The 53,212-nt window shown below is 44.5% G+C and carries 61 protein-coding genes and 1 pseudogene; 30 read left to right on the top strand and 32 right to left on the bottom strand.

Annotated elements, in window-relative coordinates:
- Window positions 1-78: 78 nt before the first annotated feature.
- The 7 genes from R8N49_RS21365 to R8N49_RS21335 all read right to left on the bottom strand — a co-directional run bounded on the left by R8N49_RS21365 (window position 79) and on the right by R8N49_RS21335 (window position 3,874).
- Window positions 79-777, bottom strand: coding sequence for a phage antirepressor KilAC domain-containing protein (locus R8N49_RS21365; protein ID WP_318190088.1), 699 nt, complete (start codon window positions 775-777; stop codon window positions 79-81).
- A gap of 234 nt (window positions 778-1,011) precedes the next feature.
- The gene (locus R8N49_RS21360) at window positions 1,012-1,692 is read right to left on the bottom strand and encodes a replication protein P (protein ID WP_318190087.1); all 681 of its coding nucleotides are present in this window, start codon (window positions 1,690-1,692) and stop codon (window positions 1,012-1,014) included.
- A gap of 2 nt (window positions 1,693-1,694) precedes the next feature.
- On the bottom strand, window positions 1,695-2,609 hold the full coding sequence (locus R8N49_RS21355; protein WP_318190086.1) for an ATPase: 915 nt from the start codon (window positions 2,607-2,609) through the stop codon (window positions 1,695-1,697).
- Complete coding sequence (locus tag R8N49_RS21350) at window positions 2,609-2,824, bottom strand: hypothetical protein (protein ID WP_318190085.1); 216 nt, start codon at window positions 2,822-2,824, stop codon at window positions 2,609-2,611. Before R8N49_RS21350 ends, R8N49_RS21355 begins: the two co-directional genes overlap by 1 nt.
- Window positions 2,824-2,997, bottom strand: a complete 174-nt coding sequence (locus tag R8N49_RS21345) for a hypothetical protein (protein ID WP_318190084.1) — start codon at window positions 2,995-2,997, stop codon at window positions 2,824-2,826. Before R8N49_RS21345 ends, R8N49_RS21350 begins: the two co-directional genes overlap by 1 nt.
- 179 nt (window positions 2,998-3,176) lie before the next feature.
- Window positions 3,177-3,368, bottom strand: coding sequence for a hypothetical protein (locus R8N49_RS21340; protein WP_318190083.1), 192 nt, complete (start codon window positions 3,366-3,368; stop codon window positions 3,177-3,179).
- A complete protein-coding gene (locus tag R8N49_RS21335) occupies window positions 3,365-3,874 on the bottom strand; it encodes a phage regulatory CII family protein (RefSeq protein ID WP_318190082.1) in 510 nt (169 codons plus the stop codon). Before R8N49_RS21335 ends, R8N49_RS21340 begins: the two co-directional genes overlap by 4 nt.
- Window positions 3,875-4,387: 513 nt before the next feature.
- Here R8N49_RS21335 and R8N49_RS21330 point away from each other — a divergent pair.
- The gene (locus tag R8N49_RS21330; RefSeq protein WP_318190081.1) at window positions 4,388-5,005 is read left to right on the top strand and encodes a helix-turn-helix transcriptional regulator; all 618 of its coding nucleotides are present in this window, start codon (window positions 4,388-4,390) and stop codon (window positions 5,003-5,005) included.
- Between the two features lie 94 nt (window positions 5,006-5,099).
- Here R8N49_RS21330 and R8N49_RS21325 read toward each other — a convergent pair whose 3' ends face one another.
- The gene (locus R8N49_RS21325; RefSeq protein WP_318190080.1) at window positions 5,100-5,996 is read right to left on the bottom strand and encodes a sialate O-acetylesterase; all 897 of its coding nucleotides are present in this window, start codon (window positions 5,994-5,996) and stop codon (window positions 5,100-5,102) included.
- Window positions 5,997-6,478: 482 nt separating this feature from the next.
- On the opposite strand from R8N49_RS21325, the gene R8N49_RS21320 reads away from it, so the two are divergent.
- The 9 genes from R8N49_RS21320 (at window position 6,479) to R8N49_RS21280 (ending at window position 10,196) form a co-directional block, all read left to right on the top strand.
- Complete coding sequence (locus tag R8N49_RS21320; RefSeq protein ID WP_318190079.1) at window positions 6,479-6,727, top strand: PapB/FocB family fimbrial expression transcriptional regulator; 249 nt, start codon at window positions 6,479-6,481, stop codon at window positions 6,725-6,727.
- Between the two features lie 32 nt (window positions 6,728-6,759).
- Window positions 6,760-7,044, top strand: coding sequence for a hypothetical protein (locus R8N49_RS21315; RefSeq protein WP_318190078.1), 285 nt, complete (start codon window positions 6,760-6,762; stop codon window positions 7,042-7,044).
- A gap of 14 nt (window positions 7,045-7,058) precedes the next feature.
- Window positions 7,059-7,436, top strand: a complete 378-nt coding sequence (locus R8N49_RS21310; RefSeq protein ID WP_318190077.1) for a hypothetical protein — start codon at window positions 7,059-7,061, stop codon at window positions 7,434-7,436.
- 1 nt (window position 7,437) lies between these two features.
- Window positions 7,438-7,650 (top strand): hypothetical protein, encoded by a 213-nt coding sequence (locus R8N49_RS21305; protein WP_014232336.1) that lies wholly within the window; start codon window positions 7,438-7,440, stop codon window positions 7,648-7,650.
- Window positions 7,643-7,885 (top strand): hypothetical protein, encoded by a 243-nt coding sequence (locus R8N49_RS21300; protein ID WP_318190076.1) that lies wholly within the window; start codon window positions 7,643-7,645, stop codon window positions 7,883-7,885. The genes R8N49_RS21305 and R8N49_RS21300 overlap by 8 nt, the downstream gene beginning before the upstream one ends.
- A gap of 13 nt (window positions 7,886-7,898) precedes the next feature.
- Window positions 7,899-8,504, top strand: a complete 606-nt coding sequence (locus R8N49_RS21295; protein WP_318190075.1) for a 3'-5' exonuclease — start codon at window positions 7,899-7,901, stop codon at window positions 8,502-8,504.
- Window positions 8,497-8,712: a hypothetical protein gene (locus R8N49_RS21290; protein WP_140154888.1), complete on the top strand. Its 216-nt coding sequence runs from the start codon at window positions 8,497-8,499 to the stop codon at window positions 8,710-8,712. The genes R8N49_RS21295 and R8N49_RS21290 overlap by 8 nt, the downstream gene beginning before the upstream one ends.
- Window positions 8,713-8,811: 99 nt before the next feature.
- The gene (locus R8N49_RS21285; protein ID WP_318190074.1) at window positions 8,812-8,997 is read left to right on the top strand and encodes a hypothetical protein; all 186 of its coding nucleotides are present in this window, start codon (window positions 8,812-8,814) and stop codon (window positions 8,995-8,997) included.
- Window positions 8,976-10,196, top strand: coding sequence for a tyrosine-type recombinase/integrase (locus tag R8N49_RS21280; protein ID WP_318190073.1), 1,221 nt, complete (start codon window positions 8,976-8,978; stop codon window positions 10,194-10,196). Before R8N49_RS21285 ends, R8N49_RS21280 begins: the two co-directional genes overlap by 22 nt.
- Before the next feature lie 166 nt (window positions 10,197-10,362).
- Here R8N49_RS21280 and tdh read toward each other — a convergent pair whose 3' ends face one another.
- From tdh to R8N49_RS21255, 5 genes are all read right to left on the bottom strand, one after another.
- On the bottom strand, window positions 10,363-11,394 hold the full coding sequence (gene tdh / locus R8N49_RS21275; protein WP_318190072.1) for an L-threonine 3-dehydrogenase: 1,032 nt from the start codon (window positions 11,392-11,394) through the stop codon (window positions 10,363-10,365).
- 44 nt (window positions 11,395-11,438) lie between these two features.
- Entirely contained in the window at window positions 11,439-12,632 is a 1,194-nt protein-coding gene (locus R8N49_RS21270; RefSeq protein WP_005375095.1) for a glycine C-acetyltransferase, read from the bottom strand.
- Window positions 12,633-12,844: 212 nt separating this feature from the next.
- Window positions 12,845-15,175: a putative bifunctional diguanylate cyclase/phosphodiesterase gene (locus tag R8N49_RS21265; RefSeq protein WP_318190071.1), complete on the bottom strand. Its 2,331-nt coding sequence runs from the start codon at window positions 15,173-15,175 to the stop codon at window positions 12,845-12,847.
- A complete protein-coding gene (locus R8N49_RS21260) occupies window positions 15,172-16,104 on the bottom strand; it encodes a transporter substrate-binding domain-containing protein (protein ID WP_053307925.1) in 933 nt (310 codons plus the stop codon). The genes R8N49_RS21265 and R8N49_RS21260 overlap by 4 nt, the downstream gene beginning before the upstream one ends.
- Before the next feature lie 62 nt (window positions 16,105-16,166).
- Window positions 16,167-17,576 carry an aminotransferase class V-fold PLP-dependent enzyme gene (locus R8N49_RS21255; RefSeq protein ID WP_258489165.1) on the bottom strand — a complete coding sequence of 470 codons (1,410 nt, stop codon included), beginning with the start codon at window positions 17,574-17,576 and terminating at the stop codon, window positions 16,167-16,169.
- Window positions 17,577-18,117: 541 nt separating this feature from the next.
- Here R8N49_RS21255 and R8N49_RS21250 point away from each other — a divergent pair.
- Window positions 18,118-18,633 carry a superoxide dismutase family protein gene (locus tag R8N49_RS21250; protein ID WP_213879420.1) on the top strand — a complete coding sequence of 172 codons (516 nt, stop codon included), beginning with the start codon at window positions 18,118-18,120 and terminating at the stop codon, window positions 18,631-18,633.
- A 28-nt stretch (window positions 18,634-18,661) separates the two neighbouring features.
- On the opposite strand, the gene R8N49_RS21245 is transcribed toward R8N49_RS21250, so the two are convergent.
- From R8N49_RS21245 to R8N49_RS21230, 4 genes and pseudogenes are all read right to left on the bottom strand, one after another.
- Window positions 18,662-20,035, bottom strand: a complete 1,374-nt coding sequence (locus R8N49_RS21245) for a sensor histidine kinase (RefSeq protein WP_213879418.1) — start codon at window positions 20,033-20,035, stop codon at window positions 18,662-18,664.
- Between the two features lie 103 nt (window positions 20,036-20,138).
- Window positions 20,139-20,870: a response regulator transcription factor gene (locus R8N49_RS21240; protein WP_009704975.1), complete on the bottom strand. Its 732-nt coding sequence runs from the start codon at window positions 20,868-20,870 to the stop codon at window positions 20,139-20,141.
- A 146-nt stretch (window positions 20,871-21,016) separates the two neighbouring features.
- Window positions 21,017-21,713 (bottom strand): annotated as a pseudogene (locus R8N49_RS21235) (spondin domain-containing protein).
- Between the two features lie 9 nt (window positions 21,714-21,722).
- Entirely contained in the window at window positions 21,723-22,406 is a 684-nt protein-coding gene (locus R8N49_RS21230) for a spondin domain-containing protein (protein WP_005384002.1), read from the bottom strand.
- 551 nt (window positions 22,407-22,957) lie between these two features.
- Between R8N49_RS21230 and R8N49_RS21225 the strand changes: the two genes are divergently transcribed.
- The 3 genes from R8N49_RS21225 (at window position 22,958) to R8N49_RS21215 (ending at window position 24,833) form a co-directional block, all read left to right on the top strand.
- Complete coding sequence (locus R8N49_RS21225; protein WP_186585100.1) at window positions 22,958-23,431, top strand: hypothetical protein; 474 nt, start codon at window positions 22,958-22,960, stop codon at window positions 23,429-23,431.
- Window positions 23,432-23,508: 77 nt separating this feature from the next.
- Window positions 23,509-24,438 (top strand): LysR family transcriptional regulator, encoded by a 930-nt coding sequence (locus R8N49_RS21220; protein WP_033906703.1) that lies wholly within the window; start codon window positions 23,509-23,511, stop codon window positions 24,436-24,438.
- A gap of 11 nt (window positions 24,439-24,449) precedes the next feature.
- On the top strand, window positions 24,450-24,833 hold the full coding sequence (locus tag R8N49_RS21215; RefSeq protein ID WP_053303870.1) for a VOC family protein: 384 nt from the start codon (window positions 24,450-24,452) through the stop codon (window positions 24,831-24,833).
- Between the two features lie 57 nt (window positions 24,834-24,890).
- Here R8N49_RS21215 and R8N49_RS21210 read toward each other — a convergent pair whose 3' ends face one another.
- From R8N49_RS21210 to R8N49_RS21185, 6 genes are all read right to left on the bottom strand, one after another.
- Window positions 24,891-26,330 (bottom strand): PepSY domain-containing protein, encoded by a 1,440-nt coding sequence (locus R8N49_RS21210; protein ID WP_318190070.1) that lies wholly within the window; start codon window positions 26,328-26,330, stop codon window positions 24,891-24,893.
- Between the two features lie 154 nt (window positions 26,331-26,484).
- Entirely contained in the window at window positions 26,485-26,844 is a 360-nt protein-coding gene (locus R8N49_RS21205) for a hypothetical protein (protein WP_080276971.1), read from the bottom strand.
- A 218-nt stretch (window positions 26,845-27,062) separates the two neighbouring features.
- Entirely contained in the window at window positions 27,063-27,452 is a 390-nt protein-coding gene (locus R8N49_RS21200; protein WP_021035869.1) for a cytochrome b562, read from the bottom strand.
- A 156-nt stretch (window positions 27,453-27,608) separates the two neighbouring features.
- Window positions 27,609-28,361, bottom strand: coding sequence for a phosphatase (locus R8N49_RS21195; protein ID WP_186585621.1), 753 nt, complete (start codon window positions 28,359-28,361; stop codon window positions 27,609-27,611).
- An 83-nt stretch (window positions 28,362-28,444) separates the two neighbouring features.
- The gene (locus R8N49_RS21190; RefSeq protein ID WP_005375065.1) at window positions 28,445-28,891 is read right to left on the bottom strand and encodes an SRPBCC family protein; all 447 of its coding nucleotides are present in this window, start codon (window positions 28,889-28,891) and stop codon (window positions 28,445-28,447) included.
- Between the two features lie 99 nt (window positions 28,892-28,990).
- Window positions 28,991-29,914 carry a DMT family transporter gene (locus R8N49_RS21185; RefSeq protein ID WP_186585098.1) on the bottom strand — a complete coding sequence of 308 codons (924 nt, stop codon included), beginning with the start codon at window positions 29,912-29,914 and terminating at the stop codon, window positions 28,991-28,993.
- A gap of 128 nt (window positions 29,915-30,042) precedes the next feature.
- Between R8N49_RS21185 and R8N49_RS21180 the strand changes: the two genes are divergently transcribed.
- Together R8N49_RS21180 and R8N49_RS21175 are read left to right on the top strand one after the other, a co-directional pair.
- The gene (locus R8N49_RS21180; protein WP_033906699.1) at window positions 30,043-30,936 is read left to right on the top strand and encodes a LysR substrate-binding domain-containing protein; all 894 of its coding nucleotides are present in this window, start codon (window positions 30,043-30,045) and stop codon (window positions 30,934-30,936) included.
- Between the two features lie 73 nt (window positions 30,937-31,009).
- Window positions 31,010-32,068: a S1 family peptidase gene (locus tag R8N49_RS21175; protein ID WP_025768593.1), complete on the top strand. Its 1,059-nt coding sequence runs from the start codon at window positions 31,010-31,012 to the stop codon at window positions 32,066-32,068.
- A 16-nt stretch (window positions 32,069-32,084) separates the two neighbouring features.
- Here the strand turns inward: R8N49_RS21175 and fliJ are convergent, their stop codons facing one another.
- From fliJ to R8N49_RS21135, 8 genes are read right to left on the bottom strand one after another with little or no spacing between them, the layout of a single operon-like run.
- Window positions 32,085-32,525, bottom strand: a complete 441-nt coding sequence (gene fliJ, locus R8N49_RS21170; RefSeq protein WP_017820533.1) for a flagellar export protein FliJ — start codon at window positions 32,523-32,525, stop codon at window positions 32,085-32,087.
- A gap of 24 nt (window positions 32,526-32,549) precedes the next feature.
- On the bottom strand, window positions 32,550-33,896 hold the full coding sequence (gene fliI / locus R8N49_RS21165; protein ID WP_005375057.1) for a flagellar protein export ATPase FliI: 1,347 nt from the start codon (window positions 33,894-33,896) through the stop codon (window positions 32,550-32,552).
- Window positions 33,889-34,644: a flagellar assembly protein FliH gene (gene fliH, locus R8N49_RS21160; protein ID WP_005375050.1), complete on the bottom strand. Its 756-nt coding sequence runs from the start codon at window positions 34,642-34,644 to the stop codon at window positions 33,889-33,891. Before fliH ends, fliI begins: the two co-directional genes overlap by 8 nt.
- 4 nt (window positions 34,645-34,648) lie before the next feature.
- Window positions 34,649-35,662, bottom strand: coding sequence for a flagellar motor switch protein FliG (locus tag R8N49_RS21155; protein WP_005375048.1), 1,014 nt, complete (start codon window positions 35,660-35,662; stop codon window positions 34,649-34,651).
- On the bottom strand, window positions 35,631-37,382 hold the full coding sequence (gene fliF / locus R8N49_RS21150; protein ID WP_005384024.1) for a flagellar basal-body MS-ring/collar protein FliF: 1,752 nt from the start codon (window positions 37,380-37,382) through the stop codon (window positions 35,631-35,633). The genes R8N49_RS21155 and fliF overlap by 32 nt, the downstream gene beginning before the upstream one ends.
- A gap of 3 nt (window positions 37,383-37,385) precedes the next feature.
- The gene (gene fliE, locus R8N49_RS21145) at window positions 37,386-37,742 is read right to left on the bottom strand and encodes a flagellar hook-basal body complex protein FliE (protein ID WP_005375045.1); all 357 of its coding nucleotides are present in this window, start codon (window positions 37,740-37,742) and stop codon (window positions 37,386-37,388) included.
- Window positions 37,743-37,757: 15 nt separating this feature from the next.
- Complete coding sequence (locus tag R8N49_RS21140; protein WP_047102378.1) at window positions 37,758-39,089, bottom strand: sigma-54 interaction domain-containing protein; 1,332 nt, start codon at window positions 39,087-39,089, stop codon at window positions 37,758-37,760.
- Entirely contained in the window at window positions 39,089-40,108 is a 1,020-nt protein-coding gene (locus R8N49_RS21135) for an OmpA family protein (RefSeq protein ID WP_033906697.1), read from the bottom strand. The genes R8N49_RS21140 and R8N49_RS21135 overlap by 1 nt, the downstream gene beginning before the upstream one ends.
- A gap of 379 nt (window positions 40,109-40,487) precedes the next feature.
- Here R8N49_RS21135 and R8N49_RS21130 point away from each other — a divergent pair, with 379 nt between their 5' ends.
- From R8N49_RS21130 to lafA, 9 genes are all read left to right on the top strand, one after another.
- On the top strand, window positions 40,488-41,306 hold the full coding sequence (locus R8N49_RS21130; RefSeq protein ID WP_005375039.1) for a FliM/FliN family flagellar motor switch protein: 819 nt from the start codon (window positions 40,488-40,490) through the stop codon (window positions 41,304-41,306).
- Window positions 41,303-41,674 carry a flagellar motor switch protein FliN gene (fliN, locus tag R8N49_RS21125; RefSeq protein WP_005375038.1) on the top strand — a complete coding sequence of 124 codons (372 nt, stop codon included), beginning with the start codon at window positions 41,303-41,305 and terminating at the stop codon, window positions 41,672-41,674. Before R8N49_RS21130 ends, fliN begins: the two co-directional genes overlap by 4 nt.
- Window positions 41,675-41,692: 18 nt before the next feature.
- Window positions 41,693-42,451 (top strand): flagellar type III secretion system pore protein FliP, encoded by a 759-nt coding sequence (fliP, locus tag R8N49_RS21120; RefSeq protein WP_005375037.1) that lies wholly within the window; start codon window positions 41,693-41,695, stop codon window positions 42,449-42,451.
- Between the two features lie 12 nt (window positions 42,452-42,463).
- Window positions 42,464-42,733 carry a flagellar biosynthesis protein FliQ gene (gene fliQ, locus R8N49_RS21115; RefSeq protein ID WP_005375036.1) on the top strand — a complete coding sequence of 90 codons (270 nt, stop codon included), beginning with the start codon at window positions 42,464-42,466 and terminating at the stop codon, window positions 42,731-42,733.
- Complete coding sequence (gene fliR, locus R8N49_RS21110) at window positions 42,733-43,509, top strand: flagellar biosynthetic protein FliR (RefSeq protein ID WP_005375027.1); 777 nt, start codon at window positions 42,733-42,735, stop codon at window positions 43,507-43,509. Before fliQ ends, fliR begins: the two co-directional genes overlap by 1 nt.
- Window positions 43,506-44,633 (top strand): flagellar biosynthesis protein FlhB, encoded by a 1,128-nt coding sequence (gene flhB, locus R8N49_RS21105; protein ID WP_005375025.1) that lies wholly within the window; start codon window positions 43,506-43,508, stop codon window positions 44,631-44,633. The genes fliR and flhB overlap by 4 nt, the downstream gene beginning before the upstream one ends.
- A gap of 31 nt (window positions 44,634-44,664) precedes the next feature.
- Window positions 44,665-46,755: a flagellar biosynthesis protein FlhA gene (gene flhA, locus R8N49_RS21100; protein WP_005375024.1), complete on the top strand. Its 2,091-nt coding sequence runs from the start codon at window positions 44,665-44,667 to the stop codon at window positions 46,753-46,755.
- Window positions 46,756-46,774: 19 nt separating this feature from the next.
- Window positions 46,775-47,545: an EAL domain-containing protein gene (locus R8N49_RS21095; protein WP_005375023.1), complete on the top strand. Its 771-nt coding sequence runs from the start codon at window positions 46,775-46,777 to the stop codon at window positions 47,543-47,545.
- A gap of 300 nt (window positions 47,546-47,845) precedes the next feature.
- Window positions 47,846-48,697, top strand: coding sequence for a lateral flagellin LafA (lafA, locus tag R8N49_RS21090; protein WP_005375019.1), 852 nt, complete (start codon window positions 47,846-47,848; stop codon window positions 48,695-48,697).
- Between the two features lie 70 nt (window positions 48,698-48,767).
- Here lafA and R8N49_RS21085 read toward each other — a convergent pair whose 3' ends face one another.
- The gene (locus tag R8N49_RS21085; protein WP_005375016.1) at window positions 48,768-49,055 is read right to left on the bottom strand and encodes a hypothetical protein; all 288 of its coding nucleotides are present in this window, start codon (window positions 49,053-49,055) and stop codon (window positions 48,768-48,770) included.
- Between the two features lie 416 nt (window positions 49,056-49,471).
- On the opposite strand from R8N49_RS21085, the gene fliD reads away from it, so the two are divergent.
- Genes fliD through fliL form a run of 5 tightly spaced genes read left to right on the top strand, consistent with a single transcriptional unit; the run spans window position 49,472 to window position 53,134 of the window.
- Window positions 49,472-50,818, top strand: coding sequence for a flagellar filament capping protein FliD (gene fliD / locus R8N49_RS21080; protein ID WP_318190069.1), 1,347 nt, complete (start codon window positions 49,472-49,474; stop codon window positions 50,816-50,818).
- 32 nt (window positions 50,819-50,850) lie between these two features.
- Window positions 50,851-51,237, top strand: a complete 387-nt coding sequence (fliS, locus tag R8N49_RS21075; RefSeq protein WP_005375014.1) for a flagellar export chaperone FliS — start codon at window positions 50,851-50,853, stop codon at window positions 51,235-51,237.
- The gene (locus tag R8N49_RS21070; RefSeq protein WP_005375013.1) at window positions 51,221-51,541 is read left to right on the top strand and encodes a hypothetical protein; all 321 of its coding nucleotides are present in this window, start codon (window positions 51,221-51,223) and stop codon (window positions 51,539-51,541) included. Before fliS ends, R8N49_RS21070 begins: the two co-directional genes overlap by 17 nt.
- A complete protein-coding gene (locus tag R8N49_RS21065; protein ID WP_258489173.1) occupies window positions 51,538-52,611 on the top strand; it encodes a flagellar hook-length control protein FliK in 1,074 nt (357 codons plus the stop codon). The genes R8N49_RS21070 and R8N49_RS21065 overlap by 4 nt, the downstream gene beginning before the upstream one ends.
- Before the next feature lie 22 nt (window positions 52,612-52,633).
- Window positions 52,634-53,134, top strand: a complete 501-nt coding sequence (gene fliL / locus R8N49_RS21060; protein ID WP_005375011.1) for a flagellar basal body-associated protein FliL — start codon at window positions 52,634-52,636, stop codon at window positions 53,132-53,134.
- The last annotated feature ends 78 nt before the right edge of the window (window positions 53,135-53,212 follow it).

The raw sequence follows: 53,212 nt of genomic DNA, 5'->3' as shown, positions 1-53,212 counted from the left end.
GGGTATAAACCCGCTTGTTCTCATAGCAAATACACAAGGCATCGACCGCTTTGCTATTGGGTAATACTCGAATGATCTTCACGCTGCCACCGCCTTTAAATGACCTGTTTCAAGAAGCTTTTTACGCAGCCAGATTTCACCCTTTCCGGTGATCAATGCTGTGTGACTTATTCTGGTTTGGGAGTTAGTCTCGTAAGTGCCCTGCTTCACCGTAAAGTAACCACGCTCGACATAGTCTTGATACGGCAAGTTGTAAGAGTCTTCACGGCTCATGAAGATCTTTAACTCTCGTAGTACACGGAAAATAGTCACAGGCCCTAAACCGACCGCTTTTGCAAACTGACCAAGCTTCACGCCTTTATCCGCTCCCGCGATAGCATCTGCAAACTCTGCCTTTGGTACCGCAATGGCTAATGCCTGGTTCTTTTCTTCCAGTTCCTTGGCTTGGTTAGCCGCTAACTGCAGTGCTTCAGCAAATGATTGCGGAACTTGAAGCTGAGTTTGTTTTTCTAGCTCTTGCCAGCGATCAATGATCTTTGCCCGAATCTCAACGCTGTATCCAGAAACAAGAACCATCGTGTTGCGATAGTTAAAATGAAATTCTGGGTACCATTGTTTGTTTTGTTCGTGCTGGTACTGGGTCTCCGTTCCGAAAACGACACCCCTGTGAATTAATTCACGACATGTTTTTAGTACACTGTCATGCGTAGTTCCTACGAACACAGCAATCTCTCGACTGCTCATTGTCATCTCTGTTTGGGTACTGATACTTAGCATTCAACTCCCTCCGCTCACCAGTATTGACTCAAGAGCCCTAGGCCCTTATCCAAATCTTGATTGTGTTGCCGGTTCTCGTGTCCGACATCCGATGTATTTCCACACCCTGCTTGCGAGCCTTAGTGATTAACTGAGTTAACTCCAAAGCAGAAATCTCTAACTCCCTGCAAAGCTCCCCGGGTACCCAAACCTTAGGCCGCGAAACCATCAACTTAATCAAACGTTCAACCATGCTCACCTACCAAAGTGTTTTGCTTTCAGACTGGCTATCATCGATAAGCCATTCTTGCGATCTTGCTCCTTCTCACCTTGTGTTTTTGTTCGCTGCTCTGGGGTTGGTAACGCCTTTGGACAAAACACTGAAATATCTTCACCCGCAACCAAACGCTTGATGAGGTGCCCATATTGAGACTCAAAGATAGGAAACAACTTGGCTTCAGGAAGGTGCGTTAAGTCCCAATGACCAATCTGATTAAACGTGGCCAAAATTAGTGGCGGCAAGCTGTAACGGGTATCTTGGCTGTTGTATTCTGCTATCCGGTTAAACGCCTCTCGAGCTGTTGGATACCCCATATCTTCAGCTGACGGCTTGCACCACGAAATGAACTTTCCAACACTAGGGAAGAAATCACTCTCGCTCGAGCGGGCCTTGCGAATGCCATATTGAATCTCTCGTAGGTCGTACAGGTTATTTTCAACCAGCCCCTTGAGGTAGCTACGCTTGAGATCAGCCAATTCCTGTGGTTTCTTCTCAAAGCGAACATTCCACGCTGGGCAAGCCTGCAGCAGTTCCTTGAATATTTGATTTACATGATTGGCAGTTTGTCGCGAGTCATCCATGCGCGCTTCTTGATGGTTGTCGAGGTGTCCCTGCACCACGCTCAAACCCTGAGCCAAATTCACTACCGATTTCATGATTAACCTCCCGTCCAGCTCAAGTCATCGTGCTTAGGTAGTTCATGGTCCATACCCTCTATCCAACTGGTATCCTGGTTGATTTCACTCAGGCTACGGTTGGTTCTCGATAGCCACTCAGCCTTGAAACCCTGCCAGTTCCTGAACTCCCACTCGTCCAAACAATCTTGCAGGCTCAAACCATAGTCTCTGGACGCAATACCAAATTGTTTGGCGAGCTGATTCAGCACGTTCTGAGTCACATTGGCACGCTTCGATTTTCGGATCCGTAAAATCATTTGGATTTGCTCTGGTGAGATTTCACCAAGCACAGAAAAATCCAAATCGGAATCAACTGTGATCTTTTTCGACGAGGATTTAGGTTTCACGTCAGGAACAATTTGCCCTGACTTTTCCCCCTCAGGGGGACTAGGGGGTAAGATCTGTTTGTTTGTATATGGTTTGGATCTGTTAATGGAATCGGTAGATGTCCCACTTCCTAGGATTTGGGAGTTCTCCCGATTCGATTCGGTAGATGTCCCGTTTCCATTCGGTAGATCTACCGAATCCATTTGGGAAATGTGTTCAGATGGAGGAAAGAGAAGATCCACCAGCGCATCACCATCAATTCGGTAGTGCGTAGTCGGAGCTCCATTTGCCTTCTTGCGTGCCGTTTCTAACACCCCGTTTAACTTGGATTTTATTTGGCGAACAGAGTTACGCACCTGATCAACGGTTAACGATAGCTCTTCTCCCAGTTCGTCATTCGACTTATAAAACCACTCGCCTTGGGGTTTCGTGCTAGACCAAAACACCAACTGAGATAACACTGCCGCATGGGTGTAATTTCCCTTAAACAGAGAAATGTAAGGTCGGGATATGGTGATATTTGCGCTCTGACCAGAAAGCTCTCTAACTACATCAAAAAGTCGAGACATTACTGTCTATCCTCCTTTGGTAATCTTGCCCCTACTACCAAACGTTTACTTCCCTGCCCCAACACAGCAAAGTTATTAGCAAATAAAATCAGCATGAACCCAGTAATGGTTTGAGCATCCACGACAGCCTTGTAGCGAGAACGAGTAAGCAGCGAGAAACCGCCCGTTGTTAGCTCTTGGCCGTCTAAGTCAAAATACGCAGCAGAAAAATACATCACTTACCCCCTGCCCAATCGGCAAACGAACTGCGTGGCTTACTCTTTGCCAGAGCTCGTGACTTTGGTTTTAATGCCGACTCATGCTGCTTGGCACTCGCCTTAAACTTGGCGTTCCCCATCGCAGCGCGACGGAGGTGATCAACCTGCTTTAAACGCTCACTTAATTCCATAGCCCTGCTCCTGTGTCATTCGGCTTACAGTTCGTTTACTTACCCATTTCCAATCGCCTGGTTTAGTCGCCAAAAAATAGACGTAGTTATCAAAAACTAAGACAGCCTTAATTCTTGCGCGATGGCGCTGTTGTGTTACTCTTTCCATTGAATCGACCTTCGTTTGCTGATTCACGGCCCTAACAAGTTGCCGCTTGTTGGGGCTTTTCCATTTCTAGATGTGCCAAATATCTCTGGCTCTTTGTGTTGATCGCCTTGAGTGCTTCCTTCTCCAGCTCGTGCTTAACCACAGCGTTCTGCTCCAGTGCAATAGAGTTGCGATACATCTGCGCCAGCTGCTCTATCGTGTTGAGGGTTTCCATCACATTCATGACAAAACTCCCGAAGACATATCGCCAAACATCATGGCCATGCTGATTCCACCAAAGCGACTCTCTGCGGCGTAACCAATCGTCATGGCCGAAGCCACCAGCGTATGAATGGATGAAGACAAGCGGCTAACGCCATTGGCTGAAAGCTTGTTTACGTTAAGTTGCTCGGCCATCTCACCAAGCGCCTTAGTAGCAACCAAAAACTCGGCATTAAGATTTGCCTGGGAGTTGTAGTTAAACGGCATAGGTGTGCACAGCCCGACCTCTTTGCATAGGCCGTCGATCATGCTGTAGTCACCAGACTCTTTGGTGAACGCGATAACATCATCAACAAACAACTTTGATTCCGGTTGGTTGGTGTTAAAGCGCTTCTTGAGTCGGTTGCTGTAATCCACTTCTGAGTAACCAAGCCTTAACGCAATAGCGCGCAGGCTGTGGTTGTTCTTAAAACGAATAACGCCTTCATAGAAGCGAGGGAATTTCCCCTTGCCTTGAGATTGGGTCATTGGATCACCTCCGTACCTTCGGGTAATTTATTTATTAAGTTCAGGCCAAATCTGCTGCCAATCATCGGGTCTCAGATCTGGTCTAGTGACTGCATTGTGAGAATTGAGTTCTATTTGAACGCAGAGAAGAGGATTAAGAAGCTGATTAACGCTAATCGCCTTTCTTAAATAACCTACTGAACTTCCACATTTATTTGCGAATTCAACCTGTTCAGATTTTGTAATTGAATTCAAATACACTCGTAGTTTTTCCATGCTTACCTCACTATTGGGAATTTAGTATACCCACAGGTAAGCATAGAACACAACCCAAATCATTACCTGTGGGTTATTTACCTTTTGGTAAGTGGATTGTTAGTATCTGTTTAGATAGGAAAATTAAAGGTCAGCGCAGGCATGGATCGTTACGAACTCCGAAGACAACATTTAATAAAACTCAGAGATGAGAGATGCAATGGAAAGATTGCAGAACTAGCCAGAGTAATTGATCGCGATCCTTCTTATGTATCCAGAATGCTTTATCCGGAAGGAAAAAAAGCCAAGAAGCGTATATCGGAACAGATGGTTGAGGTTATAGAAACCAAATTTCAACTACCTCAAGGGTACTTGGACTCTCCATTGACCCCCTCATTGGAAAACTCAAACAACGAGTCAAATGCTCAAATTTTAGGGACCATCGACGCATGGGATCGTAAAACCCCACTTTCAGATGATGAGGTAGAAGTGCCGTTTTTTGCAGATATTCGCCTTTCAGCTGGCAGCGGTGAAGTAGTCGAACGTGAACATACCGGTCTTAAACTGCGTTTTGCCAAATCGACGTTACGCCGCTACAACGTACCGCCAGAGTGCGCGGTATGCGTAAAAGCGACGGGCAATAGTATGGAACCCGTATTACCGGACGGTTCAACTGTCGGGATTGATACTTCTAGTACAGGGGTAGTAGACGGAAAAATGTACGCCATTAATCACTGCGGTGAGCTTAGAGTGAAGCTCTTGTACAAGACACCAGGTGGTGGCTTAAGGGTGCGCAGCTACAATGCAGAAGAACACCCCGAGGAACGCTACTCACAGGAACAAGCGACTGATATCGTCGTACTCGGTCGAGTATTTTGGTATTCGGTCATGTTGTAAAGAACTTCCATTAGATACCAACCACAGCGTTTCAGGCCACTGAATATTAATAGGACTCAGAGTCCTATTTATATTCAGTGGTCAGGTAAACTTGCTATTCATGAAAAGTTGAGATTATCCTTGCTAAAGCCTGAGAAGCTGCCATTTGTCCATGCTTATTAAAATGACAGCCATCTTCCCTTCTCATTCGTGTTGAAATTAGCTCATCGGTATTCACACCCAATTCAACCCCATCAAACATGTCAACCAAACTATTCTGTGCGTAAGTAATGGCATTAGGATACTCCCCTCCATTACAGTAACTTGCAATCGACATAAATATTGGAGCCATCACCCCTGCATTTCTAATTGATTCTTCTAAACTAGAAAACGAGTCCACATATTGTTCAGAACTGACCCTCCATTCGAAATCGGTTTCACCTTGATGCCAGATCATGTCAGTAACATTATACATCTTGCGTATTTCAGCGATTTCACTTAAAAACCTATCGTTCAATTCACTACCTTTGGACCATGCGGCTATAGGAGAGCCTCCAACTCCAAGAGATAGAATAACAACTTGATCATATGTGCCATTGTCTACTAATGACTGAGCAGTCAGCGTTATCCACTCGCCATTCTTACCAGTAGCACCTAGCAGAGGGGATTTGGCTTCATAACATTTCCCTTCATACCAGTTAATTACATTTGGAACCTCATCACTTTTAACTAGATAATCAGCAGAATTTGCGGAATTACTTTGACCGAAAGACACCAAAACTCCAAGCCTATCAGTTGCAGGCGGACAAGAAATTACTTCTCTAGTGGCATCATAAGATAAAACGTCATTTCTAGCTCCGAAACGAGAAAAAGTGAAGTCAGTTTCAACAGATGATTGCTTTAATTGCTTTATTTTTTCGAATGGGAACCAATGATATGAACCCACACCTAAGCCATACACAAAACTAGCACACACAACTATTGAAAAAGCTAATAATTTTAAAAACTTCATCCGTTATTAATCCTTATAAACCTAGGCCCATTTTTAACTATATTTAAGCCAAGACAATAACACATAAAGCAGACAAACTTTTAAAAAAAGAAGATATAAGAAACGCTTAGCTGGTAAAGACGAGCTTACCAGTCCACTACCTAGACAACATTGGCGAACAAAAAGCAAGCTAGGCACTTTTCCCACCGCCTTCGGGCGGTTTTTTTGTGCCTGCAACAAAAATAATTACCCAAAGGTATTGACCAAACACGTTACCCATAGGTATTGTATGTATCAACCGACTTACCCCAGCATCTGGTGGGGCGAATAACCACTGCACCGGAGCGTTTCTGCCTATGTCTGTCTTACGACGAAAAGTGAAACGGTGACCGGGAGTGACTATCCAAGGATGGGAACGGGAATGCCCTTACTAAGGGCACAACCTAAAGCCTTTCAGAGCAAGGGTTTTAGGGTGTATTGAATATCTACCAATAGGAATAGCAATGATTCAAGGCATGGAGTCCAAACAGCGAGTGGAACTGGTTCTCTCCCTAACCAAGATGCGCAGCGAACAGCAAATAGAAGCTCTTTTGCGTTACTTCGTTGACGGTTTGAACTTCTCTGCCTGCGCGGAATTAGCTGGTATCACTGAATCCAATTTCCAACGGGCGATTGACCGAGTTCAAGCAATAGACACCACTATCGAGAAAATCAAGGAACTCGACTGGCAAAGGTTTAAATCACAAAAGTGATAAGTGAGTTAACTCAATCTAAGGAGTTTATCGTGAGTATTGAGCGTTATGTAGAAAACAAAATACACGAGTATTTAGTTGAAGACGGCTGCAGTGAACGTATCGCTCGCCAAGCAGCTCAAGAAGGACGAGCATTCTTCAATCAATGCAACCACAAAGATCCATTCTACGAATCTCTTTGTCATGCTGGTATTCGTTTTGCTCAAGCTCTCGAACCCAAATACAAGTTTAAGAAGCTCAAGCCAGCCAATGCGAAGCCATTTGTTAATCAAAAGCCTCGCTCAAGAAAACACAAATCTCAACAGGCTTTAATTTAGAGCAAGGAAAGCGCATGGCACTTACCAAAGAACAATACGAAAAAGCACAACGCATCATTGAATCTATAAATGGCAGCGGAAGATCAAAAGCGGTGGGTAGGTACTTGCTTGAACATCCAGGCAGAAACCCGACCTATCAGATTTGTAGTGATTTAGGAGTTAAGTCGCAACTGATTTGCAAAGCCGTCTACTACCTGCGTGGTAAGGGTGTAGGTATTAAGTCTGAGCCAAGATCACTCCAACCTTACTACGAGCTAACGATGGACGAGAAAGACAACCTTCCAGGTAAGAAGCCGCATACAAGAGGTGCTTCTAATTGTGAAGGCTTCCGCTTTGTCAAAAAGGCTCATCCGTTCAAACCGAATGTTTTATTACCGCAGTGGGGAGCGTGAGATGTCAGAAACCAAAAAGCCAAACGAACACTTTGTTAAACGTCACTTAACCAACAAGCTACAAGCACAAGGCATCTCCGGCCACCAGCTGGATGAAGCCATCGAACGTGGCATTCAGTACTACCACTACGGTACTTACGACAAAGCAAACACTATTCAATGCTGTGTTAACCATGCACTGCAATACGTTAAAGGAGAACTTACACATGGATAATCAACACAAAAAAATCAAAGGCTACAGAGACCTAACCCAAGACGAAATCGACCTAATGAATGAGATTAAAGAGCAAGGGCAGCAGCTCGAATCGTTGGTTTCAAAGTTAGAAGCAAGCAATGCGATGACTGGTAATCATGCAATTGATATGCGCTGGGCTCAAATCGGGAAGACCCATTTACAGCAAGGGATAATGGCTTTAGTTCGCTCAGTAGCAAGACCTGAAAGTTTTTAGTGGAGAAGAGATAATGGAAAGTACAGTAATGGCTAATAAGATCCACATAATGCTAGACCTAGAAACAATGGGCAACGGAAGTAATGCCGCTATCGTTTCCATTGGCGCTGTTGTCTTTGATCCAAATACCGGAGAGTTAGGGGCAGACTTCGAAGAAGTCATCAGTCTAAACAGTTCAGCTTACTACGGCGAGATTGACGCCTCTACAGTGAATTGGTGGCTACAACAAAGCGATGAAGCCAGACAAATATTCAGCAATGATGTGACCAAATCTAGCCTTAAGAACGCATTGGAGCACTTTAACCAGTGGTTAGCGGATCTTGGTGAACCATCAGAGCTGCACCTATGGGGTAACGGCAAAGAATTCGACAATGTGATTACCCGAAACGCATTTAAAGCCTGCCGCATGAAACCTTCTTTCAGTCACTGGAATGATCTTGATGTGCGAACCATCGTTCGAATGGGCAAAGATATATTAGGCATTGACCCGAAAAGCACCCTAGTTCGTGAAGGTACCCATCACAGCGCTTTAGACGATGCGAAATTTCAGGCGAAGTATGTGAGTGAGATTTGGATGGAACTAGACAACCTAAAGGGAGCAGAGGTGAGTGATGGCTAATGCAACTTTCCAAACCGAACTGGGCGCGGTGACAGCAAAAGGCCCCTACTTCAGCTTTATTCAAGGTCGTGAAGTTATTCAACTGACTTTCATCAAACCTGAGAACGAAGCCAACGGCTATGGGGTATGTAAAGAGTTTCCGAGTGATATCAGCCTATCACCTGAGTTCATGTCCAACTTTGCAGAGCAATCCGTAGACCTGCTTTAGCTTCTCGTCCCTTAGTTCATTTATGTAATTCGCCTATGCCCCATCACTTGATAATGGGGCATTGCAGGACTTTTATTTTCATTATTTATTGGAGGTTTTATGAGCCGTGCTCAGTTTCAGGTTGTCGCATTAAAAGCTGCTAGCCCTCTAATTGGTTTAAAGGAGGATACGTTACGTAAGGCAGCTCGTACTGGACAATACCCTTCAACTGTTATCAAAAAGGTTGGCGGCTCGTGGATGGTCGATATTGAGGAGTGGAATAAGTGGCACCGCGATCAGATGTAAACAGTCTTCCTTCTGGCATTGAATGCCATGGTCATAGCCTTCGCATAGTCTTTTACTACAAGGGCAAAAGGCACAGAGAATCACTAGGGCTTCCACCAACTAAGCAGAATATCAACTTTGCACGAAGCAAACGGGAAACGATCCTTTATGAGATGAAGATCGGTGTTTTCAATTATGCTCAGCACTTCCCAAATTCCAAGCATGCCACCGGCAAACCAAAATCCATCACGGTTGGTGAGTTAGCCAAGCGCTTTATTGAGTCTAAAGAAGTGGATGTGCGATCTTCTACACTACAACGATACGATTGGGTCATGAGAGACTTCTGTGAGATGTATGGTGCAAATCGCTCTTGCGATACCCTATCACCCCGTTCGCTTTCCACCATTAGGCAGAAGTTGGTTAAGAACTTGGGGGCGCGCACAGTGAACCGAAACCTAGTCACGATTAATGCGTTTTTGGCTTGGCTGTTTAAGATGGAATACGTCGATAAGGATTACTCCAAATTGCTCGAGCGCGTTAAAGAAGCCAGAGCAGACATCGAGCCATTCTCGATTGAAGAGATCGACAAAGCGTTAGCGTCCCTTAACCAGTTGCAGCATAAAAACATGTTCATCTTGCTTATATACACAGGCCTGCGCAGCGGTGAGCTCTGTGCATTAGCTTGGGAAGATGTGGACTTCGAGAATAAAACCATCCATGTAAGACGCTCCACCTATGAGAAGCGTGGCCTTAAAACCACCAAGACGGATGAAGAGCGCTATGTTGATCTTATGCCACCAGCGATCGAGGCGTTAAAAGCCCAGCGCCATCTTACTTATTTGTACCCAGCGAAAACGCATGATGTTGAACTTCCAGGTAAAACATTTAGACAGGAAACATTGAGGTTTGTCTTTAACCCTAAAGCCGTTCGCAAGCAAAAAGGCAGTGACTACGACTATTATGGGAAACGTGCATTAGGTAGGATTTGGGAAGAGGCCTGCGCATCGGCTGGCATTAAATATCGCAATCAGTACCAAACGCGTCACACGTATGCGAGTTGGATGATCACCCATGCGAACGTGAACGTCAGCTACCTAGCCCAACAAATGGGGCACGCGAACATTACGATGGTCGCCAAGATTTATGGCAAGTGGTTGCAGGAATCGAACAAGAAAGAATCCGACCGAGTGTGGAGAGAGTTGGAGAAATTGCAGAAATAAAGAAACCGCCAAAACTGGCGGTTTTTCTTTGGGGCTATTTTTTTGGAGCTTTGGGGCTAAATTGGGGCTTTTTTTATCCGCACATATACCTAAATTTACCAGTTGACTGGATGTGTATACAGTGCTAGAAAACTTTCAACGCCCCAACGATTTTAACCCTTCAGGCTTATTCCCAATCAAGGATAACTTTGCCGGAAGCCCCGCTACGCATAGCGTCGAAGCCTTTTTTGAAGTCATCAACTTTGAAGTGGTGCGTGATAATTGGTGTCAGATCCAGACCTGATTGAATCAATGAAGCCATCTTGTACCAAGTTTCGAACATTTCGCGACCGTAGATACCTTTGATCACCAAGCCTTTGAAGATAACTTGGTTCCAGTCGATACCCATGTCTGACGGTGGAATACCTAGTAGTGCAATGCGACCACCGTGGTTCATTGTGGTTAGCATTGAGTTGAATGCTGCTGGGTTACCAGACATTTCTAGACCAACGTCGAAGCCTTCTGTCATGCCTAGCTCAGCCATTACGTCTTCTAGCTTCTCTTCAGCCACGTTTACTGCGCGTGTTACACCCATCTTACGAGCAAGTTCTAGACGGTATTCGTTCACGTCTGTGATCACTACGTGGCGAGCACCAACGTGTTTAGCAACCGCTGCTGCCATGATACCGATTGGGCCAGCACCTGTGATAAGCACGTCTTCGCCTACTAGGTCGAAAGAAAGTGCTGTGTGTACTGCGTTACCAAACGGGTCAAAGATAGACGCTAGATCGTCAGAGATGCCTTCAGGGATCTTGAACGCGTTGAACGCTGGGATCACTAGGTATTCAGCGAATGCACCTTCACGGTTAACGCCCACACCAATCGTGTTGCGACATAGGTGAGTACGGCCGCCACGACAGTTACGACAGTGACCACACGTGATGTGACCTTCGCCAGATACGCGGTCACCGATTTCAAAGCCACGAACTTCCTGACCAATCGCAACCACTTCACCCACGTATTCGTGACCAACAACCATAGGCACTGGAATTGTCTTTTGTGACCATTCGTCCCAGTTGTAGATGTGTACGTCTGTACCACAGATAGCGGTTTTCTTAATTTTGATCAGAATGTCGTTATGGCCAACTTCTGGTTTATCAACCTCAGTCATCCAGATGCCCTCTTCAGGCTTTAGCTTTGATAATGCTTTAATTTTCATAATGTAACCTTAATTAAAGGCCCTATTGTCTAAGGCCTAGAATCTTAAATAAGACCCATGTCCTTACCAACTTGGATGAACGCGTCGATTGCACGGTCTAGCTGCTCGCGAGAGTGCGCCGCAGACATTTGAGTACGGATACGTGCTTGACCTTTTGGTACTACAGGGAATGAGAAGCCGATTACGTAGATGCCTTTCTCCAGCGCACGCTCTGCGAATTCTGCTGCTACTTTTGCGTCACCAAGCATGATCGGAATGATTGCGTGGTCAGCACCACCCATTGTGAAACCAGCGTCTTCCATACGAGTACGGAAGTGTGCTGCGTTTTCCCATAGACGATCACGTAGGTCACCGCTCTCTTCTAGTAGATCTAGAACGCGGATAGAAGCGCTTACGATTGCTGGTGCAACAGAGTTAGAGAATAGGTATGGACGAGAACGCTGACGTAGCCAGTCAATCACTTCCGCTTTACCAGATGTGTAACCGCCTGAAGCGCCGCCCATTGCTTTGCCTAGCGTACCAGTGATGATGTCGATACGGTCAACTACGTTGTGGTGCTCGTGCGTACCTGCACCTGTTTTGCCCATGAAGCCAACAGCGTGAGAGTCATCAACCATAGTCAACGCGCCGTACTTCTCTGCTAGGTCACAGATAGCCGGAAGGTTTGCTACTACGCCGTCCATTGAGAACACACCGTCCGTTACGATAAGAATGTGGCGAGCACCTGCTTCTTTCGCAGCGATCAGTTGTTGCTCTAGCTCTTCCATGTTGTTGTTTGAGTAGCGGAAACGCATTGCTTTACATAGACGAACACCGTCGATGATTGACGCGTGGTTTAAAGCGTCAGAGATGATTGCGTCTTCTTTGCCTAGAATAGTTTCAAATAGGCCCGCGTTTGCGTCGAAACATGATGTGTAAAGAATCGTATCTTCTTTACCTAGGAACTTAGAAAGCTTCTGCTCAAGCTCTTTGTGGATGTCTTGCGTACCACAGATAAAACGTACTGAAGCCATACCAAAGCCGTGCTCGTCCATGCCTGCTTTACCCGCTTCGATAAGTGCCGGGTGGTTAGCAAGACCAAGGTAGTTGTTCGCACAGAAGTTTAGTACTTCTTCACCAGTAGAGATTTTAACAGCCGCTTGCTGTTGAGACGTAATGACACGCTCTGATTTGTAAAGGCCTTCCGCCTTTACTTCTTCGATTTGCTGCTGAATCTGTTGGTAGAATGCAGAAGACATTTGAAATTCCTTCCTAGTTATTTTGGCGAGTATTTACTCGTTTAGAATTAGGCTTAGCCTTTATGTGACGGGCGTCACGGGCTATCACTCATCAATTAATTGTAGTGTAATTCAAGGAAGGAGGAAGGATTATACCTTAAGGTGGAAAAGCATTAATGAATCCTAGGCACAAGTTCGATTAATGCTTTTCTATAAGGTTGTTATAAAAGGAATTATAGCCAGGTAGGCTTAGCCAAAAGTGTTTCAAAGTCCTTAGCAGGTAATGGTCGGCTATAGTGGAAACCTTGTCCGAACTCACAGTTTAGGTTTTTCAGGTAATCCACATGACGCTGTTCTTCGATGCCTTCTGCGACGATCTTAAGATCCAGCGCTTTCGCCATTGCTATGATTACGTTGACAAGCTCGCGGTCTGAGTCGTTCTCGAACATATTTTGCATAAAGCTACGATCAATCTTTAAGCGGTCGAACGGAAACTTCTGCAAGTAACTCAGCGCAGAATAACCAGTACCAAAATCATCAATAGTAAGTTTGGTGCCTAACGCTCGTAAGTTATTAAGCATGTCTAATAGCTCAGAATCGTGATTGAAGAGGAGACTTTCTGTCACTTCAATATCGAACTTATTTGACGGAAGACTAGACTCCTCAAGGCTGTGTTTAATAAACGTAAGTAAGCGCTCGCAGTACCTAAATTGAACACTAGAAAAGTTTACAGAAACAAACAACGGAGTCAGACTTTGCCATTGTGCCGCTTGTCGACACGCTTGTTGAATAGCAAACTCACCAATTTGATGAATTAAACCATTTTTCTCTGCAATAGAGATAAACTCTTCAGGGTTTACAAATCCGTACTTGTCATCATTCCAACGCATTAGCGCTTCTGCCCCTACGATTTTACCACTACTCAGCTCAATAATTGGCTGATAATACAGCTCTAATAACTGATTGGAGATCGCACTTCTCAGACGATTTTCCAGATCCAAATAGCGTTGCAAATCTTGGTTCATATTATGGTTATAAAAACAAAAGCCATCACGCCCATCTTGTTTCGCCCGATACATTGCCATATCAGCACATGCAAGGAGCTGCTCAGCGTTGTCTCCGTCATCCGGGAACACAGACATTCCGACGCTGCTACTCAAGAAGAATTCATGGTTGTTCCAAACAAACGGATCGTTAAACGCCGAAAGCACACTTGAAGCAACTCGCTTTGCAGTATCATTATCAGGCAAGTCTGGGATGACGAGTAAAAACTCATCCCCACCAATTCTCGCCAATAAGTCTGTTTTTCTTGCGACTTGATACAGTCGCTGAGCACTGAGTTTAAGGATTTCATCCCCAACAAAGTGTCCCATTGAATCGTTAATCTGCTTAAAGTGGTCTAAGTCGATGAACATCACCAAAACTTTAGACCCACTACGCGATGCCCTAATTAACTCCAAAGCCAATCGCTCGGAACCATAACTACGATTAGGTAAATTGGTTAATGTGTCATATTTAGCTTGGAAGGCGAGTTCTTTTTCAGACGCTTTTCGACGTTCAATTTCGTTCGTTAATTTTTTATTCTGTTGAGAAAGAATATCTTTACGCTTTTTTTCTTCCTCAAGCTTAATTTTCAATTCAATCCTATTATTGTTCGTGATGAATGCATAACATAAAGCAATGACGATCATAACGGCCAGAATACTCAAACCAATAATAAAGAGCCGTGATGTAAATATATCTCGTTCACTCAAAGGCTCGAACCACGCCATCAATTTGAAGTGATGTTTATCCACAGGAACTTCAAAGTAAATTTTTCCGTCTACAGCCTCAGAAACGAAATAGTTCTCATCCTTATTGTGAGAAGGTGTTTTATTTATGGTATCCCATACAACCATTTCCACGTCTTTTATTTTTAGCACCATTCGGCTATAACTATCTTCGTGTTCTTGGTTAGTAAGTTGGTCAATAACAATATTCTTATTAAGATCGGCAATTAAAAAGGCAACAGGCTTTCCGGAGAACTTAACTTGCTTAATGACTTGAATGCGAACGTCATCATTGTATCGCGTCGCACAAACCTCTTCGGGATGCCCGTGTTGAGTCATTAAGGTTTGTATGTCCATTTTGTGCTCGGCAAGGTTTTCAGATCCAGTGGTGACAATGGTGACTCCATCACTGCCTACTAGCGTGAGCTTCTTATAGATTTGGCTGCTATTAATTAGCTTACTGTCTATCTTCTCATCGAAGCGACGCTTTAAATTAATTAGACTGGCACCTAATCCATACTCCATTGACATGCCAGAAGCTAAATTACCAAAGAATGTTTGTATTGTTTTATCTGTAGCTAGATTATCAACATCTTCACTCGCTATGGTAAATAAATTATCGAGTGTGCTTGCATAACTTTTTACTTTTAAATCTAGTTCTCTGTATTGAGATTCTTTTAATTTATTTTGACCTACGCTAGTCACAGTAATAAGCATAGCTAAGTAAATTGAAACTAATATTGCGCTTATTGTAATAAATCTTTTACTGGAAAATTTTTTAACGGCCTTATTCATCGGACTTTCTTTTTATCTTCTATAAAGTAATCGTTATAAAAGTAGTAAATAGATGGATAGTATTTTTTTACTAATTTTTCGTATGAACCGTCTTTTTTTATCGAGTCTAAATAACGATCAAATGCTTTGCGTAATTCAGGGGAATTTTTACGGAATGCAACAGCCATTTTTTGATTTTCAGATATAGGGCCAATGACTTTTATTTCGCCCGGCCATTTTTCGAGGGCAATTAGCGTATCCGCAACATCTAATAATGTGCTTTCCGCATCATTTTTCATTATCGCTGGAACCATCTCATTAAGGAGACGCGCCCCATCAGGTAATATAACTTTTGCACCTGTGTCATATAAGTCATAAAGGTTAGGATCCAAGCAAGAATGTTCTAAAGCTAACACTTCGCGACCATCGATCAGCTGCTTGACGTTTTTAACATCTTCATCGACCGACCCACTTGGTTTAATCGGGCTCAGACTAGAGTCGGATCTGGAAACCAACCATACACCTGAAGGAAAATAATCCTGTGAAAAATCGACTACCTCAGAGCGCCAATCAAGAATAGTAACGCCGTTTGCGATCAAATCGCCTTCAATTGGAACACTTTCTCCGACAACAGCCTGCTTGTTGTGATATTGCACATTTTGCCCTGTCAACTTACCAACCACGTCGCTCCACTGTGCTGGAACATACTGGTACTGAACACCTAGCGACTTGGCAAAACCTTTTATTATCTCTACATCCAAGCCAGTCAAAGTTTCCACTTCACCTTGTTCAATATAGGAGACAAAGTTAGCGTACGGGACACCAATGTGACGCAGTACACCGCGTTCACGGATTTGTTGTAAATCGTCTGACCAAGCGGCAGACGACGCAACAGAGGTAACCATGAGCGCCACCGTCGCTAAAGTTCTTTTAAATGCTATGACTGACATAATAATATCCTTACCTTTCACAAAGCGCCCAATAATGGGCGCTTGAGTGATAAACAACGATGTTAGAACGACGAGTAATACAAATTCGTCATCGCCACTACGAGCCCTTCCACATCTTGTTCGTCATGGAACAAATGCGTAGAGATACGCAGCGCGTAAGTATCAAAGTCATCATCCTTATGCAGCTTAAAGCTAGTCGTACGGATGATGTAACCATACTCTTCACGTAAACGATCTCGGAATTCCGTCAGTATCTCTTCATTAGTTACATCGGAGAACGGGTTAACCGTCGTTAAGCCACTGGTTAAGCCTTCCACGTTTGGTGAATACATTTTGGCTTGTGGTAAGTACTCTTGAAGCAAGGTTTTACATAAACTACCAAGGCTTACAACTCGCTCTTCGATACGGTCTCGACCAATCTCATCCCACATTTTGCAACTATCAACTAGTGCTTGTTTCGCAGGATAGTTATCGTTACCAATGTATTGCATTTGCAGCTGTTTACCTAGGTAATCAGCATGAGAAAGTGAGGAGTTGATCAACCATAACGGGTTCTCTCGGTCACTCCAATACTCATTCAAACGGTTACCGTTATCACGAACATACAGAATACCTGTCGCGCCCGGACCACACTGCCACTTATGACCAGAACCTGCATAGAAATCACAATCCATATCGTGGAAATCAAGGTCAAACATACCGACCGTATGCGCGCCATCAACAAGAGTAGGTACACCATACTCTTTTGCTAAAGCACAAATGGCTTTTGCTGGTAGCGCGGTTCCTGTTTTGTATGTGATATGAGAGAAAACAATTAGGCGAACGTTTTGATTCGCATCAAGCGCGTCTCGGAACGCTTGAATGTAATCTTGCTCAGAAACGTTTTCGGTACCAGTAAATACTGGTAGTTGAATTTCTACCACATCCACACCAAAACGATGTTTCGCTACGTTCATAGGTGATGTTGCAGCAATATGTTCATGGTGTGTCGTTAGAATCACATCACCTGGTTCAAAGTGTAAGCCATTAATGATCGAGCATAAGCCATCAGTAGTGTTGCGGCTGAGAATGATCTCTTCTGGGTTAGCACCAAAACCTGGTGCGACGTCTTTAACCATCTCTGAAACATAAGGCCAAGAGCCAAATTTGCCTTTCATGTCCCAAGGATATTTAGCCACCAGATTGTTGTTATACTCGTAATCTTCAAGAACATGTTTTGGCATTGAACCTGTTGTACCAATGTTCATGTAAGTGGTTCGTTTGTCCAAAACGAACTGTCTTCGCACTTTACGCCAGAAGCGCTTATCGTGTTTTCTACCTAGCCCGCGGCTGCTCCAATCAATTTTCTGTTCTCGTGCTTGAGCTACGCCTGAGAAAGCGGAAGCACTCACACCAGCAACAACAGCTCCTGTTGCGCCTTTCAGAAAATTACGGCGGCTGCTATTAGTCTGAATAGATTCCTTGTCTTTCATCTTTTTCAATCCTTGTCGGAAATTAGCCATATTATTAATTTTAAGTGCGTAACTATCTGTTACTAAAACATTATTACCCATTACAATCAGAGTTTAATTTTTTCCTCTGCCATTAAGTGACTTTAGTTCCAATTTTTTATCTTATTTGATGATATAAGCAACAGTTTGACCACAAATCTATAAACAACAATGTTCACATTAATATATTCGTTAATTTGATTATTCTTTATTGCGGACAATTCCACCAAATTCTTTATAAAACAATTATGAGCTTTGTTATAAAGTCATTAAAAATTTAACTTTGCGTTAATTTAAAAATATTCAGGCTATTTTAAGATTGGCGTCTATTCTTTTTATATCTTAACGATCTCAACATGTTAAGACTAAATAAAAGAAAGCTGATTTCGGATCGAGATATCAGTTTAAGACTATAAAGTGATACACATCACTCTATGACATAAACTCACCGCTCAACAGACATAAGTAAAACAGGTTTTCACTAATATGTGCTTGAGCGTACACCCTAAAAGAAGGAGGTCCCATGTTAAAAGGATTGCTATGCATTTCAGTTGCATCCGCTCTTGTCGCCGCCCCTAACGCGCTAGCAAAAACGGTAGAAATGACTGCTCTCAACACCAATGAGAGCGCTGGTACCATTGAGGTTTCACAAAGTGATTATGGCGTTGTTTTTACGCCTCAATTATCAGGTTTGTCAGCAGGTGTGCACGGTTTCCATGTTCACACTAATCCATCTTGCGATAGCATAGAAAAGGATGACAAAACCGTATTAGGCGGCGCAGCAGGTGGCCATTATGATCCTAACAACACAGGGAAGCATGGCTATCCTTGGACCGATGACAATCATTTAGGCGACTTGCCTCCACTCTATGTGGACATGGACGGCAATGCCAATCAGCCCGTTGTCGCTCCTCGCCTAAAATTATCGGATTTAAAAGGTCGAGCGTTAATGATCCATGCAGGTGGTGACAATCACTCCGATCACCCAAATAAGCTAGGTGGTGGTGGCGCTCGCGTCGTATGTGGTGTTATTGAATAAACATTAACTTTATGTCTCACACTTCTCTTTAGATTGCGAGAAGTGTGAACTTCTGTTGATACTGAGAGGAGGTTGCATTGGTCTCAAGGTAGCTGTGGTGAAGCATTAAGATCGATTGGACAATCTTCGTCCCGATCCCCAAAGAACCGCCCTCCGCTTCTTCCTCGATGTGATTGACGAAGGTAAAGTGGATGCGCGACTTATCTTCACTCAAATACGCTTGGCAATGCACTTCCGAGCCAATTGGGCTGTGGCGCAATGCATTTTCAAGCAGGTTCAACACCAACCGCTCTAAGAGTCCTTTATCACCCACGGTTTGGATTTCACTATCGATATCCACTTTCAACACCACTTCTTTACGAGAAAACTGGCTCTGCATCGTTTCAGCACATTCTGCCATCAACGCTCCCAAATCCACGGGGCGGTACTCGTAGTTTGGCATTGGTGCTTCTTTGCGCGCGGCGTCTAATAAAGAATGCAGTTGAGTTGAGAGCTTCTCACAATTTCGGAAAGCGACGTCAATCAAAGGATCGGATTCCGGATGTTGCAAACGCCATGTTTCCAAATAACCCAGCACGCTCGATAACGGCGTTTTTAAATCGTGACTAAGCTGCAACAAGCTTTGACGACGATGAGACGATTGATACTCCAACTGTAAAAACTGTTGCTGAATGTGCTTCGCCATCATCTGATAAGAGTGCGCAATCGGCACGAGCTCCGGCACTTGGTGAGTAAAATCAGGTTGCAGGCGGAAATCATGTTCAGCTTGCTGTTGAAGTTGCTTGGTCACGCGCTCAATCGGATTCAATAGGCTACGTTTGACCAGCACATAAGCTCCAAGAGCAAAGCCTAAAATGGACACTAAGACCAATCCTGCCAGCGCGATGTAAGGAGTATCGACTTGAGCATTGGCAATGGCGTCATGTCGGGTACTGCCAATCACCACGTAGAGATAACCGATCGTAGAGCCTAATTCTTCTATCGCCGCGACAGAAAAGACTTTGTGCTCACCACGATTGCGTGGGTCTTCACCCAAAATAGGAAAAGGCTGGTCATTTAAGAATTGCTTAATGGGATTGAGATCCACCTTCCCCATGATCTCCGCCCCTTCCGGTGCAGCATGGGTGGTGATGTTACCTTGGCTATCGAGGAAGTAGATTTCAAAATCAGGGCCGATCAGCATGAGCGTGTGAAAAATCGACTTGAGCGCTTTCGGATTGTAATCCGTCCCGATCATCAGCGGATTATCATCACGCATGTGGCTGGCTAGCTCTTTATGCAGGCTTTGCTTGGTGCGTAACTCAATGGTTTCTTTTTGCCAATTGTAAGTCAGTGCAATCACCACCGCCGCGAGGCAAAACCACAAGCTAGTAAATACCACTAAGCGAGATTTGAAGCTCATCCTATCGCCTCCTTAAACAGCGATGTTTCTGAAACACCCGTGATGATTGAAAAATGACGGTGAAAACAGCTGCCGACTTACTGTCTTGACTTACTTTCTTACATTAGTGTCTTGGTTGAAACTTATACCCAACACCCCACACGGTTTGAATGAAGTGATGATCAGAGTCAGACAACGACAATTTGCTGCGTAAACGGTTTATGGTGCTACACACTGTGTGGTGATAACCAGAATGGCTGGTGTTCCAAACGTGATCGAGCAATTCATCTTTACTGTAGACTCTGCCCGGACGAGTCGCGAGAAACTGCAGCAAAGTAAACTCTGTCGCGGTAAGAGTGACATCCTTGTCGTTTAGGGATACTTGGTGCAACTCCGGAATAATTCTCAGCGGACCAAAATCCATCGCATCTTCGAGGACTTCATCTACTACTTTGGCTTCTGCGGTTTGGCTGACTCTGCGTAACACGTTTCGCACTCGTGCTTGGAATTCTAATACGCTAAATGGCTTAGTGATGTAGTCATCAACACCCGCTTCTAAACCGTCAACCTTGTCCATTTCACCGTCTCTGGCGGTCAGCATGAGCACAGGGCTCCAATCTTGTTGCTGCCGCAAATAATGGCAGATGTCTAGACCATCACCATCTGGTAAACCTCGGTCAAGGATCAATAAATCAAAGGGTTGTTGCTGGTATTGCGCTTTAGCATCGGCGACATTTGTTGCTCGCGACACTTGGTGTCCTTGAAACTTGAGATGCATCTGAACCAGTTCCGCCAAATCATCGTCATCTTCCACCAACAAGATGTTCGCGACTAAATTGATTGCCTGTTGTTCCATGGTCCTTTCCTTGCCTTCGAGTATCCTCACTTTGCACATGACCGGAACAAATTAGAAATTCTTTCAAAAAAGGTTCCGATGACGCCATGAGGGATAAAGCGCTCGGCTACAAGCGCTTTGGAAAGGAGACGTCATCGGAGCCTGTGTTACTCGACTCGAGTGATGGTGACTTTCGCACCTGGGTTCAAGAAACGATGGTTCGCAGAAAGTGCTGAGTTTGCTAATCCATCATCTTGGCTAACTACCCCCGCATGGAATGCAACAACGTCATTGCTGTCATTACGGGCGGCATTGAAGCCCTCACCGCCGCCTGCTGGGCCCGGAATGGTTGCGGCAAGCTCATCGTTTAGCTCTGTACCGGAATCCCAAACGTTCATGCTCATTTCATAGCTTTCACCCACTGCGAGCGATTTGAGCGATAGCCCCGTTTCGCCAACAAAGGCATCGTTGGTATTCACGAACATAGACGCCACTGACAAGTAACCGTAACGACTAGGGTCAACCGTGATGGTGACTTCGTCCGATGCCCCCCGGCAACACCAATCCATTACCCGAAATGCCTTGGTAAACACTGTCATTGCTGTTCATCAACTCAATCAGCTCAGCGTTACTACCGCCTTCGGCAAGGTGCTCAAGTTCAACAGATGCGGCTTGTCCAATTTCAAACAATTGGTAGTCACCATTGTGAGTGAGTACCGCGAGCGGAGACATAGGTTGATTCGCAGTCAAGTTCGCCACGTTGACGGTGTAGCGGTACGATTTCACTACGTCATTATCATCATCGCTTGGACAACCGGCGAGCAAGCCGACTGAAGCTGCTACTAGTAAGATTCTGTATTTCATACATCCCCCTTACTTCACAACGATTGTGATGGTTGCAACTGGGTTTAACCAACGATGGCTGCTGCTGTCTAGGTCACTGATGCCGCCAGTTGGGTCGCTATCACCAAGGTTACCCGGATGCACGTGAACTTTGTCGTTAGTTACCGTTGCTTCAACGCCTGTGCCGCCAGTACCAAAGGTAATGAAAGGTGGGTTTGGCATGCTAGACGCAAGTTCATCGTTCGCTTCTGTACCGGCATCGTAACTTCTTAGCGTTGCTCGGTATGTACCCGCTTCCGTTGGAATCTTCCAACTATCCAGACCGACGAAACCGTCATTGGTTGGCAGCAACATCGCGCTCAGAGAAAGATATCCGTGGTCGCCACTGTCTAAGGTGAAGGTGGTTGCAACACCCGGATTCAAAATACCACCAGCAGGGTTCTCAACCACCGCACCACCAGCGTTACCAATCACACTAGCAAGACCAGAGATATCACCGCCTTCTGCCATTGCTTCTAGTTCTGGCGTTGCTGCTTGACCCGTTCTGAACATTTGAAGATCAGAGCCATGTGCGGCAACAATAAGTGGCGTAAAGTAGATGCCTTTGGTTGCGTTTGTCACGGTGATTTCCAATTCCGCCGCATTCACTGATGCAGAGCCTAGTGCCATAGCGACTGAAGTCATGACGAGTCCGAGTTGGGTACGTTTTTTCATTGTGATTCCATCCTTTAATGAGGGTTGAACTACCCAAGCCCATGTGTACGGCTTTACTTCTTTGTTCGTGACTTGAGTAGGTTAAGCATTACGTTTCGAACGTTTTGCGTTCTTGCCTCTAAGAATGACGAGCAAATCTATCAGCAACTTCATCGAATTCTCATAAAATTCTCACAAGTTCTGTTCGAATTCTGTCAGCAGCACTTTTTTATTTATACTCAAGTAACCTCGAGATGCTTGGTTCAGCGAGGATGACTTGGTTTGAAGGCGAGGCAACAATTTGAAAATCTAGTGGTTCTAAATCGAAAATTGTTAACGAAGCATGCGAACCAAGGCAACTCGCCCTTCGGGAGCGTGCCACTGAAGCAATTTCTTCGTCAAACAACTTGGAAAGAGCTCGCTATTCCGCTTCGTTGTTTTCCTTGAACTTGAATCAGTGACAACGCTCTGAACCATGTATCTTGAAGTCACTTGAGTATATTCAGATATTTACACTTCGCGCTCTCCCCTCCTACAATGCGGTATTCCCTGTTTAAATCACGATTCTCACCATGATTCATAACGTTCTGTCTGCCTACTATGGCGAAATCTACGGCATCGCTTTTTTCAACCACTACTTGAGCCATTACACCCAAAGTGAACAACAAACACTGTGGCAAACCTTGATTGAAGTGGAAGAGCTAACCGCAGAAAAGCTCAAACCTGTACTGCTAACACATGGCATGGATATCGAAAGTCGACACCAAGAGATGCTGGATAAAGGCTTGGCAGATGCAACTAAGTGGATTGGTTTACCATGGCAAGAGTTGGTGGCGACTCTTTTGAAGTGGGTAGAACCTTATGAGGTTAAGTATCGAGAGTGGCATGAAGAAGTGAAAGCTTCACAGCAGTATTCAATCGCTGAGCGAGAAGCTATCGAGTTAATTGCAGACCATGAAACGGCCATTTATCACTGTTGGCAGCAATACCATACTGGTGAATCTGGCTTGCCTGCACTCAATGCATTTTTGGCAAAATATCGTTAAAGCGAGACGGTGACACTTGAACCTCGTGAAACCGTACCAGACAATATCGTTATTCCGCTGCGCAGAACTGAACAATTATGGTTAATCCAAAACTCATTGCCCTACTTCCTGATCTTGCTTCGTTTATCTTGGTGGTAAACGAAGGCAGTTTTACCGCTGCTGCTAAACAACTCGGCGTAACGCCATCGGCTTTAAGTAAGTTGATCACACGGTTGGAACAAGCCCTCTCGGTCAAACTGTTTGAGCGCACAACTCGTAAGTTGATCATCACTCAAGCAGGGCAAAAGGTTTACGACCAAAGCATCGCAATGGTGAATGCCGCGCAGCAAGCCGTTGAGCTATCTGCGGAAGATCATGCTGAGCCAACAGGCGCACTCACAGTAGCAGCCCCTGAAGCATTTCTTAATTCGGTGCTTCAACCGTTTGTGTTGCCATTCCTAGAACGTTATCCAAACATTCAGCTTAAGCTGCGTGCAGCAGATGGTGAGATTGATCTGTTCCGCCAAGGTATTGATGTTGCCTTTAAGCTCACCGACAAACCCGATGAGAATCTAGTGCTCAAAGAGATCAGCAAGACCAATCTCGTTTTATGTGCCTCTCCAGATTACCTAGCCAAACATGGTATGCCTGAGCACCCAACCGAGCTTGAGCAACACGACTGCATTTATCTTGCCGAGAACGACAAAGACAACATCTGGTCATTCTTTAAAGAAGAAGCGTTCCACTCCATTGCCGTGAGTGGACGCTACGCCGTCAACCATTCTCAAATGCGCTTGAACGGGGTTAAGTCTGGCTTGGGAATTGGGATCTTCCATGACTTCGTGATCAAAGACGCGTTAGAGCAAGGAGAAGTGGTAGAGGTTCTGCCGGATTGGATGATCAAGAGTAACTACCATGGCGCTATCGCGATGCAGTATGCGCAAACCAAATACATGCCCGCTCGTCTGCGTGTGTTTATCGACTTCGTTAAGGAGCATTTAGTCTCCGAGGATACTAACCATGCTTGAAGAGGCTAACCATGTTTAATGCCATTCATCACGTCGCGATCATTTGCAGCGATTACCCAAAGTCAAAACGCTTTTACACTGAAGTGTTAGGACTGAAAGTCATTGCCGAAAACTATCGTGAAGCCAGAGACTCCTACAAGCTTGACCTCGCTTTACCTGACGGCAGTCAAGTTGAGCTGTTTAGCTTTCCGGGCGCCCCTGAGAGACCGAGCTTTCCCGAAGCGCAAGGCCTGCGACATCTCGCTTTTTTGGTTGATGATGTTGAGCAAGTCAAAGCCTACCTAGAATCGAATGACGTTGAAGTTGAGCCAATTCGTATTGACGAATTTACAGGCAAAGCCTTTACCTTCTTCCAAGACCCAGATGGCTTGCCACTGGAGATTTACCAGAAATAAAAAGAGCCAGCACTTCGACTTCGCAGGCTCTTTTATTATTCCATTCTTTGTCTGTTACTAATTCAACGCCGTTTTCAGTTTCTCAACGCGGTTGAACAACAGCCAATCCAGTGCGAGAACCGTAACAATTGCCAAACCGCCCATCGGAAACGCCAGACACAATATCACCAACGTTACTAAGCCAAGCTTCCAAATACCGTCTTGCTGAAACTTAGGTGGTGCGCCCAATGCGGCACTGCGACTTGGTCTACGAATCCACCACATCACCACACCTGTGATTGAGATTAAGATGAACGCCAAACAGAACACTACGTTGAGCACTTTGTTCAATATACTCACATCACCTTGATGCAATGACACACCTGCCGCCATGAACTTGGCAAATACGCTGTAATCTTGCCACGTTACATCCACCAACAAGCGACCGGAATATTGGTCAAAGTGGCTGGTGCGATCTTGTCTTGGGTCGGAGATATCGCCACCCATGGAGTTAGCTGCAACGGTGTAAACGCCCTTCTCAGAGCGTGGCAAAAACAGCTTATAACCAGTGAAGCCCATCATTTCAGCCTTGAGGATGATATCATCAATGGAGAGCGCATCATGGCTGCCTGCGTATGCCATATCTTCCTTCATATTGGCATGATCATGAGCGGGTTTGTCTTTCGATTCAGGCACAGCAGCAAGCTCTAAGTTCCATGGCATCTCTTCTGAAGCGCCATGGTTGAGATCTTTGTGTGTCAGTGTGGATTCCGGTTTCTCACCCCATGTGTAATAGGTTGGGAAGGTATTCCAAGCTTGCACCATTTTCGCCCCCCAGATCCCTGCCCACGACAAACCTGAAATCAAAAAGAACAACAGAACAATCGACAGCACACCACCTAAATTCGCATGCAGGTCACGCATCAAAATCCGAGGACCGTTGTTAAGGCGAATTTTCAAAACGCCGGCGCGACTGGCGTTGTCTCTAGGTAACCAAAGGTACAAACCAGATACCAACAGCAAAATCCCCAGACTTGCGGCGATTTCAATTAAACGGTCGCCTAGGTCGCCAATGAGCAGCGTACCGTGAATACTATTCATCAGTTCATAGATGCTATCACCACGATTAATGGTGCCTTGTACGTCTCCTGTGTAAGGATTTACTGCAACAATCAGCGAGCTGCCTTCTTGGTTTTGAAGCGAGAATCGGTTGGCGATATCGGCCGTTTTAGCAGGTACAAATTGAGTGACATTAAAATCGGGATACGCCTGCTTTACGGTTTCCAATTGTGCAGAGACAGGAATCATGTGCTCTTGTGGTGAAACTTGTAATGTCGCTTCGTATCGAGCCAGTTCGATTTCATCATCAAACAACATCACCAACCCCGTGAGGGAAAGCATGAGCATAAATGGAATGACGAACAAACCTGCGTAAAAGTGCCATCGCCACGTCATAAAGTAGATGGATTTTGCGCGTGAGGCTTCCTTGAGTTGAGGCTTTGCCGAGTTTCTCAACATGTGTATTTTCCTTTTTTCATTGTTGAACACCCAAATTCAGTCAAACGCATCCTGCACATACACATTTGTATGCGGCGCTAATTGACTTAGATTCGGGAGTACTACTGCTCGAAGTGGCAGTGTTGTTGGCTTTATTTACTTGTAATTGTTTTTGTTATGAGAAAAGGGAAACTGGCGGCGCTCGAGGAACTGGTGTTTCAAATCGCACACTTAGAGCCAAATAAGCGTAGCTGTCAGAAGTCACCAAGCTCTGTCTTGAAAGTATCGGTGTCGTTGGAAGTGTATCGTGATGAAAAGTCGAGAAGTGGCTAAACGGACAAGGCTTGCCTTTGTGGCTGACCGAATTGTCGCCCTCTTCTATTTGGACCAACTCAAATCCGTTAAGCGTACATAGCGTCGCCCACACGCCCATGCTGTTACCATGAGCATTGATAACAGGCATCAGTGTCACTAGCACCCAACTGAGAGCACTAGCAAATAACATCGAGCGGTAAAAAGGAATTAATCTACGCATAACGGTGACTTAACAAATTTCACACAGCGTAACCAATTTTGAGTGATAGCTCAAAAACAGGATCAATAAGTGCTTGCTACCTCACAGGTTTTCTTGAATGCATCGATTGACAGTCGCAAAAAAGCCCGCCGAAATGGCAGGCTGATAATGTGTTCATTCATTACTTAGAGATAACGCGTAATCCACTGCCACGAGCAAATGCTCCGCTCAGTATATAATTAGCCAAACAACTTGCTCCAAATGCTTGGATTGCGCTTGTCGTGGTACTCTTCACGAAGACTATCGATTTCACGCAGTTGAGCTTTTGCTTCTTGTAGCTTGCCCGCATCAAGATCCGCTTCAATCTTATCTAGCGTTACCGTCAGCTTGTTAAAGCCTTCTAAGTAAGTATCAAACTTCTCTGGTGGGTAATTACCACGCTTAGATTGTTCAACAATCGCTTGCAAGCTATCAATCGCAGATTTCATGGTTTCGACATCAGATGCTTCTGCCGCCTGTTTGAATTCCATCTTCATCTGTTTCATGTTTTGTTTTAAATCAACCGCTTCTGCCATTGCGTATGTTGAGCCAAACGCAATCGCACACCCTAGGACTAAAGGACGTAACATTTTTCACTTCTCCATTTATAGTGCCGAATTCTGTGTCGGCTTTATTCACCCAAATAACCTACGCCATAAAAGGCGAAAAACTAGCTTAGTTGAGTATTTCCGGGTCGCAGTGTAAAGCAATCTGGCGTCGGGTGCATACCTTAAATGTAATCAAGTTTATGCGTTGAGAATGCTGTCATATTCTGCAATTGGTTTACGGCCTCTCAAAGCTAAGAAAGACAAAAACTGCTGAGCGGTGTGAGTAATCACTTTCTTGCTATCAATACCCACTTTGTCCATTAACTCTCCAACCAAATCCAGATTACCAACATCGTGACAGAAGTGCGCGTCACTGCCCGTGGTGAAGAAAACACCGAGATCTTTCCCGATTTGTGCAATCTCGTGGCAACGGTCTACGCTGCCTACTCGGCTGTTGCCTTTCAGCGTGGTGTTATTAATTTCAATCGCGACATTGTGCTCTTTCGCGCACGCTAAAACGGTCTGAAAATCAAAGTCGAAATTTGGATTACCAAGATGACCGAGCGCATCAATACGACCACTCTGAATGACATTAACAAGTGCTTCCGTGTGAGTTTGCTTGTTTGCAGGACGAAAAACGGGTTCATGAAAACTCGCAATCACCCAATCTAAGTTGCGGTCCACACTCAGTGGAATATCAATGTCGCCTTCGGTATTCATAATGTTAGATTCAACGCCGCGAATAATCGCAACGCCTTCAAGAAAACGAGGCAGAATTTTCTGGTTAGAGAAGAACCAGTAATGAGGCGCACCCGGCATTAATTCTGCGTGATCGGTCGTGCAGAACATATCCAGCCCGTTCTCTTTTGCCAACTTTGCATTTTCAATCAAGGTACTGTACGCGTGACCACTGGCGTACGTATGTGTATGGGTATCAACTTTAAATTCCATCATCCACTCTCTTAGGTGCGCTATCTTGCGTGCTATTGTATACCTTCCGGCAACGCATCGTCAGCCCAAGATAAGCAAGAACCCTAAGCTTGCTCTTCACTAATGGCTTTTATCAAGGGTAAGGCTTTTTCCCATCCGTGATTAAACATGGAAACAAAGTCATTGTGAGTATGAATGGTAACATTGAGTAGTAAACGATCGTTGTTGGTATCGATCTGGTAGATCTCTCGCGATCCGATCCACCTAGATGCTAGGTCAGCATCGAGTTGTTGACGATTATCCGGATTAAAAATGGCAACATGATGAAATTCAAGTTTTTGAAGCGGTAGCACCGTATCTATGATCGCCCTTGTCCCGCCCATATCTGGATCAAAAAAAGTGATGCCACCTCCTTCTTCCCAAGCTCCTTCAAATTGAGACTGCGGTGAAAAGGCTTGCGCCCAACGTTTATACAACTCAACATCGGTTAGCACTTCCCACACTCGTTGCGGTGTCGCCGAAATTTCGACGTAATAATTTAGCGTAAGCATGATTTCTCTCCTTGAACCTTTCTTGACGCTAGCCCATACTCAGGAAAAATCAAACCACACGACCAATTTATCTACCTGCCCCCTTCATTTTCCGACAGACTAAGAAGTTCTCGCTTGTAAACCGCCACTGCGATGCGCCGTAAAGCGAACCCAACATGTGTTCAGTATGATTGCGAGCACTATTAAACTCATCCCAACAATTTGACTTTGACTCATTCGGTCTTCAAAAAACAGGCTCTGCCAAACCGCAGTGAACAATAAGTTAGTAAAAATGAGTGGTGCAAGTTGAGAGCCACTGCTTGCCAGTTTATATGCTTTGGAGCGAAAAACTTGGGTGTTAATGATCATCAGAGACATCATACCGATCCACAGCACATTTGAAGAAATCTCAGGCGCCATAACACTCATATTAAGTAACGCGTCGAAGTCGTTAAACAAAGTTAGCGGCAACAGAAATACGGCAGCAAAACCAAACGCCCAAAAGTTGATTTCTAGCGGCGACATATTTGTTTTACTCACTTTATATAACGTAAGCTGAGAACCAGAATTGAAGAGTCCACCAGCCAAGCCGAGCAATAAATCCGCTCGCCATGTGATCTCACTTCCACCGCCCGCCAACATAACCACACCAGTGAACGCCATTGCTAAAGCCGCCAATGTTGAAACACGAATGCGCCCCCTCATGAACAGCTTTTCAACCAAGGGAATAAATAATGGGCCAGTAGCAAACAAAACGACCCCCTCAACGAGCGTTAACGTTTGTAATGACGCGATAAAGCAAAGTTGTGACAAACCGATACAAAGAGCACGCAATAAAATAGGCTTTAGCGTGCCCGCTTTAGGAAAGGTAAGGTTTTTCACACGAAGTAAGATAAGCAAGATAAGCGCAGGCACCAAAAAACGTAAGAAGCTAAATAGTGTGACGGAAAGTTCGCCTGACAACTGCTTTGCTAACAGTCCAGTAACAGATAAGCTTAACGTAGACATCAACATGAAAAGGATAGATTTATTTACAGCATTCATTCAATACTCCTTAATATATGGAGCATTTTAAAAGACATCACTTATCGTAAATAGCGAGTAATATTAACCATTGATGTAAGAAAAACTTACAGTTTAACTTATCTATCACCAGCTACGGTTTTTAAATTATGCGGAAACTAGTCCCCTTAAAGTCCATCTACGCATTTGTTGCAGTAGCTGAGTCTGGCAGCATGACAGAAGCAGCACAGATATTAAGTGTGAGCCACTCAGCCGTAAGTCAGGCAATTAAATCGCTGGAGAGTCAAGTCAACAAGCCTCTATTTGATCGCATAGGCAGACAAGTTCAACTCAACGCGGACGGTAAAAAGTATTACAGGAAGGTGGCACCCGCTTTAGAGCAAATTGTCGATGCAACGGAAGCACTCATCCAAGATCAGAACTTGCAGCGTGTTACGCTCAATATGGTGAATTCATTGGCTCTTCACTGGTGGATTCCTCGAATGTCAGATTTACAAGGGTTTGCTCCTCAATTAGACGTTCGTTTATCAAACCTGTCTGGCAGATTCAATTTAGAACAAGAAGGTATCGACGCGGCCTTGGTGCATGGAAATCCCGAAGAATGGCAGGATTACTACTGCGAAAAGCTCAGTGAAGATGAACTGGTTTTGGTGTGCAGTCCTGAATTGATAGCGAAGACCAAGGACTCAAACATCACTCAACTCTTAAAGCAGTATCCCATCATTGAAGTTACTAACGAACGAAGAAAAAATGACTGGAACGTGTGGCTGGACGCGACGGGTATCCAGCGACCTAAAAATAAAAAACCAATCACTTTTAACATGTCGATACAAGCCGTCCAGGCCACAACTCGTCGTTTGGGGTTATTGGTCACTCATCGCTTGTTTGTGAAGGATGACATCAAATATGGTCAGCTAATCGAGCTGGGTGAACCCGTCATTAATCCTCATCAACAGCTTTACTTTGTATGCCCGCCACACAAGCTAAAGCTTGAATCGTTTCATCTGTTGCGATCTTGGCTACAACAATCATTCAACTATTAGAAACTTTTGTTAAGCACATTCACTGAAAAACTAGTATAAAGTTAGAAGAGCACTTTTCATCCAAGGATGGTTTATGAAGCAGTATCAAATATGGCTAAGCGCACTCTGTTTTGCAGTATCTTTGAGTACGACCGCTGAAGTAGAAAATGATAACCGCCTTTCAGAACAAGGGATCTCCACGGCAATTATTGGGGGTCAGCAGGCTACCCAAAACCAACTTCCTTTTTTTGCACGTCTTATTCTACATAAAACTGGCGCTAATCAGTTTGCCAATATTTGTGGGGGAACCATTGTAAACGACCGCTTCATTTTAACTGCGGCTCACTGCGTAGAACCAAGCGTTTTTACTGACGGCTGGACAATCAACGACCTACGAGTGTTAGTCAAAAACCCTACGATGAATGACGTGTTTGTTGAAGAATTCAAAGATGTTCGCTCTATCACGATTCATCCTGATTATGTGCCTAGCGATTTATGGATTAATGACATCGCTGTCCTTGAATTGACTAGACCTATCACCGATAACGTCCAATCCATCACTTTACCGCAAGACTTTGGAGACTACAGCAGCAAGTCAGTTTATCAGATATTCGGTTTAGGTCAGACCTCAACCAATGATGAAAGCCCCCCTAACTATTTACGCTGGGCAGAAGTAAAACCCCTTACCGACACCCAATGCGCTTCGTTGGTAACAGGGTTTAACGCTCAGGAAAGTTTATGTGCGAATGGATTTCCTGAACGAAGCTACACTGGTATCTGTCGGGGTGACTCAGGCGGTCCTCTCACCTATCAAGACAATAATGGCATGTATCAGCAAATTGGCATTGTGAGCTACGGTTCTTCAGTTTGCGAATCCGCTGCGATTCCAAGTGTGTTTACCGAGATTTTGAACTATGCAACATGGATTGAGACCCAAACCAGCTCAGGTGTAAAAACCAGTTATAACGCCCTCTTAGCAAGTTCGGAAGATTATCATAGCGAAGGGGACTCTGGCTTTGAGCCTGTCGATACCAACACATCTGGCTTTGGTAACAACGGCAGCAGTGGCGGCGGTGCTCTCGGATCAGGGTTGATCATGCTTGGAGGCTGGTTTGGTTGGCTAAGACACCGCAGAAATTATTCGCGCTCCTAGTAGCGTCAACAAGACATCATAATATCTTGCGCTTAACGCGAGAGTTAATGATGTCTTCAATCATCTTTTGCTCTTTTTTCGCTTTTTCATAGTTCTGCTTAGTACGCCAACGATCAAGCACTTTTTCTAACCCTTGAACGCGTGCGTGCTTGTGTTCTAGCGTTTTCTGTACAGATGCACATTCCGCTTGCATAACGGCTTGCTCTTGCTCGTGGTGACGAAGCATTCTTTGTAGCATTTGGTCAACACGATTAAAGTTCATCAAAGCCGCGCTCGTCAGCGTCGGGCCGGTTCGGGTTGATTGTCCAGCGTGGCCTTTCAACGCCGACAACTGTTCCAATTGCATTGAAAGATGGGAGTGACGCTGACGCATGGCATCAAGTTGTTGACCCACACGGTCACGCTGTTTTTCTTCCATTTGCTGTAACTTGCCTACGGCTTTTAACTTGGATTTCATTTCAGCCTTGTCACTCCCATTTGATTAAGCACTTTGAAAAAGCTGCGCGAGCTCGGTCAAACTGGTTGGGTAATCTACAGACTCGTTGGCAGCTTGTTGTAGATATGCACGCAAATTTGGATACATAGCAACAGATTGATCTAACTCAGGATCTTGTCCTGGTTGATAACCCCCTAATGGCAGTAACTCTTTAACCTGAAGGTAGTTGGAGTACATTTGACGGAAGTTATTCGCAATCGTGCTGTGTGCGTCCTGCGTACAAGTATTCATACAACGGCTAATAGACGCGTTGATATCTATCGCGGGATAATGCCCTTGCTCAGCCAGTTGACGCGATAAAACGACATGCCCATCTAAGATGGCGCGCGCGGAATCCACGACAGGATCTTGTTGGTCGTCCCCTTCTGCCAATACGGTATAAATTGCCGTTAAGCTACCATGTTGATTTTCACTGTTACCCGCTCGCTCTAGGAGTTGAGGTAACACGCTGAAGACTGAGGGCGGATAACCACGAGAAGCTGGAGGCTCACCGAGCGAAAGAGCGATTTCGCGCTGTGCCATGGCGTATCGGGTTAGAGAGTCCATCAGAAGTAGAACGTCTTTGCCTTGGTCTCGGAAATACTCTGAAACGCGATGACAAAGTAGTGTCGCTCTTAACCTCATTAGCGGGGATTCATCAGCAGGAGCCGCGATAATGATCGCTTTCTTGCGCGCTTCTGGGGTTAAGTTTCTCTCGATAAACTCACGTACTTCTCTGCCTCGCTCACCGATAAGCCCGACCACAATTACATCGGCCTCCGTGTTTTTGGTGATCATCCCCATTAACACACTTTTACCGACGCCACTGCCAGCCATCAAACCAATACGTTGGCCTTTGCCTACCGTCAATAGTCCATTAATCGCTCGCACGCCTACGTTGAGTGGCGTATCAACTGGGCGTCGCTTCAGTGGGTTAATCGGTTTTGGTTCAAGTGAAACTCGATCACCCCCCTTAAGCGGTGCCCCGTCATCTAACGGCTCACCTAAACCATTCAGTACGCGTCCTAACCACTGAGAGCTTAGCTGCACGGTACTATCACCATCAAGAGGGATGACTTTTGCACCTGCAAACAGACCGCCTAAACGGCGGATAGGCATGAGGTAAGCAATAGTGTGTTCAAAGCCCACAACTTGCGCTTCGATCATATCGCCTTCCGCGGTTTCTACGAGACAACGCTGCTCAAGCTTAAACCGACACCCTACGGCTTGTAACATTAAGCCGTTTACTTTTATCAATCGCCCTGTTACGCGAGCAACAGGGATTGAATCGAGCGAAGCCAAGGCTTCGCTCAAACGCTCACTTAATAGTTCATGGCTTAGGGTATTACTCATGCTCAGACTCTACCTGTGGAATACTGACTTCATCCAAAAGGTGTTGCTTTACATTGTCCATACAGGCTTCCAAACGAGAGTCGCAGCTCGCATCCGCTTCTGCGTCATCAGTCACTAACTGACAGCCACCAATAGGAAGCTCCGTATTAGGGACCAGTTTCCAAGATTGCGGCAAATCAGCATTGATGTGAGTAATGCGCTCTAAATCTTGCGGATTTAAATGCACAGTTACTGTTTCCGCTTTACCAGGCATGGCAGACAATGTCTCGTCCACCAAAGCTAGGATCTGCTGAGGCATTAAAGTGAGCTCGGCACGAATCACTTGCTGAGCTACCTTTTGTACCAGTTCACAAATCATATGGCGTTGTTGCTGTTCTTTTTCATCTTGCCAACGAGAAAGGGCGTGAAAAAGTTCATTGACAGGCTTCGCCGCCTCCAAAAAGCCTTGCTTTCCAGACTGCTCACCGGAAACAAAGCCTTTTTGGAAACCTTCTTTTTGGCCTTCCAACAGACCTTGTTGCTTGCCCTGTTCGATACCTTGGCGTAAGCCTTCCTCATGTCCTTGTTGCAAACCTTGTTGAAAACCTTCTTCAAGTTGCTGTTGGATATCTATTTGAGGTTCTTGCCAGCCTTGGTTATCTAGCCCGAATTCGTCTTCGATAGTCTTAGGTTGCGCTAAAGGCGGAAAACGGTGTAAACGATACCCGCTCGGAGGCAATCGCATAGTACTTGATTTTGTCTCTAGCATGACCTTACTCCACCGTTGGCTCTTCATAGAGAAGCAGCTGAACTTCACCAGATTCATCCAGCTCACGTACCATTTGCATGATGTCTTGACGTGCTTTTTGAACTCGACTTAACGCAACAGCGCCGCGTGCGTCCATGTCATCTTCTAGCGCTTTTACCATACGTTGCGGCATTGAACGCTTAATAGCTTGTTGTAAGGTAATATCGGAACCTTTTAGCGCAACTGCCCACAACTCTAGCGGGATTTGCTGCACCAACATGTCCATAGTTTCTTCGCGTTGTCGGCCAAGAACCATAAAGTCGAACATGTTTTCTTCGATTGCATTAACAACATCTTCATCATGCAACTTCAGCATTTCCATCAATGAACCACGGTCACCTTCAAAGCGGTTAATGATATCTGCTGCTTGCTTAACACCTGATAACGGCGTGCTTTGACTTGCGGATACTTTTTCGATGCAACGCTCAACGAGTTCATGCAAATCAACGGCAACTTGATGATCGATATCTTGCAATTGAGCAATACGGAACAATATTTCGTCATGGTAATCTTGTGGCAAGTGCTTCAATACCGCTGAAGAGCTGTCCGCTGGCAAATACGCTAGAAAAATTGCTTGCATTTGTGGGTGCTCATTCACAATGAAACGAGCGAGAGTTTCTGCTTCCACCCACTGTAAGCGCTGCATGTTGTTGCGAATTTCATCGCCATATAAGGTATTTAATAACCCTTTTGCCAAATCGTTACCCAACGCTTTGCGCAATGTATTAGATAGGTATTCCTTAGAGGCTCCTCGAATACCGCTGTGCTCACGGAAATCTTCAAAGAAAGTTTGAATAACACCACGAGCAGAATCGCTCTTAATGCCATTTAACTTCGCCATTGCACGAGTCACACGCTGGGTTTCATCACGGCTAAAGTGTTGCAAAACCTTCGCTGCGGCATCCTCGCCCATGCCTAATAGCACGAGCGCGGTTTGTTCAACATAACTAAGCGTCTGCTTTGATAGAACTGTGTTCATTGATGTTTACCCATTGTTTCAGTATTTCGGCTACGCGCTCTGGCTCTTCATTAGCAATAAGCTGTAGGTGTTTCAATTGAATTTCTAATGGCGAACCTGCTGGTGGTAGCATGTCGCTGTTTACATCTAAACCTGAAGAGGCTGAGATGCCTTTTTCAGATAGGCGGCGATCAAGTACTTCTTCATGCTCGCGCTCTTCACGCGTTTGCAAGTTTTCGTAGTCAGGTTCTTCCTGAGGCTCAGCAAAATTTAGCTCAGGCACAGGTTTATCAACGCCAGTTAGGTGCATGATTAATGGACGCAGTACGAAGAAGATCATCGCCAAGCCTAACAAGCCACCAATAACGTAGCGTATTGGCTGCTGTACTGTAGGGTCTTGCCACCACGGCAGTGCAGGAGGAGCATCAATTTCAATTGGGGTGAAGTTGAAACTCATTAAACTTAAGCTGTCACCTCGTGTGGCAGAGATACCAACAGCATCCATGATCATGTTTGAGATTTGCTCTTTATCGGCTTCACTCCACGCCACACCATCTGGCGAAGCTTTCGAGTTCAACAAAACCGAGACACTAAGCTTTTCTATTTGGCCTTGTTGGTATTGAGTACGACGAACACTACTACCTACAGCATATTGACGATTCACTTCAGATCGCGCATTCGTGTTTTGGCTATCGTTCGTTTCCACTTCACCAGATCCTGTCACTGGCGGTTGGTTACTTAGAGAACCTGGAACACCCAACGCAATTTGATCAACCGAGTTGTTATGAATGGTGTGCTCATTACGCACAACCGGCGCGTTATCCAAAATTTCTTGTGTTTCTTCAACTTGGCTAAAGTCCAGATCGGCAGCGACTTGTACGCGGAAGTTACTCGGCCCCACAATCGGCGTAAGCATATCTGCTGCGCGTTGGATGATCTGTTTTTCAACACTCTTCTGGTATTCAAGATATTTCGCGTTTACTTTGCCGGCTTCCGCAGAAGCGACATCCGCACTAAGAAGACGGCCATACTGGTCAATGACAGAAACAAATTCTGGCTTCATTGCCGTGACACTACCGACCACTAGGTTAATGATCGCTTCGACTTGTTCAGGCTTTAAGTCTTCACCAGGTTTGAGCTCAAGCATGACAGATGCTGATGGATTCTCACTGTTTTGGCGGACGAATAGAGTTTGACGAGGTATTGCTAAATGAACACGCGCGTTCGCTACTGAGTTCAAAGACATGATAGTACGTACTAACTCACCTTCTAAACCATGACGATAACGCGCCGTTTCCATAAATTGGCTCGTACCAAGAGAGCTATCTTCCTTGAGCGAATCCAAACCTGTCGGCAGCTTAGCTTTAACACCTTTTGATGCAAGCAACATGCGTACCTTCGCAACCTCACCTTCTGGTACAAGAACTTGTCCATTTTGCTCTTGCATGCGGTAGCTTACGCCTTCGCTTTCTAATACCGACACAATTTCGCCGATATCAAAACGCTCTTGTTGGCTATAAAGCGGACGAAAGCTCTGCGAGGAACTCCATAGTGCAACCACAATAATCGCTGCAACAATCGCAGCTAACACCGCAGATAGCACTAAGTTTCTCTGACTGCTAGACCAGATTTGCTTCAGCTTCGTTGTCACATCGTCCATGCCATTGGCAGTAGAAAATGTCTGTGCTGTGCCGGTAGCCATAGCTGTGTTTCCGGCGACTTGGGGGGTTAGTTCTGACATGAATTACACCGGCATCTTCATAATATCTTCAAATGAGGTCACGACTTTGTTGCGCACTTGCATCAAAGCATTAAAGGACAAGCTGGCTTTTTGGCTCGCGACCATTGCACCAACTAGGTCATCACTTTTTCCTGTTTCTACGGCCGTCATTTTTTGACTAGCCACTGATTGATGTTGATTCACTGTATCCAACACATTTGTCATCGCTTGTGAGAACGATAAAGGTGCGTTTAGTGATTGTTGATCTAAAGGATTTGCACTCACGATAAACTCTGGCGGCTGCACTTGTGCCTGCATCGCCTGCATTTTTGACAACATAAGTTGCTCTGCCGAGACCGCATGAGTAGGTTGACTTGCCATCTATTTTTTCTCCTATTAGGCAGCCGAGCCTAGTGCCGACTGTAAATCAATACCATGTTCTCGCATTGCTGCGAGCTTGTAGCGTAGCGCTCGAGTAGAGACTCCAAGCGCGTTTGCGGTTTTCGTTCGGTTTCCACCAAACTGACGTAACTTTTCCAAAATAAACTGATATTCAGCTTGCTTCTTCGCTTCTACATGACCAAAGTTTGAAGTTGGCTCTGCTGTAGGAACTGACGCGACAAGCTCAATAGGCAGCATCAGGTCATGGGCTGTAATGTAATCACCATGACGCATGACCAAAGCGCGTTGAATGACATTTTCCAACTCACGAATATTGCCCGGCCAGTGATACTGACTCAGCGCACTAATCGCATCTTGGGATAGGTGACAGCGGCTGCTATCTTGATACTTTTCAATAAAGAATTGGCTAATCGGTAGAATGTCCTCTTTTCTTTCACGCAAAGGCGGCCAGTGCAGAGGCAGCACATCTAATCGATAATAAAGATCTTCACGGAACGTGCCTTTTTGAACTTCCTCACGTAAGTCTTTGTTGGTTGCCGCAATAACACGAATATCGAGCTGAACGGCTTTATGGCTACCAACACGTTCTACTTCACGCTCTTGAAGGACGCGCAACAATTTCGCTTGAACCGCAGGTGACATTTCACCAATCTCGTCAAGCAGAATCGTCCCGCCATTTGCTTCTTCAAACTTACCGCTTTGAGAATTTGTCGCTCCGGTGAACGCGCCTTTTACATGACCGAATAGCACAGCCTCTAACATTGACTCTGGAATGGCGGCACAGTTAACCGCCACAAATGGACCATTGATACGCGGAGAGTGCTCATGCACATATCGCGCCAGCACTTCTTTACCCGTTCCCGATTCACCTGTAATAAGCACACTCGCGTTAGTACATGCTGCACGATGCGCCAATTGCAGAACTTGTTTGCTTCTCCAAGACTCCGCAACAATGTTGGCCATTGGCTTACCTAACGCTTCAACACGTTTAAGCAGATTAACCAACTGATTAGATTCAAATGGGCGTAATAGATAATCAGTAGCGCCCGCTTTCATCGTCTCAGCAGCCAAGATGCCTTGCTCTTGGTCGACAATCGCAATAACAACACCCGAATTTCGCTGCTTTTGGTGACACGCGACAAACTCACGAACACACATATCCGGCAGCGTAGAGCTCACTAAAGTGATTTCTGCTCGCTCTTCAAGCAAAGCGCCTCGACCAGTACGAGTGTGTTTCGCGGTGTAACCTGCATTTTGCAACACATCCAATACTGGTTGAGCAAGAGCTTCATTTGGCTCAACCAACAAAATTTTCGTTTTCGTCATCATTGAACCTTAACTTTCGTTTGTTGATTTTGTGATTGTAGATCTGGGTAGTGTTTCGTAGCCGTATACTCGTTGTCCCTCACTAAACGCAGGGTGACACGTCGGTTTTTTGCTTGGCCATTAACCGAGTTATTGCTGGCAATTGGGTAACGCGAACCATGAGCTCGTGTTTCGATCATCGACTCGTCGACCCCAAGCTCAATCAAAGCGTTGGTGACTTGCTCTGCTCGAGTACGTGACACAGAAAGGTTCGTTAAACTTGAACCAACGTTATCGGTGTGACCGTCGATGAGGATTTTGGTCACTCGATCATCCACAGATACATAGCTATACAGCGCTTCTAGTGTTGCTTTCTGTCCACGACTTAACGTCTTCTGACCAAACTCAAATGAGAGCGCCATATCCCTTGCCTCTGAAAAAGACAATTTAGGCAATCGCGCGCGACACGCATTAAATGATTTCAATGCGTTTTGAATTTGAAGAGTAGGAATCACAATCTCTGAAACAGAGGAAGCATTACTTCCTTTAAGTGACAGCGTCACCCAACTACCCGAAGCAATTGAATCCATGAATTCTTCAGCGCCTTTATTAAAGATGAAACGCTGAGACGGCTTAGTAAATTCAAGGGAACCAAATTCTTTTCTATAAAGCTCATCACCCCAAGGAGCATTTTGAGTTGTTAAAGCAATCGTTTTCCATTTATTGTTTTCATATTCTATATCGGAAATAAAATAGAATTTATTATTAGGTTCCGCTAGGAAATAAAACTTCCCATAGTCTTTATTTGATTGCAACAAGTTGCATTTGAATTTATTTCCCTCATATGTCCATTTAGAGAGGTCCATAGGGATTGTTAAGACTTCTTCTGAATATGACACTTTTGAAAAAATAAAACTGATAACAATAATTGTGTTACAAATTATCAAACGGACATGATTCATGTATATCTTACATTCCCATGACTTAAACCGTTTAATTAAATATGCCACCAAGCCGAGAGAACTGGCATAGCTAATCATTTTAATTACCTATTCTGAATATTAAAATTGGTTACAAAACGCTCAAGAGAGCACGCTTAGCCTCCAACGGAAGCTTTAAGCATAAAAAACAGTATCTTATAATTTATTTATTTGAAGTTGTTGTTACGCCATAAAGGCAATTTAAAAAATCTATAACAACTAAAACGCTCAACATTGTTATTTTATTTATTAAGCGATTTATAAAGAAAACTAACTCTTTTTAAATTTCATTAAAAGATTATGACTATATGAACAAAGCAACATGTGAACTAAAGTCACAATCTTAGAGTTTGGAGCTAAAAGATCATTAAAATTTCTGTGTAGACTACACGCCATTAAGTTAAAACACTTTCGATTGTTAACGCACGGTAAAATATAAATGGAAAATAGAGTTAGCGAGCCTATTTCTGATAGTCAACTACTTGATGTAGAATTATTAGGCAAACCTATTCATATCATTCGTGAGAAGCTCGATAATTTAATTTCAGAATCTTGCTCAAACCTTACGACTGAATTACAAAATTGGCTCAGCACAGGAAAAGTGGAAGCTAGCTTAACCTCAGTAGACTTGCACCGCTTTACATCGGTTGAGATGGACAAAGAGCAAACGTCGACCTATCAACATCAGGAAGGCGGCATGGTATTCATCCATGGTAACCCTCACACGCTAATAAAGTTGGCTGATAGATTTTATGGTGCAAGTGCAGAGCGTTCAGCCGCTACTCTGACGGCCAGTGACTTACGTTTACAAGAGCGCATCAGTCGAATCATCATCGGTTGGCTTGCTCCTGGTGAAATGTGGGACACGGGTGAGTATGAGACCCCTAGAGGTATTGGCATTAACGTTCAATTAAACATTGCGTTTGACGATCATCAAGGCTCAATTCATCTCAAGCTAGATGGTCATCTTATTCAAACGCTAATCGAGCAGCTTGAACTGCAGCCTGATACCGATTTGTTTCAACCTTTCTGTCGTTCTTTAGAGACGACCCCCGTTCGACTGAACGTTGTTCTAAGTAAAAAGAAGATGCCTTTAAGTGATGTGGTTGGCTTACAACCCAACGATATTTTACCTATTGAGCTTCTTAACACGGTTCCAGTAAGCATTGGCAACCAATCTCTATTTACAGGTCGTATTGCCGAGCAAGACGGCCAACTTGTTTTGATCTTTAACCCTGATAAGGAACCGCAGCGATGAGCGAAGCGCTAGAAACTAATGCATTCGACGCAGAAGAACTGAACTTTGATGATTTTCAATTAGAAGACTTTGAAGCCGAAGATACGCTCCAACAAGAACCAGCCACTGCGGAACGTGACCTTAGCTTTTTCAAAAGCATTCCTGTCACAGTCACGCTGGAAGTTGCGAGTAAGGAGATCCCACTTGGGGACTTAATGAAAGCGGGTGAAGGCACGGTTATCGAGTTGGAAAAGCTCAATGGCGAGCCTTTAGACGTGAAAGTAAACGGTTCTCTTATGGGCCACGCTGAAGTTGTCGTTGTCAATGATAAGTATGGACTTCGTCTGATCGATGTACATGACTCTGCATTGAGTGGCGTTGGTCAATAATCTTAGGTAGGCATCACAATGAAAAATCTGAGCGCTTGGCACCGTTGGTTACCTCTTTTGGTATTGGTGTCACTTTTGTTTGCTTTCCCAACAATGGCGGCTGACAACGGCTTAACTATCTTGTCCGTTTCTGATGGCGACACACAACAAGAATACAGCGTTAAACTGCAAATTCTGTTGTTGATGACGGCGCTCAGTTTTCTTCCAGCATTTATTTTGATGGCGACGAGCTTTACTCGAATTGTCGTTGTCCTTGCGATTTTGCGCCAAGCTCTTGGTCTTCAACAAAGCCCACCTAACAGAGTGTTGGTCGGGATCGCTCTCGCATTGACGTTACTGATTATGCGCCCTGTCTGGAGCGATATTTATGAAAATGCGTTTCAGCCATACGACAACGGCGAAATCACGCTAATACAGGCTTTTTCTGTTGCAGAGAAACCAGTGAGAGAGTTCATGCTGGCACAGACGCACCAAAGCTCTCTTGAACAAATGTTACGTATTGCCAATGAGCCTCTCGACCAAAACGTTGAGGATATTTCATTTGCCGTTGTCTTGCCTGCATTTGTCATTAGTGAACTAAAAACCGCCTTCCAAATTGGTTTTATGCTTTTCATCCCGTTTTTGGTCATCGACTTGGTTGTCGCCAGTGTCCTGATGGCAATGGGTATGATGATGCTATCACCTTTAATTGTCTCACTTCCCTTTAAGTTGGTGGTATTTGTACTCGTGGATGGTTGGGCAATGACAGTTGGCACCTTATCTGCCAGCTTCGGTTAACTAGGAGCAGTTATGACCCCAGAACTAACCGTAACGTTATTTTCCGATGCAGTATGGCTGATCATTTTGATGGTTGCCGTATTGGTTGTTCCAGGCTTAATTGTCGGTTTGTGTATCGCCGTATTTCAGGCTGCCACACAAATCAACGAGCAAACACTCAGCTTTTTGCCACGTTTGCTCGTTACCTTATTAATGGTGATTTTTGCAGGTCACTGGATGCTCCGTAAGATCATGGAACTGTTTGATTTCTTGTTCCACAACATACCAGGGATGATTGGCTAATGGCCATCACATTTGCAGAGCTCTCGGCGATACTCGGTCAACTCTGGTGGCCGTTTTTTCGTGTGGGAGCCGTATTTATTTCAATGCCTTTCTTTGGTGATGCAATTATTCCTGTTTGGGTTCGTACTTTACTGGCCCTCTCGATCGTTGTCATTACTGGACCGTTAATGCCACCCATGCCACAAGTCGAATTATTCTCTATGACTTCCCTGTTCCTTGCTTTTGAGCAAGCTATTTGGGGGGTAATGTTTGGGTTAATTTTGCACATGCTCTTTAACGTTTTCACCATGCTTGGTCAGGTGATTTCTCTGCAAATGGGCTTAGGTATGGCGATGATGAATGATCCTATTAACGGGCTTTCTGTCGCCATTTTGGGACGCATATTTCTGATTTTCTCAACCTTGTTGTTTCTTGCGCTAGAAGGACACTTACTCGTCATAGATATCGTGATTCAAAGCTTTGTTGTTTGGCCAGTCGGATCTGGTATCACATCGCTTTCTCTGCAAGGTGTTGTCAATATTTTCGGTTGGATGTTTGCCTCTTCACTAGCTTTGGCTTTACCCGCTATTGTTTCCATGCTTCTAGCCAACATCAGTTTTGGTGTAATGAACCGAGCCGCACCATCACTTAATGTCTATGCGTTAGGTTTTCCTATGACGATGCTGCTGGGTCTATTCAGCGTATTAATCTCAGTTTCTGGTGTTCCTGGTCGCTACACGGCGCTCGTTCACGACACCATTAGACACTTGAGTAACTTTATGTTGGGGGGAGCATGAGCGATCAATCTTCTCAAGACAAAACTGAAAAAGCCTCACCGCAGAAGGTAAAGAAAGCCCGTCAGGAAGGACAAATTCCTCGCGCGAAAGAGTTTACTACTGCGGTTATATTTCTAGCGGTGGCGCTCTACTTTTACTCTCAGCTTAATAGTATTTGGGAAAGCATGTCGGGGATCTTTCGCTACAACATGATGCTGACGCGAGCCGACCTAGAAAATCCTAAACAACTTGTCGAGCAATTGGGACAAAGTTTAGCAGTCATCATCGACATGCTATTACCATTGTTTACCGTCATTATTATCGTGACCTGTGGTAGTAGCCTTGTGCTAGGCGGCTGGATGTTCCGTCCCGCGAACGTGATGCCAAAGCTCAGCAAAATTAATCCTTTGAGCGGGATAAAGCGCATTTTTTCGACCCGCTCAGTGGTTGAGCTCTTAAAGTCGACGTTCAAAGTAGCCGTGATCTTCGGCATCTTATATGGCTATTTAGACAACCACTTACAGCCATTACTTGGCATGCAAAACCTCCCACTCAGCCAAGGTTTTTCTCTAGTAATGTCAATTCTGTTTGAAGGCTTACTCTTAATGGGCTTCGCCTTGTTGTTATTTGGGGTTATCGACATTCCTTATCAGCGTTGGGAACACCTAAAAGAACTCCGCATGACGAAACAAGAATTGAAAGAGGAATTTAAAAATAATGAAGGTCGTCCGGAAGTAAAACAACGTATTCGTCAAATACAGCAACAGTTTGCGCGCCGTAAGATCGATAAAATGGTGCCGACGGCTGACGTGATCATCACAAACCCAACGCACTACGCAGTCGCACTGAAATACGAGCCTTCGCTTTCTGACGCGCCCTTTGTCGTCGCAAAAGGCGTAGACGAAACTGCTATGCACATTCAACGTATCGCCCGAGAAAACAAAGTGGAAATCATTAACTCCCCGCCACTTACCCGTTCGATTTATCACACGACGGCGATTGAACAAGCAATCCCAAGCCAACTGTACATCGCAGTGGCACATATTCTTACTTACGTTTTGCAATTGAAAGCCTTTCGTAAAGGTGAGGGAAAAGAGCCAATTCCTTTACCTCATTTTTCGATTCCAAAACATTTGCAGCACTGATTAACCCGCGTTTATCCAAGGACACGAAAGTATGCTTAACCGGTTAAAACAACTTCAAACATCAACCAAAGGCTACGTTGGCATTCCAATCGTCTTGCTAATGATATTAGCAATGGTGATTCTTCCTTTGCCTCCTCTGCTACTGGATGCGCTGTTTACCTTTAATATCGTCTTAGCAATCCTAGTATTGCTGGTCAGCACAACCGCAAAGCGACCATTAGATTTCTCTGTTTTTCCAACTATTTTGCTGGTCGCAACATTATTACGTCTCACATTGAACGTGGCTTCTACGCGAATTGTACTCCTAGAAGGACATAATGGTGGTGACGCAGCGGGTAAGGTCATTCAAGCATTCGGTGAAGTCGTCATTGGCGGTAACTACGTCGTTGGTATGGTGGTGTTCGTCATCTTGATGATCATCAACTTCGTCGTAATCACCAAAGGTGGTGAACGTATTTCTGAGGTTTCAGCCCGCTTTACGTTGGATGCTTTACCAGGCAAACAAATGGCAATTGATGCCGACTTAAACGCTGGCCTTATCGATCAGGAAACGGCTCGCTTACGCCGTAAAGAAGTCGCCAACGAAGCCGATTTTCATGGTTCGATGGATGGTGCATCAAAGTTTGTGCGTGGCGATGCCATCGCAGGTTTGTTGATTCTGTTTATCAATATCATTGGTGGTATTAGTATTGGTGTCTTCGAGCATGGACTCGCTGCGTCTGACGCCTTTAAAACTTATGCCCTACTCACAATCGGTGATGGTCTAGTTGCTCAAATTCCTTCACTACTATTGGCAACGGCTGCCGCGATTATCGTTACGCGAATTAATGATAGCGATAATGGCATGTCGGAAACCATGCAAAAGCAATTACTGGCAACTCCTGCAACGCTATTTACTGTCGCAGGTATTATGGCGGTAATCGGTATGGTACCGGGTATGCCACACCTAGCCTTTTTTGCGTTTGCTGGCGCATTAGCGTTCGCAGGGTGGCGTCAAACCAAGAAGCCAGTGCAAGACTCCCAGATTGAAGAGGTCGAAGCACTTTCACAAGCAATGCAAGACGATGATACACCGCTGACATGGGATGATATTCCTCACGTCCAAACATTATCACTTGCGCTTGGTTACCGACTCGTCCATCTAGTCAACAAAGAACAAGGGGCTCCTTTATCACAACGTATCCGCGGTGTGCGTCGAAACCTTTCTGAACAAGTTGGCTTTTTATTACCTGAAGTTCGTATTCGTGACAATCTGAGCCTCAAGCCAAACCAATACACAATTTCTCTAAATGGCGAAGTCATTGAGCAAGGTTTTATTGAACCAGAGCGTTTAATGGCGATAGCGGTTGGCGAAACTTACGGTGAGGTAGATGGCATTTTGGGTAGCGATCCTGCTTATCAGTTGCCAGCTGTGTGGATTGAGCATCAAGATAAAGCAAAAGCACTTAATATGGGTTACCAAGTTGTCGATGATGGCACTGTTATTGCCACTCATATTAGTAAAATCATGAAGACAAACCTTGCAGAATTGTTTACGCACGACGATGTGGAAGCAATAACCCAGCGTTTGACACAACAAGCCCCGAAACTAGCAGAAGCATTAGCAGCAGCACTTAATCCAGCGCAGCAGCTGAAAGTATATCGTCAGCTTTTATTGGACCAAGTGCCACTAAAAGATATTCGCACGATTGCCAACACAATGTTGGAATCCGCGGAAAATACAAAGGACCCGATCCTACTTGCATCTGATGTGCGCTGTGCACTAAAGCGTACGCTTGTTAACTTAATTGCAGGACAAAAGAACGAGTTAAATGTCTACGCACTGTCTGATGAGTTAGAACAAATGCTACTAACTTCACTGCAACAAGCACAATCTTCTGGTACGGTAACACTAGATAGCTTCCCAATTGAGCCAAACATTCTTGGTCAGTTCCAACAAAACTTGCCATTGATCAGACAACAGCTTAAGCAACAGGGGCTACCTCCGATCCTTCTCGTTATGCCACAGCTGCGCCCTCTTCTAGCGCGTTACGCTCGTACATTTACACAAGGGCTGGCAGTATTGTCTTACAACGAAATCCCAGAAAACAAACAAATCAATGTGGTAGGAAACCTTGGTTAATCTTATTTCAACACATGCGATGTACGAACATTTGGTTGGTCTCGCAGTACAACATATCGTCACGGATGACGATCAATTAGTCTTTGATGCTTTAAAACACAATGATGTCCAACACGCATGCCAAGCAATTAGGGAAGCTCAATCAGGAGAAGTAGAATTCCAACACCTGACGTTGAGATTTGGTATGCGTGGAGAACAAAGTGTCTATCAATTCAAACTCTCTGAACAAATGCAGTACTGCCTGGATTTGTTCAGTCTTTACCTTGCACTAAGACAAACACAATTTCAGTTAGAAGCCTTTCATCACGACTTGATTAGTAATGTTGTCGTGCCGATTCGCGTGGATGCATTACTGTGGGAGCCTGGGGTTTATTTCCTCGAACAGACGATTCAATTCCACTCTTCTGCTTTTCAACATGTGATTCCTTCTCTTCAAGCTGATGAAACGTTATGTGATCGTGATAAAGTCGCCACACTCACCAAAAAGTTAAAAGAGAATGCATATTCACTTTGGTTTGAAGTCGCAACATCGCAAGTGAACTTCGAGCGCGTCGCAGACTTTAGTCCCGATATGATCAAATTGTCAGTCACACTAGAAGATAAAGAAGAAAGACACGCTTTCCTACCTATTGCTAAGTTCTTAAGAAAGCATAAATATACTTGGGTTGCCGGACGTGTAGCGAGTCAAACGGAACTTAACCGGTATCGTTTATTGGGTGCCAGTTATTATTTTGGTTATTTCAGCGATATCCCAACCTCTCTCTCCTTTCAATCTTTTGATGAGGAATAGTTGAAACTCAACCATTTATATTTAAAACAGCACGATTTATTCGTGCTGTTTTTTATTTATAACGGATAACCACAAGATCATTGGGCAATAGTTTCTTTAACTTAACTAAAAAATTTAGGCTTATATGATGATTTTCCCGGTTTTCATGGAATACAAATCACTAAAAATCATCAATTTTTATCTTTTTTAGAAATTTTTTAATTTTCAAATTAATCATTAAAGCCGACCGACCGCCTCTAGTTAGTGACAAGGGAATATCCCGAGGCCTGAAAGATATAGTGACTAACTAAGGAGACTAAGATGGCTTTATCAATGCACACTAACTACGCTTCGCTTGTAACTCAAAACACAATGAACACAACAAGCGGACTTCTAAACACAGCAATGGAACGTCTAAGCACAGGCTACCGTGTGAACTCAGCTGCTGATGACGCTGCTGGTCTTCAAATTGCTAACCGTCTAGAAGCGCAAACACGCGGCATGTCAGTAGCAATGCGTAACGCACAAGACGGCATCTCTATGATGCAAACTGCTGAAGGTGCGATGGATGAAATGACAAACATCGTTTACCGTATGAACGACCTTGCTACACAATCGTTGAACGGTTCAAACAGTGCAACAGACCGTGCGTCTCTTAACAAAGAGTTCACACAGCTTACTGCAGAACTAAACAACATCGTAGACAACACTAAGTTCGGTGGTCAAAACCTTCTTAAAGGCGGCGGCTTCGGTGCAGGTGACGTAACATTCCAAATCGGTGCATCTTCTGCTGAAACATTGACTGTAAGCGCAAGCGCAGGTATCGGTGAAATCACTACTATCCTTGCTGATGCAGCAATTACAGATGGTATCGATGACGCGACTAAAGCAAAAGCAGCACTAGACAAAATCAGCGGCGCTGACGGTCTAGTAGAAAAAATTGGTAGCTCTCGTGCAGACTTCGGTGCGAACATCAACCGTCTTGAGCACACTATGGCTAACCTTGGTAACATGGTAGAAAACGTTACAGCATCTAAAGGTCGTATCATGGATACAGACTTTGCAGTAGAGTCTTCAAACATGACTAAGAACCAAATGTTGATGCAAGCAGGTACAACAGTTCTGTCTCAAACTAACCAGCTTCCAAGCATGGCAATGTCACTACTACGCTAATTACTTAGTTAATAGTGCGCTTAATTTAAATCGTCTTAATTATAAAGCCTTCCTATGAAAGGCTTTATTTTTATCTACGAATATAAATAGAGCTCGTATTATCTTTGTGAGATTCAGGCACTCTGAATCCGAACTTCAACATAATATTGAATAAAACCTTATTAAACAGTTCTAATTCTATCGTCTCTAATTTACTTCCTATTTTACTATCTCTAAGTTCAGGAAAATTGAACTTAGCTTCCTTTAAGATACTAGCTATCTCATCAGAATTGATGCTCTGTTTACTTAATAGTTTTTTGTTAATGAACTCTTCATATGCACGAGCACATTTCATCAATCGTAACGCAAATTCATTCATAACTGACATTCTTTGAAACGTAAAAAATTTAATTTTTAGTGAGAACACTTGCACATCGCACTATCAAAAATAATATCAGAACGCAATTAATGCACTCTGTAAGAATTATCTGAATCAAGCTGAAGTAAAGGCTGAATATAACGTCTAATTAAAACATCTCTCCTAATTAGAACCGTCAATACAATTAAATATTTTCTTTGTTTAGGTCGCCTTTTCTTATAAGGAAATTACTTTTTCCATGGAGGAAGGCGGAACAAACAAGGTGGAAACACCACTTCCTCCCAAGAAAACAAAATAGCTTTAAGCCTTTGTTTTAATTGAATTTAATATACGGCACGCATCTTGCCACTGATAATTAAACTAAGGCGTAGCATTCAAAGTATTCAAGCCAATAAGAGATGAGAGGAGCACACCTCATGAGTTCTTTAGACCCAGTAAAAATGGCAACCCAATTCGCACAATTGGACACAAACCCATTCAAAAACCGTTACCAAGCGCAAGCTAATGTGTACCAGTCACAACTGTCAGCTTTTAATAAAGTTGAAAGCGCACTACGTGATTTTCGTACTGCAATGAAAGAGATGAATAACAGCACAAACAGCATCATCAAAAACAGTGCGACACTCTCTCAAGAAGGTAACTTTACTGCAAACGCGGATGCTAAAGCGCTAACGGGTAACTATCAGATTTTTGTAGAAAAAGTGGCAACGGCGCATCAAGTATCTACAGGAATGCCTGCAGACCTTGAGGCGACGACAGAAGTACCAACAACTGGATCTTTAGAATTCACCATCAACGGTGAAACAATGACTCTAGACTTGTCCTCCGTTGATGTTAATGGTGACGGCACTGCAACGATCAGTGATTTAGCCAGTGCGATTAACAATCACACGGATAACCCTGGCGTTAACGCCACTCTAGTTCGCTCGAATGGTCAAACACACTTTATGCTATCGAGCACTGAGACTGGTGTCGAAAATAAGATCAACGTATCTGCAACGGGTACTGGCCAAGCGTGGTTTGAAGACGCCTTCACCAACCTCAAGCAAATTAACGCTCCGCAAGATGCGGTTATGTGGCTAGGTGCAAAAGACTCAGGCCTGAAACTAACCAACGCAAGTAATACTTTTGAAGGTGTCATCGACGGTGTTGACATTACCGTATCTAAACCGCAAGCCGCGGGAGATTCGCCAATCGGTTTAAAAATCGGAGCTGATAGCGAAGGCACTAAAGAACAACTAGATAAGTTTGTGGAAACCTACAATGCCCTTGTTTCGACTATCGATCAGTACACCCAAATTGGCGGTGAAGATCAGAAACGCGGCGTGCTCGCTAGCGACTCGACATTGCGTTCTATTGAGAATCAGTTAACGGGGTTAATCCGAGGTGAACACAATGGTATGCGCCTAAGCGAAATCGGCGTGAGCCTAGACCGCAACGGTAAAATGAAAGTTGATCAAGAAAAGTTCAAAGAAGCTCAACAAACAAATAGCGCAGGCTTAGAGGCGTTGTTTAATGGGGATGACGCTTTGCTAGATTCTCTTGACGCGATGGTAGAGCCTTTCTTGAAGTTCTCATCAGGTACCTTCAGCACGCGTAAAGACGCAATACAGTCAAGCTTAGACCGAATCAAAGATAAACAAACCAATTTAGAGCGTAAGTACGAAATGTCGTACAACCGCTATCTCAAACAATTCACTCAAATGAATTCAATTATGACCCAAATGAACCAAACCATGTCCATGTTTAATGCTCAAAAATAAGACATTTGGTTCCAAATTTAGGAGAAATATTCATGCTTATGGATTCTGGTTACGATTCGTACCAACAAGTCGATCTCGACGCTCAAGCGGCAGCAGCAAATCCACACCAATTGGTCATCATGTTAATCGATGGCCTACTCGATGAAGTTGAACGTATTCGCGGCCACCTAGCCGCAAATCGTTTGGCCGAGAAAGGGAATGGAATCAACAAATGCATGAACATCTTGATTGGACTAACAAGTGCTTTAGATGATGAAAACGGCGGTGAAATTGCGGAAAACCTACGCCAGCTGTATGACTTCTGCCAAGTCGAACTTTATTACGCTAGCGTGCAAAACGATGCAAATCGCTTGGTTAACGTTGAGCGTGTAATGGGTAACATTCGTGAAGGTTGGATGAATTTTGGACAACAAGCATAAAGTATCGCCAGAGCGATTCCGTCATTTATCTCAGCTCATCCAGTTCGCCGCAAAAACGGCCGATTGGCATGCGCTCAAGCGGTACGACTTGCAGTTGCGAGAGCTTTTGATCAGTCACAAGCCTTTTTTGAAAGATCCTAAGCTTGCCCCTGAAATCCAGCGAGCGAAAACAGTGCACGCTAATGCCTTCGCAGTATTAGAGAAGTCGACCAACGAGTTGAAAAAAGAGATGAACATGGTCAATGACCATCAAGAACGCGCTATGGCCTATCAATTAGCAATGACCATGGAGCTAACTCAATGATCATACCTTCTTCAACTCAGCACTCAGTTAATTCGCCAGCTAACAATGAGGGTCACATCAAGCAAGCGAACTCGGTACACGGCTTTTCTCATGGTTTTAAATCAGGGAACAAGCAGAATGGTGAGCAAGACTTTAACTCTGCGTCAGCGGTACCGAGTTTTCACCTTACGGCCTCTACTTTGAACAACGCAAACAAAGTACAAAGTCATGGTTTTGATACTGATGACCGCTCAGCTTCAGATCCGGATGCCAACTTGACCAGTACACCAGGGTTAACAGAATCGACTGATCTTGCAGCGCAAGCTCAAGCTTTAACCCAGGGTATGATTACCATGGCAGAGAAGCAGGCTGAGAAACTAGGAAAAGCGTCATCTTTAATGGCTGCGAGCGAAGTTAAGTCTGTTACTCAAGATTCATCTAACGCCATGCTAAACACATCATCAAAACAAGATGTGAAGCAAAGTCTGCCGACTTCATCGAGTTCGCGTTTGCCTATCTCCGGTGCTGAGTTTCAAACTCTTTTGAATCAACCTGTTCAAGGGCAACCAACCGCATCTCTACTTCAAGCACAAGCTCCTACAACACAACCTGCACATTCACCGGTTGCGACGAGTCATATTCAAGCTCAAGGCTCTGAGTGGGCAGCTGTGCGTGTTGATACCACTGCCGGAAAGTGGGGGGAGCAAATGATGCAAGTTTTACATGATCGCGTGACGCTCCAAGCTCAACAAAATGTACAAGAAGCAAAAATCCGCCTAGACCCACCAGACTTGGGGAAACTGGATTTACTTGTACGTGTTGAAGGTGACCGATTAAGTGTCCACATCAACGCCAATGCCGCAGCAACACGAGAAGCTTTAATGCAAGTTTCGGAACGATTGCGTACTGAGTTACAAGAGCAAAACTTCGTTCATGTCGATGTCAATGTTGGCTCTGATCAAAACCAAGGTCGAAATGACCCACATGCAAACGAAGAAGACGCCAATATTTTCGCCGCACGAGAATCTGGTGCATTCCAAACCACGACAACAACTAACTATTCAGAACACTGGCTAAGCACTCAAGCTTAGTGAATCTTCGAGGAAAAAGGTTATGACCAAACAACAAATGATCGCCCTGTTTATCGCCATGATCATCACCAGTGCCCTCGTTTCGGCCGTCACAATTATGGGCGGAATCTGGTACTTAAACAAACACGCTCAAGAGTCACCTGACTCTGGTTCACTGATCGAAGACTCTCCACTGTCTTTTTTGGTCACAGAACAACCGACAAGTAAAGGTCCTAGCTTCCATCCTTTGGACAAAGTCGTTTTGACCGTTAAAGGCAAGAAACAGACTCACTTTGTGATGCTAGAACTGGCAATTGAGACACGCCGTCCAGAGCGTATCAAAGAGATCGATGAATACATGCCTATGGTACAAAACTCTCTATTAAAACTGTTTAGCGACAAAACGTTTGATCAGTTACAGCAAGCGGGTGCCATCGATATTCTGCAAGACGAAGTGAAGCAAACGCTTCTACTCGCTTTTGCTAAAACAGACATCGTCCGAGAAATCGACGATGTTTTGTTGACTAAATATGTTGTGCAATAACGGTCGGGTAGACGACACTTGTTACCAAGTGCGGCCCCCCTAAGAACCCAGCGTGCAACTTTCACTGCACTAGGCTCA

The organism is Vibrio sp. 1978 (genome assembly GCF_033344345.1).
This window is presented reverse-complemented; position numbering and strand designations above follow the sequence as displayed.

Excerpts from the sequence above, each read along its gene's own strand:
- R8N49_RS21360 (WP_318190087.1), bottom strand. The coding sequence starts at position 1,692 with ATGAAATCGGTAGTGAATTTGGCTCAGGGTTTGAGCGTGGTGCAGGGA.
- fliS (WP_005375014.1), top strand. The coding sequence starts at position 50,851 with ATGCTTATGGATTCTGGTTACGATTCGTACCAACAAGTCGATCTCGAC.
- R8N49_RS21225 (WP_186585100.1), top strand. The coding sequence starts at position 22,958 with ATGATTCATAACGTTCTGTCTGCCTACTATGGCGAAATCTACGGCATC.
- R8N49_RS21345 (WP_318190084.1), bottom strand. The coding sequence starts at position 2,997 with ATGGAATTAAGTGAGCGTTTAAAGCAGGTTGATCACCTCCGTCGCGCT.
- flhB (WP_005375025.1), top strand. The coding sequence starts at position 43,506 with ATGAGCGATCAATCTTCTCAAGACAAAACTGAAAAAGCCTCACCGCAG.
- R8N49_RS21325 (WP_318190080.1), bottom strand. The coding sequence starts at position 5,996 with ATGAAGTTTTTAAAATTATTAGCTTTTTCAATAGTTGTGTGTGCTAGT.
- R8N49_RS21135 (WP_033906697.1), bottom strand. The coding sequence starts at position 40,108 with ATGATTAGCTATGCCAGTTCTCTCGGCTTGGTGGCATATTTAATTAAA.
- R8N49_RS21265 (WP_318190071.1), bottom strand. The coding sequence starts at position 15,175 with ATGAATAAGGCCGTTAAAAAATTTTCCAGTAAAAGATTTATTACAATA.
- R8N49_RS21285 (WP_318190074.1), top strand. The coding sequence starts at position 8,812 with ATGAGCCGTGCTCAGTTTCAGGTTGTCGCATTAAAAGCTGCTAGCCCT.
- fliN (WP_005375038.1), top strand. The coding sequence starts at position 41,303 with ATGAGCGAAGCGCTAGAAACTAATGCATTCGACGCAGAAGAACTGAAC.
- fliI (WP_005375057.1), bottom strand. The coding sequence starts at position 33,896 with ATGAGTAATACCCTAAGCCATGAACTATTAAGTGAGCGTTTGAGCGAA.
- R8N49_RS21190 (WP_005375065.1), bottom strand. The coding sequence starts at position 28,891 with ATGCTTACGCTAAATTATTACGTCGAAATTTCGGCGACACCGCAACGA.
- fliD (WP_318190069.1), top strand. The coding sequence starts at position 49,472 with ATGAGTTCTTTAGACCCAGTAAAAATGGCAACCCAATTCGCACAATTG.
- R8N49_RS21215 (WP_053303870.1), top strand. The coding sequence starts at position 24,450 with ATGTTTAATGCCATTCATCACGTCGCGATCATTTGCAGCGATTACCCA.
- R8N49_RS21305 (WP_014232336.1), top strand. The coding sequence starts at position 7,438 with ATGTCAGAAACCAAAAAGCCAAACGAACACTTTGTTAAACGTCACTTA.
- fliL (WP_005375011.1), top strand. The coding sequence starts at position 52,634 with ATGACCAAACAACAAATGATCGCCCTGTTTATCGCCATGATCATCACC.
- R8N49_RS21095 (WP_005375023.1), top strand. The coding sequence starts at position 46,775 with ATGTACGAACATTTGGTTGGTCTCGCAGTACAACATATCGTCACGGAT.
- R8N49_RS21175 (WP_025768593.1), top strand. The coding sequence starts at position 31,010 with ATGAAGCAGTATCAAATATGGCTAAGCGCACTCTGTTTTGCAGTATCT.
- R8N49_RS21205 (WP_080276971.1), bottom strand. The coding sequence starts at position 26,844 with ATGCGTAGATTAATTCCTTTTTACCGCTCGATGTTATTTGCTAGTGCT.
- fliR (WP_005375027.1), top strand. The coding sequence starts at position 42,733 with ATGGCCATCACATTTGCAGAGCTCTCGGCGATACTCGGTCAACTCTGG.
- R8N49_RS21300 (WP_318190076.1), top strand. The coding sequence starts at position 7,643 with ATGGATAATCAACACAAAAAAATCAAAGGCTACAGAGACCTAACCCAA.
- R8N49_RS21270 (WP_005375095.1), bottom strand. The coding sequence starts at position 12,632 with ATGTCTTCTGCATTCTACCAACAGATTCAGCAGCAAATCGAAGAAGTA.
- R8N49_RS21140 (WP_047102378.1), bottom strand. The coding sequence starts at position 39,089 with ATGACGAAAACGAAAATTTTGTTGGTTGAGCCAAATGAAGCTCTTGCT.
- R8N49_RS21290 (WP_140154888.1), top strand. The coding sequence starts at position 8,497 with ATGGCTAATGCAACTTTCCAAACCGAACTGGGCGCGGTGACAGCAAAA.
- R8N49_RS21250 (WP_213879420.1), top strand. The coding sequence starts at position 18,118 with ATGTTAAAAGGATTGCTATGCATTTCAGTTGCATCCGCTCTTGTCGCC.
- R8N49_RS21185 (WP_186585098.1), bottom strand. The coding sequence starts at position 29,914 with ATGAATGCTGTAAATAAATCTATCCTTTTCATGTTGATGTCTACGTTA.
- R8N49_RS21230 (WP_005384002.1), bottom strand. The coding sequence starts at position 22,406 with ATGAAAAAACGTACCCAACTCGGACTCGTCATGACTTCAGTCGCTATG.
- lafA (WP_005375019.1), top strand. The coding sequence starts at position 47,846 with ATGGCTTTATCAATGCACACTAACTACGCTTCGCTTGTAACTCAAAAC.
- tdh (WP_318190072.1), bottom strand. The coding sequence starts at position 11,394 with ATGAAAATTAAAGCATTATCAAAGCTAAAGCCTGAAGAGGGCATCTGG.
- R8N49_RS21365 (WP_318190088.1), bottom strand. The coding sequence starts at position 777 with ATGCTAAGTATCAGTACCCAAACAGAGATGACAATGAGCAGTCGAGAG.
- fliQ (WP_005375036.1), top strand. The coding sequence starts at position 42,464 with ATGACCCCAGAACTAACCGTAACGTTATTTTCCGATGCAGTATGGCTG.
- fliH (WP_005375050.1), bottom strand. The coding sequence starts at position 34,644 with ATGCTAGAGACAAAATCAAGTACTATGCGATTGCCTCCGAGCGGGTAT.
- R8N49_RS21155 (WP_005375048.1), bottom strand. The coding sequence starts at position 35,662 with ATGAACACAGTTCTATCAAAGCAGACGCTTAGTTATGTTGAACAAACC.
- fliF (WP_005384024.1), bottom strand. The coding sequence starts at position 37,382 with ATGTCAGAACTAACCCCCCAAGTCGCCGGAAACACAGCTATGGCTACC.
- R8N49_RS21085 (WP_005375016.1), bottom strand. The coding sequence starts at position 49,055 with ATGAATGAATTTGCGTTACGATTGATGAAATGTGCTCGTGCATATGAA.
- R8N49_RS21130 (WP_005375039.1), top strand. The coding sequence starts at position 40,488 with ATGGAAAATAGAGTTAGCGAGCCTATTTCTGATAGTCAACTACTTGAT.
- R8N49_RS21065 (WP_258489173.1), top strand. The coding sequence starts at position 51,538 with ATGATCATACCTTCTTCAACTCAGCACTCAGTTAATTCGCCAGCTAAC.
- R8N49_RS21255 (WP_258489165.1), bottom strand. The coding sequence starts at position 17,576 with ATGAAAGACAAGGAATCTATTCAGACTAATAGCAGCCGCCGTAATTTT.
- R8N49_RS21245 (WP_213879418.1), bottom strand. The coding sequence starts at position 20,035 with ATGAGCTTCAAATCTCGCTTAGTGGTATTTACTAGCTTGTGGTTTTGC.
- R8N49_RS21335 (WP_318190082.1), bottom strand. The coding sequence starts at position 3,874 with ATGACCCAATCTCAAGGCAAGGGGAAATTCCCTCGCTTCTATGAAGGC.
- R8N49_RS21200 (WP_021035869.1), bottom strand. The coding sequence starts at position 27,452 with ATGTTACGTCCTTTAGTCCTAGGGTGTGCGATTGCGTTTGGCTCAACA.
- R8N49_RS21340 (WP_318190083.1), bottom strand. The coding sequence starts at position 3,368 with ATGAATGTGATGGAAACCCTCAACACGATAGAGCAGCTGGCGCAGATG.
- R8N49_RS21330 (WP_318190081.1), top strand. The coding sequence starts at position 4,388 with ATGCTTTATCCGGAAGGAAAAAAAGCCAAGAAGCGTATATCGGAACAG.
- R8N49_RS21310 (WP_318190077.1), top strand. The coding sequence starts at position 7,059 with ATGGCACTTACCAAAGAACAATACGAAAAAGCACAACGCATCATTGAA.
- fliE (WP_005375045.1), bottom strand. The coding sequence starts at position 37,742 with ATGGCAAGTCAACCTACTCATGCGGTCTCGGCAGAGCAACTTATGTTG.
- R8N49_RS21320 (WP_318190079.1), top strand. The coding sequence starts at position 6,479 with ATGATTCAAGGCATGGAGTCCAAACAGCGAGTGGAACTGGTTCTCTCC.
- fliP (WP_005375037.1), top strand. The coding sequence starts at position 41,693 with ATGAAAAATCTGAGCGCTTGGCACCGTTGGTTACCTCTTTTGGTATTG.
- R8N49_RS21260 (WP_053307925.1), bottom strand. The coding sequence starts at position 16,104 with ATGTCAGTCATAGCATTTAAAAGAACTTTAGCGACGGTGGCGCTCATG.
- R8N49_RS21195 (WP_186585621.1), bottom strand. The coding sequence starts at position 28,361 with ATGGAATTTAAAGTTGATACCCATACACATACGTACGCCAGTGGTCAC.
- fliJ (WP_017820533.1), bottom strand. The coding sequence starts at position 32,525 with ATGAAATCCAAGTTAAAAGCCGTAGGCAAGTTACAGCAAATGGAAGAA.
- R8N49_RS21210 (WP_318190070.1), bottom strand. The coding sequence starts at position 26,330 with ATGTTGAGAAACTCGGCAAAGCCTCAACTCAAGGAAGCCTCACGCGCA.
- R8N49_RS21295 (WP_318190075.1), top strand. The coding sequence starts at position 7,899 with ATGGAAAGTACAGTAATGGCTAATAAGATCCACATAATGCTAGACCTA.
- R8N49_RS21220 (WP_033906703.1), top strand. The coding sequence starts at position 23,509 with ATGGTTAATCCAAAACTCATTGCCCTACTTCCTGATCTTGCTTCGTTT.
- R8N49_RS21350 (WP_318190085.1), bottom strand. The coding sequence starts at position 2,824 with ATGTATTTTTCTGCTGCGTATTTTGACTTAGACGGCCAAGAGCTAACA.
- R8N49_RS21240 (WP_009704975.1), bottom strand. The coding sequence starts at position 20,870 with ATGGAACAACAGGCAATCAATTTAGTCGCGAACATCTTGTTGGTGGAA.
- R8N49_RS21355 (WP_318190086.1), bottom strand. The coding sequence starts at position 2,609 with ATGTCTCGACTTTTTGATGTAGTTAGAGAGCTTTCTGGTCAGAGCGCA.
- R8N49_RS21180 (WP_033906699.1), top strand. The coding sequence starts at position 30,043 with ATGCGGAAACTAGTCCCCTTAAAGTCCATCTACGCATTTGTTGCAGTA.
- flhA (WP_005375024.1), top strand. The coding sequence starts at position 44,665 with ATGCTTAACCGGTTAAAACAACTTCAAACATCAACCAAAGGCTACGTT.